51 protein-coding genes and 1 other RNA gene (2 of these 52 only partly in view) are annotated in these 57411 nt (G+C 61.4%); 40 read left to right on the forward strand and 12 right to left on the reverse strand.

Annotated features, from left to right (window positions below):
- On the reverse strand, positions 1-4 hold the beginning of the coding sequence (locus J3P76_RS04875) for a GlxA family transcriptional regulator (protein WP_420765651.1). It extends 893 nt beyond the left edge of the window; the window shows 4 of its 897 coding nt (coding positions 1-4); the start codon lies at positions 2-4; its stop codon lies beyond the left edge, outside the window.
- 243 nt (positions 5-247) lie between these two features.
- Here J3P76_RS04875 and J3P76_RS04880 point away from each other — a divergent pair, with 243 nt between their 5' ends.
- Positions 248-1384 carry an acyl-CoA dehydrogenase family protein gene (locus J3P76_RS04880; protein WP_434648883.1) on the forward strand — a complete coding sequence of 379 codons (1137 nt, stop codon included), beginning with the start codon at positions 248-250 and terminating at the stop codon, positions 1382-1384.
- A gap of 132 nt (positions 1385-1516) precedes the next feature.
- Here J3P76_RS04880 and J3P76_RS04885 read toward each other — a convergent pair whose 3' ends face one another.
- Entirely contained in the window at positions 1517-2557 is a 1041-nt protein-coding gene (locus J3P76_RS04885) for an NADP(H)-dependent aldo-keto reductase (protein WP_420765434.1), read from the reverse strand.
- Positions 2558-2802: 245 nt separating this feature from the next.
- On the opposite strand from J3P76_RS04885, the gene rplM reads away from it, so the two are divergent.
- The 8 genes from rplM to J3P76_RS04925 all read left to right on the forward strand — a co-directional run bounded on the left by rplM (position 2803) and on the right by J3P76_RS04925 (position 8096).
- Positions 2803-3231, forward strand: a complete 429-nt coding sequence (gene rplM / locus J3P76_RS04890) for a 50S ribosomal protein L13 (RefSeq protein WP_003205365.1) — start codon at positions 2803-2805, stop codon at positions 3229-3231.
- Between the two features lie 14 nt (positions 3232-3245).
- Positions 3246-3638 (forward strand): 30S ribosomal protein S9, encoded by a 393-nt coding sequence (gene rpsI / locus J3P76_RS04895; RefSeq protein WP_003228056.1) that lies wholly within the window; start codon positions 3246-3248, stop codon positions 3636-3638.
- A gap of 256 nt (positions 3639-3894) precedes the next feature.
- Positions 3895-4488 carry a ubiquinol-cytochrome c reductase iron-sulfur subunit gene (gene petA, locus J3P76_RS04900; RefSeq protein WP_305496657.1) on the forward strand — a complete coding sequence of 198 codons (594 nt, stop codon included), beginning with the start codon at positions 3895-3897 and terminating at the stop codon, positions 4486-4488.
- Positions 4488-5699 (forward strand): cytochrome b, encoded by a 1212-nt coding sequence (locus J3P76_RS04905; protein ID WP_305496655.1) that lies wholly within the window; start codon positions 4488-4490, stop codon positions 5697-5699. Before petA ends, J3P76_RS04905 begins: the two co-directional genes overlap by 1 nt.
- Positions 5699-6481 (forward strand): cytochrome c1, encoded by a 783-nt coding sequence (locus J3P76_RS04910; RefSeq protein ID WP_420765433.1) that lies wholly within the window; start codon positions 5699-5701, stop codon positions 6479-6481. The genes J3P76_RS04905 and J3P76_RS04910 overlap by 1 nt, the downstream gene beginning before the upstream one ends.
- A gap of 152 nt (positions 6482-6633) precedes the next feature.
- The gene (locus tag J3P76_RS04915) at positions 6634-7251 is read left to right on the forward strand and encodes a glutathione S-transferase N-terminal domain-containing protein (RefSeq protein ID WP_420765432.1); all 618 of its coding nucleotides are present in this window, start codon (positions 6634-6636) and stop codon (positions 7249-7251) included.
- A gap of 16 nt (positions 7252-7267) precedes the next feature.
- A complete protein-coding gene (locus J3P76_RS04920; protein WP_039591562.1) occupies positions 7268-7681 on the forward strand; it encodes a ClpXP protease specificity-enhancing factor in 414 nt (137 codons plus the stop codon).
- Between the two features lie 208 nt (positions 7682-7889).
- A complete protein-coding gene (locus tag J3P76_RS04925) occupies positions 7890-8096 on the forward strand; it encodes a nucleoid-structuring protein H-NS (protein WP_434611702.1) in 207 nt (68 codons plus the stop codon).
- 79 nt (positions 8097-8175) lie between these two features.
- Here the strand turns inward: J3P76_RS04925 and J3P76_RS04930 are convergent, their stop codons facing one another.
- The 4 genes from J3P76_RS04930 to J3P76_RS04945 all read right to left on the reverse strand — a co-directional run bounded on the left by J3P76_RS04930 (position 8176) and on the right by J3P76_RS04945 (position 11616).
- Positions 8176-8754 carry a BON domain-containing protein gene (locus tag J3P76_RS04930; protein WP_030139689.1) on the reverse strand — a complete coding sequence of 193 codons (579 nt, stop codon included), beginning with the start codon at positions 8752-8754 and terminating at the stop codon, positions 8176-8178.
- On the reverse strand, positions 8751-9344 hold the full coding sequence (locus J3P76_RS04935) for a phosphoheptose isomerase (RefSeq protein ID WP_007928463.1): 594 nt from the start codon (positions 9342-9344) through the stop codon (positions 8751-8753). The genes J3P76_RS04930 and J3P76_RS04935 overlap by 4 nt, the downstream gene beginning before the upstream one ends.
- A gap of 101 nt (positions 9345-9445) precedes the next feature.
- The gene (locus J3P76_RS04940; RefSeq protein ID WP_420765431.1) at positions 9446-9808 is read right to left on the reverse strand and encodes a YraN family protein; all 363 of its coding nucleotides are present in this window, start codon (positions 9806-9808) and stop codon (positions 9446-9448) included.
- Positions 9808-11616 carry a penicillin-binding protein activator gene (locus tag J3P76_RS04945; protein ID WP_434701602.1) on the reverse strand — a complete coding sequence of 603 codons (1809 nt, stop codon included), beginning with the start codon at positions 11614-11616 and terminating at the stop codon, positions 9808-9810. Before J3P76_RS04945 ends, J3P76_RS04940 begins: the two co-directional genes overlap by 1 nt.
- A gap of 345 nt (positions 11617-11961) precedes the next feature.
- Between J3P76_RS04945 and rsmI the strand changes: the two genes are divergently transcribed.
- From rsmI to J3P76_RS05080, 27 genes are all read left to right on the forward strand, one after another.
- Complete coding sequence (rsmI, locus tag J3P76_RS04950; protein WP_420765429.1) at positions 11962-12834, forward strand: 16S rRNA (cytidine(1402)-2'-O)-methyltransferase; 873 nt, start codon at positions 11962-11964, stop codon at positions 12832-12834.
- 74 nt (positions 12835-12908) lie between these two features.
- An RNA gene (gene rnpB, locus J3P76_RS04955) (RNase P RNA component class A) lies at positions 12909-13262 on the forward strand.
- 309 nt (positions 13263-13571) lie between these two features.
- Complete coding sequence (gene mraZ, locus J3P76_RS04960) at positions 13572-14027, forward strand: division/cell wall cluster transcriptional repressor MraZ (RefSeq protein WP_003205355.1); 456 nt, start codon at positions 13572-13574, stop codon at positions 14025-14027.
- A complete protein-coding gene (rsmH, locus tag J3P76_RS04965; RefSeq protein ID WP_420765428.1) occupies positions 14024-14971 on the forward strand; it encodes a 16S rRNA (cytosine(1402)-N(4))-methyltransferase RsmH in 948 nt (315 codons plus the stop codon). Before mraZ ends, rsmH begins: the two co-directional genes overlap by 4 nt.
- The gene (ftsL, locus tag J3P76_RS04970; RefSeq protein WP_003178214.1) at positions 14968-15261 is read left to right on the forward strand and encodes a cell division protein FtsL; all 294 of its coding nucleotides are present in this window, start codon (positions 14968-14970) and stop codon (positions 15259-15261) included. The genes rsmH and ftsL overlap by 4 nt, the downstream gene beginning before the upstream one ends.
- On the forward strand, positions 15261-17000 hold the full coding sequence (locus J3P76_RS04975; protein ID WP_420765650.1) for a peptidoglycan D,D-transpeptidase FtsI family protein: 1740 nt from the start codon (positions 15261-15263) through the stop codon (positions 16998-17000). The genes ftsL and J3P76_RS04975 overlap by 1 nt, the downstream gene beginning before the upstream one ends.
- The gene (locus J3P76_RS04980) at positions 17000-18463 is read left to right on the forward strand and encodes a UDP-N-acetylmuramoyl-L-alanyl-D-glutamate--2,6-diaminopimelate ligase (protein WP_434607651.1); all 1464 of its coding nucleotides are present in this window, start codon (positions 17000-17002) and stop codon (positions 18461-18463) included. Before J3P76_RS04975 ends, J3P76_RS04980 begins: the two co-directional genes overlap by 1 nt.
- Positions 18456-19823, forward strand: a complete 1368-nt coding sequence (locus tag J3P76_RS04985) for a UDP-N-acetylmuramoyl-tripeptide--D-alanyl-D-alanine ligase (protein WP_434701603.1) — start codon at positions 18456-18458, stop codon at positions 19821-19823. Before J3P76_RS04980 ends, J3P76_RS04985 begins: the two co-directional genes overlap by 8 nt.
- Positions 19823-20905, forward strand: a complete 1083-nt coding sequence (mraY, locus tag J3P76_RS04990; RefSeq protein ID WP_053124966.1) for a phospho-N-acetylmuramoyl-pentapeptide-transferase — start codon at positions 19823-19825, stop codon at positions 20903-20905. The genes J3P76_RS04985 and mraY overlap by 1 nt, the downstream gene beginning before the upstream one ends.
- Positions 20906-20910: 5 nt before the next feature.
- Positions 20911-22257, forward strand: a complete 1347-nt coding sequence (gene murD / locus J3P76_RS04995) for a UDP-N-acetylmuramoyl-L-alanine--D-glutamate ligase (RefSeq protein WP_434701604.1) — start codon at positions 20911-20913, stop codon at positions 22255-22257.
- A complete protein-coding gene (ftsW, locus tag J3P76_RS05000) occupies positions 22254-23471 on the forward strand; it encodes a putative lipid II flippase FtsW (RefSeq protein WP_434701605.1) in 1218 nt (405 codons plus the stop codon). Before murD ends, ftsW begins: the two co-directional genes overlap by 4 nt.
- Positions 23461-24531, forward strand: a complete 1071-nt coding sequence (gene murG / locus J3P76_RS05005) for an undecaprenyldiphospho-muramoylpentapeptide beta-N-acetylglucosaminyltransferase (RefSeq protein WP_434701607.1) — start codon at positions 23461-23463, stop codon at positions 24529-24531. Before ftsW ends, murG begins: the two co-directional genes overlap by 11 nt.
- Positions 24524-25984: a UDP-N-acetylmuramate--L-alanine ligase gene (murC, locus tag J3P76_RS05010; protein WP_434701608.1), complete on the forward strand. Its 1461-nt coding sequence runs from the start codon at positions 24524-24526 to the stop codon at positions 25982-25984. The genes murG and murC overlap by 8 nt, the downstream gene beginning before the upstream one ends.
- Positions 25981-26946, forward strand: a complete 966-nt coding sequence (locus J3P76_RS05015; protein ID WP_434701609.1) for a D-alanine--D-alanine ligase — start codon at positions 25981-25983, stop codon at positions 26944-26946. Before murC ends, J3P76_RS05015 begins: the two co-directional genes overlap by 4 nt.
- A 3-nt stretch (positions 26947-26949) precedes the next feature.
- Positions 26950-27816: a cell division protein FtsQ/DivIB gene (locus J3P76_RS05020; protein ID WP_042729561.1), complete on the forward strand. Its 867-nt coding sequence runs from the start codon at positions 26950-26952 to the stop codon at positions 27814-27816.
- A gap of 15 nt (positions 27817-27831) precedes the next feature.
- Positions 27832-29091: a cell division protein FtsA gene (gene ftsA, locus J3P76_RS05025; RefSeq protein WP_003205342.1), complete on the forward strand. Its 1260-nt coding sequence runs from the start codon at positions 27832-27834 to the stop codon at positions 29089-29091.
- 97 nt (positions 29092-29188) lie between these two features.
- The gene (ftsZ, locus tag J3P76_RS05030; protein ID WP_420765420.1) at positions 29189-30382 is read left to right on the forward strand and encodes a cell division protein FtsZ; all 1194 of its coding nucleotides are present in this window, start codon (positions 29189-29191) and stop codon (positions 30380-30382) included.
- A 112-nt stretch (positions 30383-30494) separates the two neighbouring features.
- A complete protein-coding gene (gene lpxC, locus J3P76_RS05035; RefSeq protein ID WP_095106092.1) occupies positions 30495-31406 on the forward strand; it encodes a UDP-3-O-acyl-N-acetylglucosamine deacetylase in 912 nt (303 codons plus the stop codon).
- A 352-nt stretch (positions 31407-31758) separates the two neighbouring features.
- A complete protein-coding gene (locus J3P76_RS05040; protein ID WP_434701610.1) occupies positions 31759-34149 on the forward strand; it encodes a type VI secretion system Vgr family protein in 2391 nt (796 codons plus the stop codon).
- 16 nt (positions 34150-34165) lie between these two features.
- Entirely contained in the window at positions 34166-34915 is a 750-nt protein-coding gene (locus J3P76_RS05045; RefSeq protein ID WP_434676539.1) for a DUF4123 domain-containing protein, read from the forward strand.
- Positions 34916-35050: 135 nt separating this feature from the next.
- The gene (locus J3P76_RS05050; RefSeq protein ID WP_434676540.1) at positions 35051-35557 is read left to right on the forward strand and encodes a DUF3304 domain-containing protein; all 507 of its coding nucleotides are present in this window, start codon (positions 35051-35053) and stop codon (positions 35555-35557) included.
- 86 nt (positions 35558-35643) lie between these two features.
- Positions 35644-36108, forward strand: coding sequence for a DUF3304 domain-containing protein (locus J3P76_RS05055; RefSeq protein ID WP_434676541.1), 465 nt, complete (start codon positions 35644-35646; stop codon positions 36106-36108).
- Positions 36109-36194: 86 nt separating this feature from the next.
- Positions 36195-36653 (forward strand): DUF3304 domain-containing protein, encoded by a 459-nt coding sequence (locus tag J3P76_RS05060; protein ID WP_434676542.1) that lies wholly within the window; start codon positions 36195-36197, stop codon positions 36651-36653.
- A complete protein-coding gene (locus tag J3P76_RS05065; RefSeq protein ID WP_434701611.1) occupies positions 36641-39019 on the forward strand; it encodes a T6SS phospholipase effector Tle1-like catalytic domain-containing protein in 2379 nt (792 codons plus the stop codon). The genes J3P76_RS05060 and J3P76_RS05065 overlap by 13 nt, the downstream gene beginning before the upstream one ends.
- Entirely contained in the window at positions 39016-39279 is a 264-nt protein-coding gene (locus J3P76_RS05070; RefSeq protein ID WP_434701612.1) for a PAAR domain-containing protein, read from the forward strand. The genes J3P76_RS05065 and J3P76_RS05070 overlap by 4 nt, the downstream gene beginning before the upstream one ends.
- Before the next feature lie 140 nt (positions 39280-39419).
- Positions 39420-40409 (forward strand): hypothetical protein, encoded by a 990-nt coding sequence (locus J3P76_RS05075; protein ID WP_420767940.1) that lies wholly within the window; start codon positions 39420-39422, stop codon positions 40407-40409.
- Positions 40396-43758, forward strand: coding sequence for an ImcF-related family protein (locus tag J3P76_RS05080; RefSeq protein ID WP_434701613.1), 3363 nt, complete (start codon positions 40396-40398; stop codon positions 43756-43758). The genes J3P76_RS05075 and J3P76_RS05080 overlap by 14 nt, the downstream gene beginning before the upstream one ends.
- A 2-nt stretch (positions 43759-43760) precedes the next feature.
- Here J3P76_RS05080 and J3P76_RS05085 read toward each other — a convergent pair whose 3' ends face one another.
- The 5 genes from J3P76_RS05085 to J3P76_RS05105 form a co-directional block, all read right to left on the reverse strand.
- Positions 43761-45245 (reverse strand): GGDEF domain-containing protein, encoded by a 1485-nt coding sequence (locus tag J3P76_RS05085; protein ID WP_434611652.1) that lies wholly within the window; start codon positions 45243-45245, stop codon positions 43761-43763.
- A 146-nt stretch (positions 45246-45391) separates the two neighbouring features.
- A complete protein-coding gene (locus J3P76_RS05090) occupies positions 45392-46771 on the reverse strand; it encodes a heavy metal sensor histidine kinase (protein WP_420765411.1) in 1380 nt (459 codons plus the stop codon).
- Complete coding sequence (locus J3P76_RS05095) at positions 46746-47420, reverse strand: heavy metal response regulator transcription factor (RefSeq protein WP_420765410.1); 675 nt, start codon at positions 47418-47420, stop codon at positions 46746-46748. Before J3P76_RS05095 ends, J3P76_RS05090 begins: the two co-directional genes overlap by 26 nt.
- A 9-nt stretch (positions 47421-47429) precedes the next feature.
- Positions 47430-50543: a multidrug efflux RND transporter permease subunit gene (locus J3P76_RS05100; protein WP_434701614.1), complete on the reverse strand. Its 3114-nt coding sequence runs from the start codon at positions 50541-50543 to the stop codon at positions 47430-47432.
- A complete protein-coding gene (locus J3P76_RS05105; protein WP_434560503.1) occupies positions 50540-51697 on the reverse strand; it encodes an efflux RND transporter periplasmic adaptor subunit in 1158 nt (385 codons plus the stop codon). The genes J3P76_RS05100 and J3P76_RS05105 overlap by 4 nt, the downstream gene beginning before the upstream one ends.
- Positions 51698-51927: 230 nt before the next feature.
- Between J3P76_RS05105 and J3P76_RS05110 the strand changes: the two genes are divergently transcribed.
- The gene (locus J3P76_RS05110; RefSeq protein WP_420765407.1) at positions 51928-52182 is read left to right on the forward strand and encodes a hypothetical protein; all 255 of its coding nucleotides are present in this window, start codon (positions 51928-51930) and stop codon (positions 52180-52182) included.
- 27 nt (positions 52183-52209) lie between these two features.
- On the opposite strand, the gene J3P76_RS05115 is transcribed toward J3P76_RS05110, so the two are convergent.
- Positions 52210-53178, reverse strand: a complete 969-nt coding sequence (locus J3P76_RS05115; protein ID WP_420765406.1) for a LysR family transcriptional regulator — start codon at positions 53176-53178, stop codon at positions 52210-52212.
- A 319-nt stretch (positions 53179-53497) separates the two neighbouring features.
- Here J3P76_RS05115 and J3P76_RS05120 point away from each other — a divergent pair, with 319 nt between their 5' ends.
- The 3 genes in view from J3P76_RS05120 to J3P76_RS05130 are tightly spaced (each overlapping or abutting the next) and all read left to right on the forward strand, a layout consistent with a single transcriptional unit that may run on beyond the window.
- Complete coding sequence (locus J3P76_RS05120) at positions 53498-55069, forward strand: efflux transporter outer membrane subunit (RefSeq protein ID WP_434701615.1); 1572 nt, start codon at positions 53498-53500, stop codon at positions 55067-55069.
- Positions 55063-57261, forward strand: coding sequence for an FUSC family protein (locus J3P76_RS05125; protein WP_434701617.1), 2199 nt, complete (start codon positions 55063-55065; stop codon positions 57259-57261). The genes J3P76_RS05120 and J3P76_RS05125 overlap by 7 nt, the downstream gene beginning before the upstream one ends.
- Positions 57251-57411: the 5' portion of a DUF1656 domain-containing protein gene (locus J3P76_RS05130; RefSeq protein WP_003205331.1), read on the forward strand. Its footprint extends 40 nt past the window's final position; the window shows 161 of its 201 coding nt (coding positions 1-161); it begins with the start codon at positions 57251-57253; its stop codon lies beyond the right edge, outside the window. The genes J3P76_RS05125 and J3P76_RS05130 overlap by 11 nt, the downstream gene beginning before the upstream one ends.

The following is a 57411-nucleotide window of genomic DNA, read 5'->3' on the forward strand; positions in this document are numbered from 1 at the left end:
CCAGGTGGAAAAAATCCTTGGCTTGCATGAGGGTGGAAGCGAAAACCCGGTCGATGGCCAGGATGCTGACGCGCCGCAAGGGCGTGGAGACGTGCATGGACATAATTCATCTTTATTTTTATAGGGGATAGTGGTCATCAAACGGCTGGATCGTCTTATTTTTTGGCGCAAGTGTCCAGTGTCCCGTTGTGCGCGGCAGGCTTAGGCTCTGTCGGATAAGCCATCCAACAATAACCAAAGGTGCGCCATGATCCCCAGAACCCTGTTCAGTCCCGAGCACGAATTGTTTCGCGACAGCGTACGAACTTTCCTAGAAAAAGAAGCCGTGCCGTACCACAGCCAGTGGGAAAAACAGGGGCACATCGATCGTGAACTCTGGAACAAGGCAGGGGAGGCGGGGATGTTGTGCTCGCACCTTCCGGAGGCCTACGGTGGGCTGGAAGCGGATTTTCTCTACAGCGCGGTGGTGATCGAGGAAATCGGTCGCCTGGGGCTGACCGGGATCGGTTTCTCGTTGCACTCCGATATCGTTGCGCCGTACATCCTTCATTACGGCAGCGAGGCGTTGAAACATAAATATCTGCCGAAACTGGTATCCGGCGAAATGGTGACCGCCATTGCCATGACCGAGCCGGGCGCGGGCTCCGACTTGCAAGGGGTGAAGACCACCGCGGTGTTGGACGGCGATGAATACGTCATCAACGGCTCCAAGACATTCATCACCAACGGCTTCCTTGCGGACCTGGTCATCGTCGTCGCCAAGACCGACCCGAAGGCTGGCGCCAAGGGCACCAGCCTGTTCCTGGTGGAAGCGGGGACGCCCGGCTTCGAGAAAGGCAAGCGCCTGGAAAAAGTGGGAATGAAAGCCCAGGACACGTCCGAATTATTCTTCCAGGACGTGCGGGTGCCGAAGGAGAACCTGTTGGGGCAGGCGGGTATGGGGTTCGCCTACCTGATGCAGGAACTGCCGCAGGAGCGCCTGACCGTCGCCATTGGTGGCCTCGCCTCGGCCGAAGCGGCGCTGCAATGGACACTGGACTACACCCGCGACCGCAAGGCATTCGGCAAGTCCATTGCCGAGTTTCAGAACACCCGCTTCAAACTCGCCGAAATGGCCACCGAAATCCAGATTGGCCGGGTCTTTGTCGACCGTTGCCTGGAGCTTCACCTGCAAGGCAAGCTCGACGTGCCGACGGCGGCGATGGCCAAGTACTGGGGCACCGATCTGCAATGCAAAGTGCTGGACGAATGCGTACAGCTGCATGGCGGTTACGGTTTCATGTGGGAATACCCGGTTGCCCGGGCATGGGCGGATGCGCGAGTGCAGCGGATCTATGCCGGGACCAATGAAATCATGAAGGAGATCATTGCGCGGTCGCTTTGATAAGGGGGTGGCCTTGAGTCCGCTATCGCGAGCAGGCTCGCTCCCACAGGTGTTTGTGTCGCTCGCGATCTAGCGGTCGAACATAAAGCCAGTGTGGGAGCGAGCCTGCTCGCGATTGGGCCTATGAGTCAATCAAGGCGCCGGGTTCGGCTGATCCTTGTGAATCGCCTCGATCCCCGCCAGCACTTCATCCGACAGCTTCAAGTCGAAGCTGGCGATGTTGCTGTCCAGTTGCTCCAGCGTGGTGGCGCCGATGATGTTGCTGGTGACGAATGGCTGTTGGGTGACGAACGCCAGCGCCATCTGCGCCGGGTCCAGGCCGTGCTCACGGGCCAGGGCCACATAGCGGCTGCACGCGGCTTCCGACTGCGGATTGAAGTAGCGCATGAAGCGGCTGTACAGCGTCAGGCGGCCTTTGGCGGGGCGCGCGCCGTTTTCATATTTCCCCGACAGGAAGCCGAACGCCAGCGGTGAATAAGCGAGCAGGCCGCACTGTTCGCGGATGGCAACCTCGGCCAGGCCGATTTCAAAGCTGCGGTTGAGCAGGTTGTACGGGTTCTGGATCGACACGGCGCGCGGCCAGCCACGGGCCTCGGCCAAAGCGAGGAATTTCATGGTGCCCCACGGCGTCTCGTTGGACAGGCCGATGTGGCGGATCTTGCCGGCCCGGACCTGCTCGTCGAGGGCTTCGAGGGTTTCCTCCAGGGGCGTGAAGTCTTCGTCGGCCTTGTGGGTGTAGCCCAGTTGGCCAAAGAAATTGGTGCTGCGTTCCGGCCAGTGGAGTTGGTAAAGGTCGATCCAGTCGGTCTGCAGGCGCTTGAGGCTGGCGTCCAGTGCTTCGACGATGTGGCGGCGGTTGTGCTTGAGGTTCTTGTCGCGAATGTAGTCGATGGTGTTGCCTGGGCCGGCGATCTTGCTCGCCAGGATCCAGTCGGCGCGGTCGCCACGGCTCTTGAAGTAGTTGCCGATGTAGCGCTCGGTAGTCGCGTAGGTGTCGGCCTTGGGCGGCACGGGGTACATTTCGGCAGTGTCGATGAAGTTGATGCCGGCACCCTTGGCGCGTTCGATTTGGGCGAATGCCTCGGCCTCGCTGTTCTGCTCACCCCAGGTCATGGTGCCGAGGCACAGGGCGCTGACATTCAGATCGGTACGGCCTAGCTTGCGATAGTCCATCGGGGACTCCTTGGGCAAAACAATCATAAAAGCAGGTTGAAATATTTTTCGCAATCTGCATAATTGCGCACCTCTTTCTGCAGTGGAAGTGATGCGCCGCCGCCGAAGAATCTTGCCGTTGAACGGACGCGCCGACCCGAGCCCCCGAAAGCGTCTGTATCCGGCTGCCTTTGACTTGTCAAAGTACGCACTATTCAGTAAGATCCGCCGTCTAATTTACAGGGCGGCCCCTGAGGCTATAAAGAATGAAAACTTTTACTGCTAAACCGGAAACAGTAAAGCGCGACTGGTTTGTCGTCGACGCTGCTGGTCAGACCCTGGGTCGTCTGGCCACCGAAATCGCGAGCCGTCTGCGTGGCAAGCACAAGCCTGAGTACACCCCTCACGTTGACACCGGCGACTACATCGTCGTAATCAACGCCGAGCAAGTACGTGTTACTGGCGCTAAAACCACTGACAAAATGTACTACTCCCACTCCGGTTTTCCTGGCGGCATCAAGTCGATCAACTTTGAAAAGCTGATCGCCAAAGCCCCTGAGCGCGTGATCGAGACCGCGGTTAAAGGCATGCTGCCTAAGAACCCGCTGGGTCGCGACATGTATCGTAAGCTGAAGGTTTATGCGGGCGCTGCTCACCCTCATACTGCTCAGCAGCCCCAAGAACTGAAGTTTTAACGGAATAGTTCATTATGTCGGCGACTCAAAATTACGGCACTGGCCGTCGCAAGACTGCAACCGCACGCGTTTTCCTGCGTCCGGGCACTGGTAACATCTCCATCAACAACCGCTCCCTGGATAACTTCTTCGGCCGCGAAACTGCCCGCATGGTAGTTCGTCAGCCGCTGGAACTGACCGAGACCGTCGAAAAATTCGACATCTACGTCACCGTTATCGGTGGTGGTGTAAGTGGCCAGGCTGGCGCAATCCGCCACGGCATCACTCGCGCCCTGATGGATTACGACGAAACTCTGCGCAGCGCCCTGCGTAAAGCTGGCTTCGTAACTCGCGATGCTCGCGAAGTTGAACGTAAGAAAGTCGGTCTGCGTAAAGCGCGTAAGCGTCCGCAGTACTCGAAGCGTTAATTTCGCTTCCGCGTTCAAAAGGCGCCCAGTTCCTCACGGAGCTGGGCGTTTTTTTATGTGCGAAATAAATGCTCTGTGACAACTTGCCACATTCGTAGAGCCCCTATACTACAAGGCTTGGCGGTTTAGCCGCTTGGTAATTACCTTGTCAGAATTGGGGGTTTTCATTACCATTCGGCAAAATTTTTATAAGTTCAGATTTTTACTTAGTAGACGCCTGATTTAACAGGCCACAAAGCTGATGGGAGAGGACTGAATGAGCAATGACGGCGTGAATGCAGGCCGGCGTCGCTTCCTGGTAGCAGCCACATCCGTGGTGGGTGCTGCAGGAGCGGTGGGGGCTGCGGTCCCGTTCGTGGGGTCATGGTTTCCCAGCGCCAAGGCGAAAGCCGCAGGTGCACCGGTGAAAGTGAATGTCAGCAAGATCGAGCCAGGCCAGCAGATGATTGCTGAATGGCGCGGTCAGCCGGTGTTTATCGTCCGCCGTACAGAGGAAATCCTGGGGAATCTGAAAAAGATCGAGGGCCAGCTCTCCGATCCCTCCTCCAAGAACTCGGTCCAACCGGAATACGTCAACCCTGAAACGCGCTCGATCAAGCCGGAAGTCCTGCTGCTGATCGGGATCTGCACGCACCTGGGTTGCTCGCCAACGTTCCGTCCCGAAGTGGCCCCTGCCGACCTGGGTAAAGACTGGGTCGGTGGTTATTTCTGCCCATGCCACGGCTCCCACTATGACCTGGCCGGTCGCGTCTACAAATCGCAGCCCGCACCCCTGAACCTGCCAGTTCCCCCGCATTCCTATGAGTCGGACGACATCATTGTCGTTGGCGTCGATACGGAGAAAGCGTGATGAGCAAATTAATGGACTGGTTTGATGCGCGCTTTCCCGCGACCAAAATGTGGGAAGACCATCTCAGCAAGTATTACGCTCCGAAGAACTTCAACTTCTTCTACTTCTTTGGCTCCTTGGCGTTGCTCGTCCTGGTCAACCAGATCGTCACCGGCGTCTGGCTGACGATGAGCTACACCCCCTCGGCAGAAGAGGCGTTCGCCTCCGTTGAATACATCATGCGCGACGTCGAGTACGGCTCGATCCTGCGCCTGCTGCACTCCACCGGCGCTTCGGCGTTCTTTATCGTCGTTTACCTGCATATGTTCCGTGGCCTGCTTTACGGTTCATACCAGAAGCCGCGCGAACTGGTGTGGGTCTTCGGCATGCTGATCTACCTGGCGCTGATGGCTGAAGCCTTCATGGGCTACCTGCTGCCGTGGGGCCAGATGTCCTACTGGGGTGCCCAGGTGATCATCTCGCTGTTCGGTGCGATCCCGGTCATCGGCGATGACCTGACCCAGTGGATCCGCGGTGACTACCTGATCTCGGGCATCACCTTGAACCGCTTCTTCGCTTTGCATGTGGTTGCCCTGCCGATCGTGATCCTCGGCCTGGTAGTGCTGCACATCCTGGCGCTGCACGAAGTGGGCTCGAACAACCCGGACGGCGTGGACATCAAGAAGCACAAGGACGAAAACGGCGTACCGCTGGATGGCATCGCCTTCCACCCGTACTACACCGTGAAAGACATCGTCGGCGTGGTGGTCTTCCTGTTCATCTTCTGCTCCATCGTGTTCTTCTTCCCGGAAATGGGCGGTTACTTCCTCGAGAAGCCGAACTTCGAACAGGCCAACGCCTTCAAGACCCCCGAGCACATTGCTCCGGTCTGGTACTTCACGCCGTTCTACGCAATTTTGCGGGCTGTTCCTGACAAGCTGCTGGGCGTCATCGCCATGGGCGCCGCCATTGCCGTGCTGTTCGTCCTGCCGTGGCTGGACCGCAGCCCCGTCAAGTCGATGCGTTACAAAGGCTGGCTGAGCAAGATCTGGCTCTGGGTGTTCTGCATTTCGTTCGTGATCCTGGGCGTGCTGGGCGTACTGGCGCCGACACCGGGCCGGACGCTGCTGTCGCAGGTCTGCACATTCCTGTACTTCGCCTACTTCATTCTGATGCCTTTCTACACCAGGCTCGAGAAGACCAAACCGGTTCCGGAAAGGGTGACTGGCTGATGAAAAAACTATTTGCTGTACTGATTCTTGCTGCCATGCCAGCACTGTCCTTTGCGGCTGAACACGGTGGTCCGGAATTGGAAAAAGTCGACATCGACGTTTCCGACAAGGCGGCCATGCAGGACGGCGCTCGTACGTTCGCCAACTATTGCATGGGCTGCCACAGCGCCAAATTCCAGCGTTACGAGCGCGTGGCCGATGACTTGGGCATCCCCCACGAGCTGATGCTCGAAAAGCTTGTGTTCACTGGCGCCAAGCTGGGCGATCACATGAATATCGGCATGCAGCCTGCGGACGCCAAGTCATGGTTTGGCGCCGCGCCGCCGGACTTGACCCTGGTGGCCCGCGTGCGGGGTACCGATTGGCTCTACGGCTACCTGCGCTCGTTCTACGAAGATCCTGCGCGCCCATTGGGTTGGAACAACAAGGTCTTCCCGAACGTCGGGATGCCGAACGTACTGGTCGGCTTGCAAGGTCGCCAAGTGGTAGGCTGCAAGCAGGTCCAGATCGTCGAGGACGGCAAGAAGCAATATGATCCGCTGACCGGCACGGCTTTGACTCATGAGGCCTGCGACCAGCTGACCATCGTGCCAAACTCTGGCACTCTGACGCCTGAGCAGTTTGATGAGAAGGTCAAGAACCTGGTGACCTTCCTGGCCTACTCGGCCAACCCGGTGAAGCTGGAGCATCAGCGCATCGGTACGTATGTATTGCTGTACCTGGCGTTCTTCTTCGTATTCGCTTATCTGCTCAAGCGTGAATACTGGAAAGACGTGCATTGATAAAGCTGTAAGCCGTTGCTGTTAATCGTGCGCGCCCAAGGGCGTCTCTGAAGGTGTAACGAGCCTGGTCGGCCAGGTGGTTACGGGAGACGTCCTCTGGGCGCGCTCGTTTTTCCGTTTTTCGAAAATTTCAACAAGCGAGGAGGATCGCCATGGGCGTGACCAATCGGTTGGCCTGTTACTCCGACCCCGCCGACCACTATTCCCACCGGGTACGCATCGTACTGGCCGAGAAGGGTGTCAGCGCCGAGATCATTTACGTTGAAGCGGGCCGTCAGCCGCCGAAGCTGATCGAGGTAAACCCTTACGGCAGCCTGCCAACGCTGGTCGATCGTGACCTGGCCTTGTGGGAGTCGACCGTGGTGATGGAGTACCTGGATGAGCGTTATCCGCATCCGCCTTTGCTGCCGGTATACCCCGTCGCGCGTGCCAACAGTCGCTTGCTCATCCATCGCATCCAGCGTGACTGGTGCGGGTTGGTGGATCTGATCCTGGATCAGCGAACCAAGGAACCGGCACGGGTCGTGGCGCGTAAAGAATTGCGCGAAAGCCTGACGGGCGTGTCGCCGCTGTTTGTCGACAAGCCGTTTTTCCTCAGTGAGGAACAAAGTCTGGTGGATTGCTGCCTATTGCCCATACTCTGGCGTTTGCCGATCCTGGGTATCGAACTGCCGCGGCCCGCCAAGCCGCTGCTTGATTATATGGAGCGCCAATTTGCGCGTGAGGCTTTCCAGGCGAGTCTGTCTGCTGCCGAACGTGACATGCGCTAAGGCTTAGGGAGCCGCTATGAACTCCAGTCGACCTTATTTGGTCCGCGCGCTCTATGAGTGGATTGTGGACAACGATTGCACCCCGCACATGCTGGTCAATGCCGAGTATCCCTCGGTCCAGGTGCCGCAGGGTTTTGCCAACGACGGGCAGATTGTATTGAACGTATCGCCGGCCGCTGTGCGTCATCTGCACATGGATAATGATGCGGTCAGCTTCGAAGGGCGTTTTGGCGGGGTACCGCATACGCTTTATGTGCCGATTGCTTCGATCCTGGGGATTTATGCTCGGGAGAACGGGCAGGGCATGGTGTTCGAGTTGGAAGTGCCGTTGGATGGCGAAGAAGAGTTCGAGGCGGATGATGATATGCCGCCACCCGATGACGAACCGCCGCGGCCTAGTGGGCGTCCGAGCTTGAAGGTGGTGAAATAGCTGGCGGGTTTAGCAGTTTGCCGGCTAGTTGAGAAGAGTGCCCGTGTCGCGAGATGCGGGCGTTTTTTTGGTTGAGTGTGGTGTGTGTATCCGTTTCTTTGGTAACGGCTGCTTATGGTTCCGCCCTTACGGCGGGTCACTTTTTTCAGACGCCAAAAAAGTAACCAAAAAGGCTTTGCCCCACCACTCGGCACCTCGCCCAGGCGAGGTGTTCCCTCACTCCGGCCTTGCTCCGTGGGCCCGCCGCGAAGGGCCGTCCCTGGCCCAGCGCGGCTATCCCGGCATCCATGCCGGGATGCCCACTGCGCAAGGCCTGCGTTCGGCCATCGTGGTTAACGGGGCGTCGAAGATCAAAGTCCAAAGCAAAAGCAACGGCAAGAGCAAGAGCGAGAGCGAGAGCGAGCGGGCGCGCTGACCCCACCCCCCCCAACGACGCATAAAAAAACGGCGCTTTCCTTTCCAGGAAAAGCGCCGTTCTTGTGCGAGCATTTATATCAGTCGATGTACTCAAACAACTTCACAATCTTTTGTACCCCAGAGACACCCTGAACCAAATTGGTCGCCTGCGCAGCCTCCTGCTTGGTCAGCAGCCCCAGCAGATAGACAATCCCGTTCTCGGTCACGACCTTGATGCGCGACCCTGGAATGCTGGCGTCGGTCAGCATCTGCGTCTTGATCTTGGTCGTCAGCCAGGCATCGTTCTGGCGCGCCAGCAGGGAAGAGGGCTGCAAGACCTGCAATTCGTTATGCACGGTCTTGACCCGCTGCACGGCGCTGGCCTCCTGCTCGGCCTTGGCCTTGAGGTCGGCCCGTGGCGTCTGGCCGGCCAGCAGCACGACGCCGTTGAAGCTGGTGACGACGATGTGCGAATTGTTGTCCAGGTCCGGGTCGGCCTTGGCGATGTTCACGCCGACTTTGGTTTCGATCAGGGAGTCATCGATCTTGCTGCCGAAGGTGCGGGTGCCGCGGTCATCTTCGATCGGCTTTTCCCGGCTGGCGTTAACCACCGATGTGCAGCCGCTGATGCCGAGGCACAGGGTCAGGGCCAGAAGGCCTAGGCGATTAGGGGTCATTCTTCACTCCCGAACAGTTGGCTGTCGATCAAGTCGCAAAGGCAATGGATCGCCAGCAGGTGGACTTCCTGAATACGTGCGGTGACATTGGCCGGTACGCGAATCTCGACGTCTTCGGGCAAGAGCAAGGATGCCATGCCGCCGCCGTCGCGACCGGTCAATGCTACGACAATCATTTCGCGATCATGTGCGGCCTGGATCGCTTGAATAATATTGGCCGAGTTACCGCTGGTGGAAATCGCCAGAAGCACATCGCCGGGTTGGCCGAGGGCGCGGATCTGCTTGGAGAACACTTCGTTGTAGCTGTAATCGTTGGCGATCGAGGTGATCGTCGAGCTGTCGGTCGTCAATGCGATGGCCGGCAGGCTCGGGCGTTCGCGTTCGAAGCGGTTGAGCAGCTCCGATGAGAAGTGCTGGGCATCGCCGGCCGAACCGCCGTTGCCACACGAGAGCATCTTGCCTTCGTTGAGCAAGGCGTTGACCATCACTTGGCTGGCTTGCTCGATGTGTGGTGCAAGTACGTCCATCGCCTGTTGCTTGGTGTCGATACTGGCCTGAAAAAGCTGGCGGATTCGCGATTGCATGTCCATCTGTGTGACCTTAAGTAGCGCGACTTATCGGCACAAGCATGTGCGGCGCGCAAAGCAAAGAGCAAAAAAGTTGAATGAAGGTGTCCGGCCAGGCTGGGCGTTCAACTGTCGAAGGCGTTCTGCAGCCAGTTCAACTGGTCGGCGTTGCTGTCGATGGCGACCACGTCGAAGCGGCAGGGGTAATCGGCCCAGCGAGACTCGCGTTGCAGAAAGTACTGCGCGGCGAAAATCAGTTTCTGGCGCTTGCGCTCGTCGATGCTCTCGATCGCGCCGCCCCATTGGGTATTTTTTCTGTAGCGGACTTCGACGAATACTACTGTATCGCCGTCAAGCATGACCAGATCCAGCTCGCCCCGTTTACACAACCAGTTCTGTGCCAGCAGGCGCAGACCTTGTTGTTGCAGATGCGCGAGGGCTTGGCCCTCGGCATCCTTTCCGCTTTGCAAGTGTGATCGGTCAAGCATCAGCGCTGGGTGTCCGGCAGGCGCTGCACCTGGCCATTGATGAACTGGGCCCACGGCAATTGACGTTGCACGCGTTGGGTTGGCGAGATCGCCAGGCTGCCTGACAGGCCTTCGATGCGGCTGTCCGGAAGTGCCTTGAGCTGGCCCAGGCGTGGAGCGAGGCGATAGGCGTCGGCACCCATCGCATACAGTCGGCCCAGGCTGCCACCGGCCTGCGGCCATTGTGCAGTGACCTGCTGACGCAGTGGGTCGTTAGCGTCGAGCAGCCATGGCGTTTCACAGAAACGCACGCCATTCATGTCGTTGTACTGGTTCTGGTCGCCGCTGACGCTGAATACCGAAGACGTCGCATAGACCGGCACGTCGCCGGCGTACTGGAAGTTCAGGGTCGGCTTGATCTGCTGGGCCTGCTGCGGAGTCGATGCCAGGAAAATGAACTCGATGTCCTGGCGACGCGAAGGCTGGGCCGCTACTGCGGTGCCCACCGTGCTTTGCAGGCTCTTGGCGCGACCTTCGCTCTGGCGCAACTGGAACATGTCGGCGATCTGCTGGGCCAGTTGCACAGGCTGGTCGACACGCTCGATCGCAACGATGGTGCCGCCATTGGCCTGCCAGTCCTGGCTGAAGGCTTTCAATACCCGATCGCCCCATTCGCCTTTCGGCACCATGGCGGCGGCGCGATGCAGGCCGTCGGCGCGAGCACGACGGGATACTTCGCGGGCTTCATCTTCCGGGGCCAAGCCGAACTGGAAGAGTTGGGGTGGGCCCTGTTCGCCCTCGCTGTAGTTCAATGCCAGGGTGGTAATCGGCAATTGCGGGCGAAGGCTGATCTGCTTGACCAGTGGTTTTTCCAGCGGGCCGACCACCAGTTGTACGCCGTCGGCCTGGGCCTTGCGGTAGAACTCGTCCATGGAAGTCAGGCTGGCGCTGTCATAGACCTGAATGCTTGGCGGCTTCTGTCCGGCCTGTTGGGCCTGGTAGTGCGCAGCCATGAACCCTTCGCGCAGGGCTTTGGCAACCGAGGCCAGCGGGCCGTTCTGCGGCAGCAGCAAGGCGATCTTGCTCAGCGGCTGGCTTGCCAGCTCCTTGAGCTTGACGAGTGGCGTCGGCAGTTGAAGCGCGGCTGGGTGTTTCGGGTTTTGTTCGCGCCAGCTGTCGATGGCGGCCTGTTGTTGCTCCAGGGTGCCGGCGGTTTTCACCGCCTTGGCCAGGCTCAACCAGCCACCGAGGTCGTCGGTGGTCGGTTGCAGTTGATCGGTAGGCAGCGAAGCGATCAGCGACCAGATCGCCTCGTGGTTTTTCGCCGCGGCTTCGCCTTCCAGCAACGGCGCGATAAAGATCCGCTCCTTGGCGGCCGCCAGGGTCTGGCCATCGGCTTCAAGGGCGCGAGCACGCACGGTGCCGGTGCGCACTTGCTGTTCCACCGGCATTTCGCCCAGGTGCTGCAGGCTTGGATGGCCCAGGGACGTCAGCGCTGCCTTGGGCTGGTTGCGGGTCATCGCCAGTTCGGCTGACAGCGTGCTGGCGAAAATCTGCTGGCCGGGCTTGAGTTGCTCCAGCGGCACTTGTTGCAGGATCTGTGCGGACTGGCCGGCATTGCCCTGGCGGTAGGCCAGGTCCGCAGCGCTCAGGCGCAGCAGGGCGGCTTTTTCCGGGTTTTTGCTTTGAGTGGCCTGTTCGAGCAATTGCTCGATACTGGCATCCGGGGTCCGTGGGAGTTCGCCAAGGCTGGACGAAGGCGAACTGGCGCAAGCCGCCAGGAGGGCAGCGAGGCAGAGGGCGGAGAGCAGCCGCAGGCAAGCGATCATGTAAGTGTTCCTGATACGAGATCAAATTAGCGTCGAATTGTACCCAAGCAGCGGCTGGGGCGCGATGTTAGTGGTGTGAATCGATCAATTTAGGTATTTCAAAGAGTGCGGCGCAGCATAAATCCGAGGGTGTCGATTCCCCGTGGCGAGGGAGCTTGCTCCCGCTGGGCCGCGCAGCGGCCCCAAAACCATTCAACACGGTACATCAGAATGTGGCTGTCAGATTTTTACGGCTGCTGCGCAGCCGAGCGGGAGCAAGCTCCCTCGCCACAACTGCTAATGTGACCGGCCGAGAATGGCGGCACACGCTACAATGGCGGTTTTTACCCTCATGAGGTGTGCGTTTTGACTGCTCCAGGTGCTTCGAATTCCGCTGCTGGCTCGCTTTTCGTGGTGGCGACGCCTATTGGCAACCTGGACGATATCAGCGCCCGTGCGCTGAAGATCCTGAAGGACGTCGCCCTTATCGCCGCTGAAGATACCCGTCACTCCCAGCGCTTGCTGCAGCATTTCGGCATTTCCACGCCGCTGGCCGCGTGTCATGAACATAACGAGCGGGACGAGGGCAGTCGTTTTATCACCCGGCTGCTGGCGGGCGATAACGTGGCGCTGATTTCTGATGCCGGCACGCCGCTGATTTCCGATCCGGGTTATCACCTGGTGCGCCAGGCTCGTGCTGCTGGCATCAATGTGGTGCCAGTACCCGGGGCGTGTGCGTTGATCGCGGCGCTGTCGGCGGCCGGCTTGCCGTCGGATCGATTTATCTTCGAGGGCTTTCTGCCAGCCAAGGCGGTGGGGCGACGAGCGCGCCTGGAAGCTATAAAGGAAGAGCCGCGCACATTGATCTTTTATGAAGCGCCGCACCGTATCCTTGAATGCCTCCAGGATATGGAGCTGGTGTTTGGTCCCGAGCGCCAGGCGTTGCTGGCGCGGGAGCTGACGAAAACCTTCGAGACGCTCAAGGGGCTGCCCTTGGCGCAATTGCGAGGTTTCGTCGAAAGCGACAGCAACCAACAGCGCGGTGAATGCGTTGTACTGGTGGCCGGGTGGACGCCGCCGGAAAGCGAAGACGCCGTAAGTGGCGAAGCGATGCGCGTCCTGGATCTGTTGTTAGAGGAAATGCCATTGAAACGTGCGGCGGCCCTCGCCGCGCAGATCACCGGCGAGCGCAAGAATGTGCTGTATCAGGTCGCGCTGCAAAAGCAGAAGGACCAATGAAACCGCCATGCCCGGCTGGCTGCGGGCTTTTAGCGCTTGTTCTTGAGGCGCTGTACCGTTAACCTTCGCGGCGGAGAGTCGATCGGACAGTCGCTGCCCTCTATGAAAATTAGGGGGGGGAGGAAAGTCCGGGCTCCATAGGGCGAAGTGCCAGGTAATGCCTGGGAGGCGTGAGCCTACGGAAAGTGCCACAGAAAATAACCGCCTAAGCGTTTCGGCGCCGGTAAGGGTGAAAAGGTGCGGTAAGAGCGCACCGCACGGCTGGCAACAGTTCGTGGCTAGGTAAACCCCACTTGGAGCAAGACCAAATAGGGTCCCAAGGCGTGGCCCGCGCTGGGACCGGGTAGGTTGCTAAAGATGTCCAGTGATGGCCATCGTAGACGAATGACTGTTCAAGACAGAACCCGGCTTACAGATCGACTCTCCACCTTTTTCCCTCCCTGCCGGAATCGCTGGCAGACGCAGTTCCTAATACCAAAAAAATCTTACTCTTAACAAATTACTTTAACTTGTGCGCGCAGTCCCCTGTACCGCCTCAGGTTGGAGCGAAATTTCCTACGTCAGATTCTTGTTGCCCCTCCTGAAACGCTCCTAAATCTCCGATCTATAAGGCTTTTCCTTCATTCCGCGCCTTGACGGTGCGGTGGGCGCATTCCTATAGTGTGCGCAAGTGGCGGAAAGTGGCATGAAGTGGGTTTTTTTGAAGGTAAAACGCCAAAAAGTGGAGAAACGCTGACGTGTTTCGCGGAGCTAACGCAATCAGTCTCGATGCAAAAGGCCGGCTCGCCATGCCCAGCCGGTATCGTGACGAGCTCGTTTCGCGAAGTTCGGGGCAGTTGATCGTCACGATCGACGCCGTTGACCCATGTTTGTGCGTCTACCCGCTGGATGAGTGGGAAATCATCGAAACCAAACTGCGCGCACTGCCTTCGCTACGTGAAGAAAACCGTCGTTTGCAGCGCTTGTTGATCGGTAATGCCGTTGATCTTGAGCTCGACGGCAGTGGTCGTTTCCTGGTCCCGCCGCGCCTGCGCGAATACGCCAAGCTGGACAAGCGCGCGATGCTGGTGGGCCAGCTGAACAAGTTCCAACTGTGGGACGAAGATGCCTGGAATGCGGTTTCTGCCGCCGACCTTGCTGCTATTCAACAACCGGGCGCCATGCCTGATGAACTGCGTGATTTGATCCTGTGACTATTGATAGCGGCTTTAACCACATCACCGTACTGCTTGACGAAGCCGTCGAGGCTCTCGCCGTACGTCCTGATGGGTGCTATCTGGATGGCACGTTCGGGCGTGGCGGGCACAGCCGATTGATCCTCAGCCAGTTGGGGCCTGATGGCCGGTTGCTGGGGTTCGACAAGGATCCTCAAGCGATTGCCACCGGGCAAGCGCTGGCGGCCGAAGACGGCCGCTTTGTCGTTGTGCAGCGCAGCTTTGCCGAGTTGGGTTCGGAAGTTGCCCAGCGTGGTTTGGCTGGCAAGATCAGCGGCGTGCTGTTGGACCTCGGCGTGTCCTCGCCGCAACTGGACGACCCGGAACGTGGCTTCAGTTTCCTCAATGACGGCCCGCTGGACATGCGCATGGATCCGTCCCGCGGCATCAGTGCCGCTGAGTTCGTCAACACCGCGCCCGTCGAAGAAATCGCCCGTGTCTTCAAGGAATACGGCGAGGAACGCTTTTCCGGCCGCATGGCGCGAGCCGTGGTCGAGCGTCGCGAGACCAAGCCATTCGAGCGCACCGGTGACCTGGCCGAAGTGCTGAAGGTTGCCAACCCTGCGTGGGAGAAGGGCAAGAATCCAGCGACTCGCGCCTTCCAGGGCCTGCGTATCCATGTCAATAATGAGTTGGGTGATCTTGAGGCTGGCCTCGAGGCCGCCCTTGAGGCGCTGGAGATCGGTGGCCGGTTGGTGGTGATCAGCTTCCACTCCCTGGAAGACCGCATCGTCAAGCTGTTCATGCGCAAACTCACCAAAGGCGAAGCCGACAACCTGCCGCGCAACCTGCCGGTGCGTTTCGAGGCTTTCGTACCGAAAATCAAGATCCATGGCAAAGCGCAGTTCGCCTCCGAGGCCGAACTCAAGGCCAACCCGCGTGCCCGTAGTGCTGTCATGCGTGTCGCGGAGAAGCTGCGGTGAGCAAGCTCTTCGCCAAGCCCCTGCCGGGCGGCAGCTTTTTCATGCTGCTGCTGTTCATCGGCGTGCTCGTCTCGGCCATCGCCGTGTCTTACAGCGCGCACTGGAACCGCCAGTTGCTCAACACCCTTTATAACGAACTGAGCGTGCGCGACAAGGCGCAGGCTGAGTGGGGCCGGCTGATCCTGGAGCAGAGCACCTGGACCGCCCATAGCCGTATCGAGGTATTGGCCACCGAACAACTGAAGATGCGCATCCCCGGCGCCGCCGAAGTGCAGATGGTGGCGCCATGATGAAGCTCGAAGGGGCACTTTTCCCGTGGCGGTTCCGTCTGGTCCTGGGCTTGCTCGGGATCATGGTCGCAGCGATCGCGTGGCGCATCATCGACCTGCAAGTCGTCGACCGCGACTTCCTCAAGGAGCAGGGCGATGCCCGCAGCGTGCGTCATATTCCGATCCCGGCCCACCGTGGCCTGATCACTGACCGCAACGGTGAACCCCTGGCGGTGAGCACCCCGGTGACCACCCTGTGGGCGAACGCCAAGGAAATGCAGCAGGCCAAGGAAAAGTGGCCGGCGTTGGCCGCCGCCCTCGGCCAGGATCCCAAGGCTTTGGCCGAGCGCCTTGAAGCCCAGGCCAATAAAGAATTCATCTACCTGGTGCGCGGGTTGACGCCCGAGCAAGGCCAGAGTGTGCTCGATTTGAAAGTACCTGGTGTCTATGGCATCGAAGAGTTCCGGCGTTTCTACCCGGCCGGAGAAGTCACCGCCCACATGGTCGGGTTTACCGACATCGATGACCGGGGCCGAGAAGGTGTCGAACTGGCCTATGACGAATGGCTGGCCGGGGTTGCCGGCAAGCGCCAGGTCATCAAGGATCGGCGCGGCAGGCTGATCAAGGATGTCCAAGTCACTAAAAACGCCAAGGCCGGTAAGCCCTTGGCGTTGTCCATTGACCTGCGCCTGCAATACCTGGCCAACCGCGAGCTGCGCAATGCCATCGTCGAGAACGGCGCCAAGGCCGGCAGCCTGGTGATCATGGACGTCAAGACCGGCGAGATCCTCGCCATGGTCAACCAGCCGACCTACAACCCGAACAACCGCCGTAACCTGCAACCGGCGATGATGCGTAACCGCGCAATGATCGACGTCTTCGAGCCGGGTTCGACCATGAAGGCCGTGTCCATGGCCGCCGCCCTGGAAACCGGGCGCTGGAAACCGGGTGACACCGTCGAGGTGTATCCGGGGACGTTGCAGATCGGCAAATACACCATTCGCGACGTGTCCAAGACTGAAGGCCCGGTGCTCGACCTGACCGGCATCCTGATCAATTCCAGTAACGTGGGCATGAGCAAGATCGCCTTCGATATCGGTGGCGAAGCGATCTATCGCCTGGCCCAGAAAATCGGCCTCGGCCAGGACACCGGCCTGGGCTTCCCGGGCGAGCGCGTCGGCAACCTGCCCAACTACCGTGAATGGCGCAAGGCCGAAACCGCCACGTTGTCCTATGGCTATGGTGTTTCGGTGACGGCGATCCAGCTTGTCCACGCCTTCTCGGCGCTGGCCAACAATGGGCGGATCGCACCGCTGACCCTGGTCAAGACCGACAAGGCGCCGCAAACCACCCAAGTGATTCCGGAAGACGTCGCCAAGACGATGCAAGGCATGCTGCAACAGGTGATCGAGGCGCCGCGTGGTGTCTATCGTGCCCAAGTGCCCGCCTACCATGTTGCCGGCAAGTCGGGTACGGCGCGCAAGACGTCCGTGGGTACCAAGGGCTATGCCGAGAATTCCTACCGTTCGCTGTTCGCCGGCTTCGGTCCGATGAGCGACCCGCGCTACGCCATCGTGGTGGTTATCGACGAACCGAGCAAGGCAGGCTACTTCGGTGGCCTGGTCTCTGCGCCGGTGTTCAGCAAAGTGATGTCCGGCACCCTGCGCCTGATGAACATTACTCCGGATAATCTGCCGCCGACCCAGCAGGCGAGTACCGCCCCGGTCGTTCCCTTGAAAGCCGACGGAGGGCGTGGCTGATGTCCCTGAGCCTGAACAAGATTTTTGCCCATGCCGGTCATGACCTGCTGATTCGCGAGCTGGCGCTGGACAGTCGCGACGTGCGTGCCGGGGACCTGTTCCTGGCGGTGCCGGGCGCCCGTGTTGATGGCCGCGACCATATCGCTGATGCCTTGAAACGCGGTGCGGCTGCCGTGGCCTATGAAGTGAACGGCGCGACCGTGCTGCCGATCACCGATGTCCCGCTGATTCCGGTCAAGGGCCTGGTGGCGCAGTTGTCGGATATCGCCGGGCGTTTTTATGGCGAGCCGAGCCGTCACCTGAACCTGATCGGCGTGACCGGCACCAACGGCAAGACCAGCGTGACGCAACTGGTGGCACAGGCGCTCGACTTGCTCGGGCAGCATTGTGGCATCGTGGGGACGCTGGGCAACGGTTTCCACGGGGCGCTGAAAAGCGGGCTGCACACCACGCCAAACCCGATCGCCGTGCAGGCGACCCTGGCCGACCTGAAGAAGGCTGGCGCCAAGGCCGTCGCGATGGAGGTTTCCTCCCATGGCCTCGATCAAGGTCGCGTCACCGCGTTGGCCTTCGACGTTGCCGTGCTCACCAACCTGTCCCGCGATCACCTGGACTACCACGGCACGATGCAGGCCTACGGCGAGGCCAAGGCCAAGCTGTTTGCCTGGAACAACCTGAAATGCCGGGTTATCAATGTCGATGACGAATTCGGCCGCCAGCTGGCCGCCGAGAGTCGCGAGTCGCGGTTGATCACCTACAGCCTCGAAGATGCCGGTGCCTACCTTTATGTACGCCAGGCACAGTTCGACGACGAAGGCGTTCGTGCCACGTTGGTCACGCCCCAGGGCGAACACCATCTGCGCAGCACGTTGCTGGGCCGCTTCAACCTGAGCAATGTATTGGCCGCCATCGGGGCCTTGCTCGGGCTGGACTACGCGCTGGATGAAATTCTCAAGGTATTGCCAAAACTCGAGGGCCCGGCCGGGCGCATGCAGCGCTTGGGCGGAGGCACCCAGCCACTGGTGGTGGTCGATTACGCCCATACGCCAGACGCGCTGGAGAAAGTCCTCACGGCGCTGCGTCCTCACGCCAAGGGTCGGCTGCTGTGCCTGTTCGGCTGTGGCGGCGACCGTGACCGTGGCAAACGTCCGCTGATGGCGCAAGTCGTGGAGCGGCTGGCCGATGGAGTACTCGTCACTGACGATAACCCGCGCAGCGAAGACCCCTCGCGGATCTTCGACGATATTCGCGCCGGTTTCTCGGGGCAGGATAACGTCACTTTCGTGGCCGGACGCGGCCAGGCCATTGCGCAATTGATTGCCAGTGCTTCGGCGGATGACGTCATCGTCCTGGCCGGCAAGGGCCACGAGGACTATCAGGAAATCAACGGCGAACGCCATGCGTTCTCCGACTTGGTGGAAGCCGATCACGCCCTGACCGCATGGGAGGTGGCCCATGCTTAAGGCCTTGAAACTCAGCGAGCTGACCAACGCCCTGAATGCGCGCCTGATCGCGGCGGACGCCACGTTCAACGGCGTCAGCATCGACAGCCGGGCGATTGCGCCGGGCCAATTGTTCGTCGCCCTGGCCGGGCCGCGTTTCGACGGCCACGATTATCTGAACGAAGTGGCTGGCAAAGGCGCGGTCGCGGCGTTGGTCGAGCGCGAAGTCACCAACAGCACACTGCCGCAACTGCTGGTCAGCGACACCCGCCAGGCCCTGGGCCAGCTCGGCGCGTTGAATCGCGCGGCGTTCACCAACCCGGTCGCAGCCATCACCGGCTCCAGCGGCAAGACCACGGTCAAGGAAATGCTCGCCAGCATCCTGCGCACGCGCGGCCCGGTATTGGCGACCCGTGGCAACCTGAACAACGACCTCGGTGTACCGCTGACGCTGCTTGAGCTGGCGCCGGAGCACAGCGCCGCCGTCATTGAACTCGGTGCTTCGCGGCTCGGCGAGATTGCCTACACCGTCGGCATGACCAAGCCCCACGTGGCGGTGCTCAACAACGCCGGGACCGCCCACGTGGGTGAGTTCGGCGGCCCGGAAAAGATCGTCGAGGCCAAGGGCGAGATCATCGAGGGGTTGGCTGCCGATGGCGTCGCCGTGCTGAATCTCGACGACAAGGCCTTCGAAATCTGGAAAACCCGGGCGGGCGAGCGCAAGGTGCTGACCTTTGCCTTGAGCAACCTTGCCGCGAACTTCTACGCCAGCGACCTGGACCGCGATGCTCGCGGGTGCCCGGCCTTCAACCTCCACAGCCCCGACGGGGCCGAGCGCGTGCAGTTGAACCTGCTCGGCACCCATAACGTTGCCAACGCCCTGGCCGCCGCCGCCGCCGCCCATGCCCTGGGTGTTTCGTTGCCAGGCATCGCCGCGGGATTGAACGCGGTGCAACCGGTCAAGGGACGCACCGTCGCCCAACTGGCGAGCAACGGCATGCGCGTCATCGATGACACCTACAACGCTAACCCGACGTCGATGTGCGCGGCCGTGGACATCCTTGCCGGTTTCTCCGGCCGCACCGTGCTGGTGCTCGGCGATATCGGGGAATTGGGTGAGTGGGCGCAGCAAGGCCACCATGATGTCGGCGCGTATGCCCGCGGCAAGGTCGATGCGTTGTACGCCGTTGGCCCGATGATGGCCCATGCGGTATCGGCGTTTGGCGAGCATGCACAGCATTTCACCACCCAGGCCGAGTTGATCCAGGCCCTGGGTGCCGAGCAAGACCCGAACACCACCTTATTGATCAAGGGCTCACGCAGTGCGGCGATGGAAAACATCGTTGCGGCTTTGTGCGGCACCCGTATGGAGAAACATTAATGCTGCTGCTGCTAGCGGAGTACCTGCAACAGTTCCACAAAGGCTTCGCGGTCTTCCAGTACCTGACCCTGCGCGGGATCCTGGGTGTGCTGACCGCGCTGTCGTTGTCGCTGTTCCTGGGCCCGTGGATGATCCGCACCTTGCAGAACCTGCAGATCGGCCAGTCGGTCCGCAACGACGGTCCGCAATCGCACCTGTCCAAGTCCGGTACCCCGACCATGGGCGGCGCGTTGATTCTCTCGTCCATCGGCATCAGCACCTTGCTCTGGGCCGACCTGGCGAACCGCTATGTCTGGGTCGTGTTGCTGGTGACCCTGTTCTTCGGCGCCATCGGCTGGGTAGACGACTACCGCAAGGTCATCGAGAAGAATTCCCGTGGGCTGCCGAGCCGCTGGAAATATTTCTGGCAGTCGGTGTTCGGCCTCGGCGCGGCGATCTTCCTTTATATGACTGCCGCTTCGCCGGTGGAAACCACCCTGATCCTGCCAATGCTCAAGGACTACAGCATCCCGCTGGGCGCTGGCTTCATCGTGCTGACCTACCTGGTCATCGTTGGATCGAGCAACGCGGTCAACCTCACCGATGGCCTCGACGGCCTGGCGATCATGCCGACGGTCATGGTTGGCGGCGCGCTGGGGATCTTCTGCTACCTGTCGGGCAACGTGAAATTCGCCGAATACCTGCTGATCCCTTATGTACCGGGCGCGGGCGAGCTGATCGTGTTCTGCGGCGCGCTGATCGGTGCCGGCCTCGGTTTCCTTTGGTTCAACACCTACCCGGCGCAAGTCTTCATGGGTGACGTCGGCGCGTTGGCGCTGGGCGCGGCCCTGGGCACCATTGCCGTCATCGTTCGCCAGGAAATCGTCCTGTTCATCATGGGCGGTGTGTTCGTGATGGAGACCCTGTCAGTCGTCATTCAGGTTGCTTCCTTTAAATTGACCGGCCGCCGCGTATTCCGCATGGCGCCGATCCACCACCACTTTGAACTCAAGGGCTGGCCCGAGCCGCGCGTGATCGTCCGTTTCTGGATCATCACCGTGATTCTGGTGCTGATCGGCCTTGCCACCCTGAAGCTGAGGTAGAACGAGTGTCCCTGATCGCTTCTGACCACTTCCGCATCGTTGTCGGCCTCGGCAAGAGCGGCATGTCCCTGGTTCGCTTCCTGGCGAACCGGGGCGTGTCGTTTGCCGTGGCCGATACGCGGGAAAATCCCCCTGAGCTGGCCACGCTGCGCCGTGACTATCCGCAGGTGGACGTGCGTTGTGGCGAGCTGGACGTCGAGTTCCTGTGCCGCGCCGATGAGCTCTACGTGAGCCCCGGCCTGGCCCTGGCGACTCCGGCGCTGCAGGCTGCGGCTGCCCGAGGCGTGAAACTGTCCGGCGACATCGAGCTGTTCGCCCGCAACGCGAAGGCGCCGATTGTCGCCATCACCGGCTCCAACGCGAAAAGCACCGTGACCACTCTGGTCGGTGAAATGGCCGCGGCGGCCGGCAAGCGCGTCGCCGTGGGCGGCAACCTGGGGACCCCGGCCCTGGACCTGCTCGGCGATGACATCGAGCTGTATGTCATGGAACTGTCGAGCTTCCAGCTTGAGACCACCGACCATCTCGGCGCCGAAGTGGCGACGGTGCTCAACATCAGCGAAGACCACATGGACCGCTACAGCGGCCTGCCGGCGTATCACCTGGCCAAGCACCGGGTTTTCCGTGGCGCCCGCCAGGTCGTGTTCAACCGCCAGGACGCGTTGACCCGTCCGCTGATGGGTGAAGGGCTGCCGTGCTGGACCTTCGGCTTGGGTGTTCCGGATTTCAAAGGCTTCGGCTTGCGTGAAGAGAACGGCGAAAAATACCTCGCTTTCCAATTCCAGAACCTAATGCCAGTGCGTGAGTTGAAAATCCGCGGCGCCCACAACCAGGCCAATGCCCTTGCGGCGCTGGCCCTGGGCCACGCGGTCGGTCTGCCGTTCGACGCCATGCTCTCGGCCTTGCGCCAGTTCGCAGGGCTGGAACACCGCTGCCAATGGGTGCGCGATCTGGATGGCGTGGCCTGGTACAACGATTCCAAGGCCACCAATGTCGGTGCCGCGCTGGCGGCCATCGAAGGCCTGGGCGCGGACATCGACGGCAAGCTCGTGCTGATCGCCGGTGGTGACGGCAAGGGCGCCGACTTCAAGGACCTGCGCGGCCCCGTGGCCGCCAATTGCCGTGCCGTGGTGCTGATGGGCCGCGACCGCGAACTGATCGCCCAGGCGTTGGGCGATGCGGTGCCGCTGGTTCGTGTCGCTTCGCTGGATGAGGCAGTGCAGCAATGCCGCGCCCTCGCGCAAGCGGGCGATGCCGTCCTGTTGTCGCCGGCCTGCGCCAGTTTCGACATGTTCAAGAACTACGAAGAGCGCGGGCGCCAGTTCGCCCAGGCCGTGGAGGACTTGGCATGAGCTTGCTGAACATCATCAAGCCGTACCCGTCGCCGCTGATCACCGGCCGTGGCATCGACCTCGATTTCCCGATGCTCGCCGGTTGCCTGGCATTGCTCGGCCTGGGCCTGGTGATGATCACCTCTGCGTCGTCGGAAGTGGCTGCCGTTCAGTCGGGCAACACGCTTTACCACATGATCCGCCATCTGATTTACCTGGTGATCGGCCTGGGTGCCTGCATCGTGACCATGATGGTGCCGATCGCCACTTGGCAACGCCTGGGCTGGATGATGCTGTTGGGGGCCTTCGGCCTGCTGGTCATGGTATTGGTGCCGGGCATCGGCCGCGAGGTCAACGGCTCGATGCGCTGGATCGGCTTCAGTTTTTTCAACGTCCAGCCTTCGGAAATCGCCAAGGTCTTCGTGGTGATTTTCCTTGCCGGTTACCTGGTGCGTCGCCAGAAGGAAGTGCGCGAAAGCTGGATGGGCTTCTTCAAGCCATTCATCGTGTTGCTGCCCATGGCAGGCCTGTTGCTGATGGAGCCGGACTTCGGCGCCACGGTAGTGATGATGGGCGCGGCTGCGGCGATGCTGTTTCTCGGTGGGGTCGGGCTGTTCCGCTTCATCCTGATGGTGGCGCTGGCCGTGGCGGCGGTGACCGTGCTGGTGCAGGCACAACCGTATCGAATGGCGCGTCTGATCACGTTTACCGATCCGTGGGCCGACCAGTTCGGTTCCGGCTATCAATTGACCCAGGCCTTGATCGCCTTCGGCCGTGGCGAGTGGCTGGGCGTGGGCTTGGGCAACAGTGTGCAGAAGCAGTTCTATCTGCCGGAAGCGCATACCGACTTCGTGTTTTCGGTACTGGCCGAAGAACTCGGCGTCGTGGGCTCCTTGTGCACCGTTGCACTGTTCGTGTTCGTCTGCGTGCGCGGCATGTACATCGGCTTGTGGGCCGAGAAGGCCAAGCAGTTCTTCGCCGCGTATGTGGCGTATGGCCTGTCGTTCCTGTGGATCGGCCAGTTCCTGATCAACATCGGCGTGAACGTCGGCCTGTTGCCGACCAAGGGCCTGACGCTGCCGTTCCTCAGTTATGGCGGCAGCTCCCTGGTGATCTGCTGTGCCTGTCTTGGCCTGTTGCTGCGCATCGAATGGGAGAGCCGAACCCACTTGGGCAGCGAAGAGATGGATTTCCAGGAGAGCGACTTCGCCGAGGAGCCGACTCATGGGCGCTAACGTGCTGATCATGGCGGGCGGTACCGGCGGGCATGTGTTCCCGGCGCTGGCCTGTGCCCGGGAGTTCCAGGCGCGCGGCTACACCGTGCATTGGCTGGGTACGCCACGGGGCATCGAGAATGAGTTGGTGCCCGCCGCTGGCCTGGAGCTGCACCGGATCAATGCCAGCGGCCTGCGGGGCAAAGGCAAGCTGTCGCTGCTCAAGGCGCCGCTGATGCTGCTCAAGTCGGTCTGGCAGGCGCGGGCGATCATTCGTCGGCTGCGGCCGGTGTGCGTGGTCGGTTTTGGTGGCTATGTGACCGGCCCCGGCGGTGTTGCGGCAAAACTGGCCGGTGTGCCGGTGATCGTCCACGAGCAGAATGCCGTGGCCGGTACCGCCAATCGGTTATTGGTGCCGTTGGCCGCCCGGGTATGTGAAGCCTTCCCGGACACCTTTACCCTGTCGGGCAGCCGTCGCACCACGGGTAATCCCGTGCGTACGGAGCTGTTCCTCGCTGCACCGCGCCCGGCCCTGGCCGGACGCAAGGCGCGTTTGCTGGTCCTGGGCGGAAGCCTGGGGGCCGAACCGTTGAACAAGCTGCTGCCCGAAGCCCTGTCGCAGGTTGCCCCCGAACTGCGGCCGGAAGTGTTTCACCAGGCCGGCAAAAACCACGATGAAGTGACTGCCGAACGCTATCGCGCCGCTGGCGTCGAGGCGCAAGTGCAGCCCTTCATCAAAGACATGGCCCAGGCCTATGGCTGGGCCGACCTGGTGGTCTGTCGCGCAGGCGCGCTGACCATCAGTGAACTGGCTGCCGCCGGTCTGCCCTCGATGCTGGTGCCTTTGCCCCATGCCATCGACGATCACCAGACTCGCAACGCCGATTATTTGGCCCGTGAAGGCGCTGCCTTCCTGATGCCGCAAAGAACGACTGGCGCCGCGGATCTTGCCGCGCGCCTGACAGAGGTCTTGATGCAGCCGCAAATACTCGAAGACATGGCTCGCGCCGCGCGCCGCCTGGCCAAACCCGATGCCACGGCCCAAGTGGTCGACACCTGCCTGGAGGTGGCCCATGGTTGAGAATCGCAAAGCCATGCCACAACCGGAAATGCGCCGCATCCGTCGCATCCACTTCGTCGGTATCGGCGGCGTGGGCATGTGCGGGATCGCCGAGGTGTTGCTGAACCTGGGTTACCAGGTCTCGGGTTCCGACCTGAAGGCTTCCCCGGTCACCGAACGCCTGGAATCGTTCGGTGCGCAGATCTTTATCAGCCACCGTGCCGAGAACGCCGCCAATGCCGACGTGCTGGTGGTGTCCAGCGCCGTGAACACCTCCAACCCGGAGGTTGCCACCGCCCTGGAACGTCGTATTCCCGTGGTGCCACGGGCCGAGATGCTGGCCGAGCTGATGCGTTATCGCCACGGCATCGCCGTCGCCGGCACCCACGGCAAGACCACCACCACCAGCCTGATCGCCTCGGTGTTCGCCGCCGGTGGCCTGGACCCGACCTTTGTGATCGGTGGTCGCCTGAATGCCGCGGGCACTAATGCCCAGCTGGGAACCAGCCGCTACCTGATCGCCGAAGCCGACGAGAGCGATGCGAGTTTCCTGCACCTGCAACCGCTGGTGGCCGTGGTGACCAACATCGACGCCGACCACATGGCGACCTACGACGGCGACTTCAACAAACTGAAGAAAACCTTCGTCGAGTTCCTCCACAACCTGCCGTTCTATGGTTTGGCCGTGGTGTGCCTGGACGACCCGGTGGTTCGTGAAATCCTGCCACTGATCAAGCGCCCAACCGTGACCTACGGCTTTGGGGAAGAAGCCGATGTGCGCGCCATCAATGTGCGCCAGAAGGGCATGCAGACCTTCTTCACCGTGTTGCGTCCTGACCGCGAGCCGTTGGACGTCTCGGTGAACATGCCCGGCAACCACAACGTGCTCAATGCCTTGGCCACCATCTGCATAGCCACCGACGAAGGCGTCAGCGACGAAGCCATCGTCCAGGGCTTGTCGGGCTTCCAGGGCGTGGGCCGACGTTTTCAGGTCTACGGCGAGCTGCCGGTGGACGGCGGTAACGTGATGCTGGTGGACGATTACGGCCACCACCCGACCGAAGTCGCGGCGGTGATCAAGGCCGTGCGCGGTGGCTGGCCGGAGCGGCGTCTGGTGATGGTCTATCAACCGCACCGGTACAGCCGCACCCGCGACCTGTACGACGATTTTGTCCAGGTCCTGGCCGATGCCAACGTGCTGCTGTTGATGGAAGTCTATCCGGCGGGCGAAGAGCCGATCCCCGGCGCCGACAGCCGCCAGCTGTGCCACAGCATCCGCCAGCGTGGCCAGTTGGACCCGATCTACATCGACCGTGGCGTGGACCTCGCGCCGCTGGTCAAGCCATTGCTGCGCGCTGGGGACATCCTGCTGTGCCAGGGCGCGGGTGACATCGGTGGCCTGGCCCCGAAATTGTTGAATAGTCCGTTATTCGCCGGAGCCATCGTGGCCTCCAGCGAGGGGAAACTGAAATGACTGCTGCATACGCCAACCTGGCCTCGACCCTTGACCCGAAAGCCTTCGGCCGCGTCGCCGTGCTGTTCGGCGGCAAGAGTGCCGAGCGCGAGGTGTCCCTCAAGTCCGGTAACGCCGTGTTGCAAGCCTTGCAGAGCGCTGGCGTCGACGCCTTCGGCATCGACGTGGGCGACGATTTCCTGCAGCGCCTGCTGAGCGAAAAAATCGACCGTGCGTTCATCATTCTCCACGGTCGCGGCGGCGAAGACGGCAGCATGCAAGGGCTGCTCGAATGCGTGGGCATTCCCTACACCGGCAGCGGCATCCTTGCGTCGGCCCTGGCGATGGACAAGCTGCGCACCAAGCAGGTCTGGCACAGCCTCGGCATTCCGACGCCGCGTCACGCCGTGCTCGCCAGCGAGGCCGATTGTATTTCGGCGGCCACGGAACTGGGCTTTCCTTTGATCGTCAAACCGGCCCATGAAGGTTCCAGTATTGGCATGGCGAAAGTGAATTCGCTGCCTGAGTTGACCGCAGCCTGGAAGGACGCCAGTTCCTACGATTCGCAAGTGTTGGTCGAGCAATGGATCACCGGTCCGGAGTTCACCATCGCCACCCTGCGTGATCAGGTGTTGCCCCCGATTGCCCTGGGCACGCCCCACACGTTCTACGACTACGACGCCAAGTACATCGCCAATGACACCCAGTACCGCATTCCCTGCGGGCTGGATGCCGCCAAGGAAAAAGAACTGATGGACCTCACGGCCAAGGCCTGTGAGGCGCTGGGCATCGCCGGATGGGGCCGGGCGGACGTGATGCAGGACGCCGATGGGCAGTTCTGGTTCCTGGAAGTCAACACCGCCCCCGGCATGACCGATCACAGCCTGGTGCCGATGGCGGCGCGTGCCGCCGGCCTGGATTTCCAGCAACTGGTGCTGGCGATCCTGGCTGCCAGTGTCGGCCATCAAGAGCCAAGAGGTTAAGCCATGCAAGGCGCATCGCTTCGTCATCAGCCATCCGCACCCGGTCGCAAGCCGGTGCCGCGGGGTGCCAGCCGAATGGTGGCCAAAGAGCCGATGTCGGCGCGCTTGCCGAAAGCCAATTTTGGTTTTCTCAAGAGCCTGTTCTGGCCGGTGCTGCTGGTGGCGTTGGGGTTCGGTACGTATGAAGGCGCGCAACGGTTGCTGCCTTATGCCGACCGGCCGATTGCCCGGATCAATGTCCAGGGCGACCTGAGCTACATCAGCCAGCAGGCGGTGCAGCAGCGGATTGCCCCGTTCGTCGCGTCGAGCTTCTTCACCATCGACCTGGCGGGCATGCGCACGGAACTGGAGCAGATGCCCTGGATCGCCCACGCCGAAGTCCGGCGAGTGTGGCCGGACCAGGTGTCGATCCGCCTGGAAGAGCAATTGCCGGTGGCCCGTTGGGGCGACGAGTCGCTGTTGAACAACCAGGGCCAGGCGTTTACGCCACGGGAACTGGCCAATTATGAACATTTGCCCCAACTGTTCGGTCCACAGCGGGCCCAGCAACAAGTGATGCAGCAATACCAGGTGTTGAGCCAGATGTTGCGGCCATTGGGCTTCTCCATCGCGCGCCTGGAATTGCGTGAACGCGGCAGCTGGTTCCTGACCACTGGCGCGGGCAGCTCGGGGCCGGGCATCGAGCTGCTGCTCGGGCGCGGCAACCTGGTGGAAAAGATGCGCCGCTTCATCGCCATCTATGACAAGACGCTCAAAGAACAGATTACGAACATTGCGCGCATCGATCTGCGCTACGCCAACGGCCTCGCTGTTGGCTGGCGGGAACCTGTAGCGCCGACGACGGCCGAACCCGCCGTCGCGAAGAATTAAGAAGAGGCAGGACCCATGGCAAACGTGCAAAGCGGGAAAATGATCGTCGGTCTGGATATCGGCACTTCCAAGGTGGTTGCGCTGGTAGGCGAGGTCGCGGACGACGGCACGCTGGTCATCGTCGGAATCGGTACACACCCGTCCCGCGGCTTGAAAAAAGGCGTGGTGGTGAACATCGAGTCCACCGTGCAATCGATCCAGCGCGCCATCGAAGAAGCGCAGCTGATGGCCGGTTGCCGGATCCACTCGGCGTTCGTCGGCGTGGCGGGCAATCACATCCGCAGCCTGAACTCCCACGGCATCGTGGCGATTCGTGATCGCGAAGTCAGCTCCGCCGACCTCGAGCGCGTACTCGACGCGGCCCAGGCCGTAGCGATTCCGGCCGACCAGCGCGTGCTGCACACCCTGCCGCAGGACTACGTGATCGATAACCAGGAAGGCGTGCGCGAGCCCCTGGGCATGTCGGGCGTGCGCCTGGAAGCCAAGGTCCACGTGGTGACCTGTGCGGTGAACGCCGCGCAGAACATCGAGAAATGCGTGCGCCGCTGCGGCCTGGAAATCGACGACATCATCCTCGAGCAGCTGGCCTCGGCGTACTCGGTGCTGACCGACGACGAGAAAGAGCTGGGCGTATGCCTGGTGGACATCGGCGGCGGCACCACCGACATCGCGATCTTCACCGAAGGCGCGATTCGCCACACGGCCGTGATCCCGATCGCAGGCGATCAGGTGACCAACGACATCGCGATGGCGCTGCGCACCCCGACCCAGTACGCCGAGGAAATCAAAATCCGCTACGCCTGCGCCCTGGCGAAACTGGCCGGTGCCGGTGAAACCATCAAGGTGCCGAGCGTCGGCGACCGTCCGCCGCGCGAACTGTCGCGCCAGGCGCTGGCCGAAGTGGTCGAGCCGCGTTACGACGAGTTGTTCACGCTGATCCAGGCCGAACTGCGTCGCAGTGGCTACGAAGACCTGATCCCGGCCGGCATCGTGCTGACCGGCGGTACGTCGAAGATGGAAGGCGCGGTCGAGCTGGCCGAAGAGATTTTCCACATGCCGGTGCGCCTGGGCGTGCCGCATGGCGTCAAGGGGCTGGACGACGTGGTCCGCAACCCGATCTATTCCACCGGCGTGGGCCTGTTGATGTACGGCCTGCAGAAGCAATCCGACGGGATCTCGTTCTCAGGGATTGGCAGCCGCGATAGCTACAGCAGCGACGAGCCCAAGGCTCCGTTGTTCGAGCGGCTCCAGGCCTGGGTGAAAGGCAATTTCTAAAGATTCAAGCTTCAGGCGCCGGGTTTCAGGCTCGGCGTTGCAAGACGGCAATAAAACGCAGTAGGCGAAAAAACTAGAGAATGAAAGGAGAGGGAACATGTTCGAACTCGTAGACAACATCCCCGCTAGCCCGGTTATCAAAGTAATCGGTGTCGGCGGTGGCGGCGGCAACGCTGTCAACCACATGGTCAAGAGCAACATCGAAGGCGTCGAATTCATCTGCGCCAACACCGATGCTCAAGCGCTGAAAAACATCGGCGCGCGGACCATCCTTCAACTGGGCACCGGCGTGACCAAGGGCCTGGGTGCCGGCGCGAATCCCGAGGTTGGCCGTCAGGCTGCCCTGGAAGACCGCGAGCGCATCGCTGAAGTCCTGGCCGGCACCAACATGGTGTTCATCACCACGGGCATGGGCGGTGGTACCGGTACCGGTGCAGCGCCGATCATTGCCGAAGTGGCCAAGGAAATGGGCATCCTCACCGTTGCGGTGGTGACCCGTCCGTTCCCGTTCGAAGGCCGCAAGCGCATGCAGATCGCCGATGAAGGCATCCGCGCGCTGAGCGAAAGCGTCGACTCGTTGATCACCATCCCCAACGAGAAGCTGCTGACCATCCTGGGTAAAGACGCAAGCCTGCTGTCGGCTTTCGCCAAGGCTGACGATGTACTGGCCGGTGCCGTTCGCGGTATCTCCGACATCATCAAGCGTCCAGGCATGATCAACGTCGACTTTGCCGACGTGCGCACCGTGATGTCCGAAATGGGCATGGCAATGATGGGCACTGGCTGCGCCAGCGGTCCGAACCGTGCTCGCGAAGCCACCGAAGCGGCCATCCGCAACCCGCTGCTGGAAGATGTAAACCTGCAGGGCGCCCGCGGCATCCTGGTGAATATCACCGCCGGTCCGGACTTGTCTTTGGGCGAGTACTCCGACGTGGGTAGCATCATCGAGGCATTCGCTTCCGACCACGCGATGGTCAAGGTCGGCACCGTGATCGATCCGGACATGCGTGACGAGCTGCACGTGACCGTGGTTGCCACTGGCCTGGGCGCGAAAATCGAGAAGCCGATGAAGGTGATCGACAACACCGTGCAGACTGCCATGGCTTCGCAGCCACAGCAGCCAGCTGCCGCTCGTCAGGAAACGCCTGCGGTGAACTACCGTGACCTGGACCGTCCGACCGTCATGCGCAACCAGGCCCAGGCGGGTGCTGCGACTGCCGCGAAGATGAATCCGCAAGATGATCTGGATTACCTGGACATCCCGGCTTTCCTGCGTCGTCAGGCCGATTGATGGAATGTATCAGGGGTATACGGGTGATTGGTGTTCAGCAAAGGTCTGGTCTGCTATCATCGCCAGCCTTTGTTGATACCAGTTCGCAATTTGCGCTGAAGCGGCCCATGCCATGATTAAACAACGCACCCTGAAGAATATTATCCGTGCCACAGGTGTCGGCCTGCACTCCGGCGAGAAGGTCTACCTGACCCTCAAGCCCGCGCCTGTCGACACCGGCATCGTGTTTTGTCGTGCCGACCTCGACCCTGTGGTGCAGATTCCTGCTCGCGCGGAAAACGTCGGTGAAACCACTATGTCGACCACACTGGTCAACGGTGACGTCAAAGTGGACACGGTGGAGCATTTGCTCTCGGCCATGGCTGGCCTGGGCATCGATAACGCCTACGTCGAGCTCTCCGCGTCCGAAGTCCCGATCATGGATGGCAGTGCCGGACCCTTCGTATTCCTGATTCAATCGGCTGGCCTGGAAGAGCAGGACGCGGCCAAGAAATTCATCCGCATCCTGCGGGAAGTGACAGTGGAAGACGGCGACAAGCGCGCCACTTTCGTCCCTTTCGAAGGGTTCAAGGTGAGCTTCGAGATCGATTTCGATCACCCGGTTTTCCGTGACCGCACCCAGAGTGCAAGCGTGGATTTTTCCAGCACTTCGTTCGTAAAAGAAGTCAGCCGCGCCCGTACCTTCGGTTTCATGAGTGACATCGAGTACCTGCGCAAGCACAACCTCGCACTCGGCGGCAGCGTTGAAAATGCGATCGTGGTCGACTCCGATGGCGTGTTGAACGAAGACGGCCTTCGTTATGAAGACGAATTCGTCAAGCACAAGATCCTCGATGCAATCGGCGACCTCTACCTGCTGGGCAATAGCCTGATTGGTGAGTTCAAGGGCTTCAAGTCCGGCCACGCACTGAACAACCAGCTGCTGCGCAAGTTGATTGAGCAGAAAGATGCTTGGGAAGTCGTGACGTTCGAAGACGCCAGCACCGCACCCATCTCTTACATGCGTCCTGTCGCGGCCGTGTAAGCAAAAAACCTCTCTAGTTTTTTAAGGGCTGCCTTCGGGTGGCCCTTTTTTATGGCGGCAATGAACCCCGTGTGGGTCATTTCCTAAGGGATTGCGATATTCCCCTATAGGACGCTTCCCAAACGTCGCCGAACCCGTTGTTACTCGATGGAACAACCCTCTGAAGTAAGTCACGCTGAATGCCCTTGAAAACCAATCCCGCGTAAGACGCGGGCACCAAGGGAAGTCATGCCAGCAGACCGATCTGAACAGCACCAACTCGATTTCAATCAAAGCGACGCCGACACGGTTTTTGCCCCGTCACGTTCCCTCTTGGAACAAGCGGCTGCAAACGCCTGGGGGGATCGGCAACATGCTTGATCAACGGCCCACCTTCTTCGACCACAGCCGCCACACCCTGAGCGTCTGCGACCTCACAGCCCATCTCGACGTCCTGGCCTTCACCGGCGAGGAGCACCTGAGCCGGCCCTACCACTACCGCATCGAATTCACCTGCACCGAGCGCGACCTGGTGGTCACCGACCTGCTCAACCGGGATGCCTACTTCAGTCTTTACCCGCTGCCGCCACCGCCGACGCCCAAGGGCTTCGCGCCGCCGGAGATCAAGCCGCTGCGCACGTTCAATGGCGCGATCACGGCGTTCAAGCGCCTGTCCGGCTCCAACGACGAAGCCCGCTACGAAATCACGTTGCAACCGCGTTTCGCGCTGCTGGCGCGGGGCAAGCAGTTTCGGATCTACCAGCACCAGTCGGTGCCGCAGATCGTCGAACACATCCTGCGCACGCGCCATGATTTCCGGGGCCAGCATTTCTATTTCAATGTGGTGCGCGACTACCCCCGGCGTGAACAGGTCATGCAATACGACGAAAGCGACCTGGCCTTCATCGAGCGCCTGCTGGCTGATGTCGGCATCTGGTACCGGGTGGTCAGCGATGACCGCCTGAGCATCGACGTGGTGGAGTTTCACGACGATCAGCGGCACTACCAGCGCGGCGTCAAGTTGCCGTGTCGCCCGCCGTCCGGCTTGTGCGCCAACGAGCAGGACGCGGTCTGGCACCTGCAAACCGCCCACCAGGTGGTGGAAAAAAACATCAACTTTCGCGCCTACCACCATCGCGAGGCCTACGCGTTCCTCGACGGCGAGGTCGACCATACCCGCCGCGCCAAGGGCACCTACGGCGAGGCCTATCACTACGGCGAACCTTACACGGTGCTGGGCGAGCGCTACGCCCTGGACGAGGACCTGCAAAGCGAAAGTGGTTTTTTCTACGCGCGCCTGCGCCATGAACTCTACCTCAATGACCAGACCCGCCTCAGCGGCACCACCAGCAGCGCCACCCTGGCCCCGGCCCAGATGCTCGAAATCACCGGCGGCGCGCCCCAGGCCTTCGAGTTCGGCGCGGTGATCGTCAGCCTGCGCACCGAAGCGGCCCGGGACCGCAGCTTCATCGCCACCTTCCAAGCGATTCCTTACTCGGAAACCGTGTGCTTTCGCCCACCGCTGCCGCCCAAGCCGCGCATCAGCGGCACCATTCCCGCCCGCGTCAGTCACCCGGAAGTCAACCCGCCGTACGCTGACCTCGACTTCGAGGGCCGCTACAAGGTGCGCTTCCTGTTCGACCGCGACACCTGGCAAGCCGGCCGCGAAAGCGCCTGGCTGCGCCTGGCCCGACCCTACGGCGGCGACACCCACGGCCTGCATTTCCCGCTGCAGGCCGGCACCGAAGTGGCGGTGGCTTTCGAGCACGGCGACCCCGACCGCCCCTACATCGCCCACGCCCTGCACGACGACCGGCACCCGGACCCCGTCACCGCCCGCAACGAGCGCCGCAACGTGCTGCGCACTCCGACCAACAACAAACTACGCATGGACGACACCCGCGGGCAGGAGCACATCAAGCTCAGCACCGAGCACAGCGGCAAGAGCCAGTTGAACCTGGGGCATCTGGTGGATGCCGAGCAGACGAAGCGGGGGGAAGGGTTTGAGTTGCGCACCGATGGACATGGCGCCCTTCGTGCGGGCAAGGGGGTGTTTATCAGTGCTGATGAGCAAACCCAGGCCAAGGGCGACGTCCTCACCATGGACCCGGCCACCGCCCAGGTCGAAGGTGCCAGACAGCAGATGGCCGAATGGCAGGACATCGCCCAGGCCCACCACAGCCGCAAACCCGACCTGCGCGGCTTGGAACAACTCCAGGCCGACGCAAAAGACCTTTCGGCCGCCGCCATCCTGCTCAGCGCCCCCCAGGGCATCGGCGCCGTCACCCCGGCCAGCCTGCTGCTCAAGAGCGGCGACGCGCTGTACCTGCAAAGCCACAACGAAATCAACCTCGCCGCCGCCAAGCGGCTGTCGGCCCACGCCAACCAGGGCATCTCGCTGCTGGCCCAACAGGAAGGCCTGCGCCTGGTCTCCGGCAAAGGACCCCTGGACATCGAATCCCACGGCGATGGGATGGGCATGAAAGCCCAGCAGGACATCACCGTGCAGTCGGTGCAGGGGCATGTGCAGGTGACGGCGAAGAATGGCCTCACCCTGGCGTGTGGGGGTGGGTTCATTCGGATTACCCCGACCGGCGCAATCGATATCCATAGCCCCGGCAAGCTGAACCTCAAGGGGCAGCACGTCTGGGAACTGCCTGCCGGGCAATCTTTTGCACTGGCGGATTTGCCGCAATCGGTGTGCAAGGAATGCCTGGAGATGGCCCGCGAAAACGCCGTGGGAATTCTTCCGCGTGAAAGCTGAAATAAGGAATACATACATGGCAGCGCCAAGCGAATGGCAACAGCAGATAGAACACGTCTGCGTGACTGCGGACATACAGCGAGTGGACCTTTTGCTGGACCAGTCCGACTGGGACAGCTGCGCTATCCCGGCCCTGAAACAAATAATGCCAGAGATAGCATGGCATTCGTTGTTTACCGGTACACCGGAGGAAAACCTGCTGGAGCAAGCGCCGCTGTTGATGCGGCTGGATCTGGCGCATTGGCAACATCGAGCCTGGCTGGAAGAACTCATGACTCACTGTGCAGCCGATGCCCGGCTGTTGGTCGCGATCTCCCCGTTGCCCTTCGACGCGCTCAGCTTGGCCCTGCAAACCTTGTCCCAAATGAACTGGGGTGGGCAGCCAGGCTTGTTGCGGTACTACGACCCGCGAATCTTCCCTCTGTTGATTTCCTCCATCTTGAGCGACCAACAGCGCCTCCAATTCCTGCTCCCTGTCAGTTACTGGAGCTGGCTGGATCGGGACGGCCAGCCGCAATGGCGACGGGGCGCCAGCCAGACACGGGGGCGCATCGACATACCGCCCACCGTCGAACTGAGTGATGAGCAATGCGACCTGATCGGATGCATCTCCGATGCGCAGCAGCTTTTTGATAGCGGCCAATTTGATCAGCTTGAGGAAAGTCAGGAGCAGCGTTTCGCGTTGTTATATCGGCTGGTCGTAAAGGCAGCCAAAGAGAATTACTTCAACGATCTCAGCGAGTATGTGCGCAACCGCGCTTTTTAGTTCCAAGGAGGACCGGCAATGGTCGCGGTGGCTATTGCTGCATAACGGATCGCATGCAAAAAAAAGATTCCGGACGAAGCGGTTTTTTGCGTGATTTAGGAAGTTGATAAAAAGGACTTTTCCATGAGGCAGTTGATGTTCCGCAAATCGATAGTGCGAGGTTCTTGTGCCTTGCTGGGGTTGATGTTGCATGGGTGTTCTTCTGCGGATAATGAGATGGCGGGAGGGAATATAGAAGCCGTTAACCATACGTTGAATGCGATCAATTGGTTGTCGGTTAACGGATATAGGGCGGACGGGGGAGGAGGCAGTTCGTGTTGCATCATTATGCCGACCAAATGGCGTCCAGGGTTGAAGGCTTATATTGAATGGGAGGTGGATCCTGATCCTTTTGCGGATGCACCGCCTTTAGGAACCGATGAATTTCGAGTTTTTATGGTAAGGCACAAGATTAATTATCAACGGCATAGCGCAACGTTAGAAATCCCGGAATGGCCAGGAACGGAGTCTTGCGATCTGAAAGTCCATTTCCTGACTTGTAATCAAATCAAGGTTACTACCGTGTGTGCGGTATACGGTCAACCCAATTATCCTATTAAAGAACCGCTTGAAATGAAGGAGCCTGCCGTATGCCCGAAATAAAAACTAATTCGAGGGCTTACAAAGTGCTGCCGTTGTCGGTGCTCATAAGGTGGGCGTCGCAGGGGCTCTATGCCTCGCTGGGATTGATGCTGCTGGGGTGTTCTTCTGCGGATAACGAGATGGCGGGAGGGAACTTGGCTGCCGTCAACCACACCTTGGGCGCAATTAATTGGTTTTCAGTTAATGGTTATAGGGCTCACGGCGGTGGGGGCAGCTCGTGCTGCATCGTTATGCCGACCAAATGGCGTCCAGGGTTGAAGGCTTATATCGAGTGGGAAGTAGATCCTAATCGTTTTGCAAGAATTAAGCGAAAGACCGCTGGTTTCGGTTTCGATGAAGAAGCTTGGGCTGCCCACGAGGCAAAATTTCAGCGCCATAGCGCCATGGTGGAGATGCCGGAATGGCCAGGAACGGAGTCTTGCGATCTGAAAGTCCATTTCCTGACTTGCAATCAAATCAAGGTTACTACCGCGTGTGCGGTGTACGGCCAGCCAAACTATCCCATCAAAGAAAAAAAACAGATGAAGGAGCCAGCCGTATGCCCGAAATAAAAACTAATTCGAAGGCATACAGAGTGCGGCCGTTGTTGGTGCTCAGAAGGTGGGCGTCGCAGGGGCTCTATGCCTCGCTGGGATTGATGCTGCATGGGTGTTCTTCACCGGACAACGAGATGGCGGGTGGGAATATAGAAGCCGTTAACCATACGTTGAATGCGATCAATTGGTTGTCGGTTAACGGATATAGGGCGGACGGGGGAGGAGGCAGTTCATGTTGCATCATTATGCCGACCAAATGGCGTCCAGGGTTGAAGGCTTATATTGAATGGGAGGTGGATCCTAATCGACACGCAAAATTACCTTCGGTCACCTCAATTGAGTTTCGCGAAGCATATGCCAAGCATTCGGCTAACTACCGGCGGCATAGCGCTACGGTAGAAATTCCGGAATGGCTGGGGACGGAGTCCTGTGATCTGAAAGTGCATTTCCTGACTTGTAATCGACTCAAGGTTACTACCGCGTGTGCGGTATACGGTCAACCCAATTACCCTATTAAAGAACTGTTGGAAATAAAGGAGCCCTCCACATGCCCGAAGTAAAAGTCAATAACTCGAAGGCTAAGGCTTGGGCGCCGCCGATTTTTCCCGTCGGGGGACGTCTGCCCGTAGAGATGCGAAAGGTGACCGAGAACTACAATAAACAAACTGCAGAGAAAAATGCTTTTCGTCGAACGACCAATGCCCGAGGGCAAAAGCGGCACTCCGCGTGCTGCTACAGTTTGCACATCAGTTTGTTTTTTGATGGGACCAACAATAACGAGGACAACGATACGAAGAAAGGGCATCCCAGTAATATTGCGAAGCTGTTCCATGCGTCGCTCAGAGGTACGCCGGCAAAAGAACGTGGCTATTTTTCCTACTACATGCCCGGAGTCGGAACCCCTTTTCCAGAAATCGGCGAGCTGGATTACAGCGAGGAGGGGTTGAAGTTCGCCACAGGTGGCGAAAACCGTATCAATTGGGCCCTTGTTTCTTTGGCTGATGCCTTGCATACAGCCCTGATCAAAAAGCCATTGTCCCAAGATCGTCGAGCAAAAGCCGTCGAGTCCATGGACACGTACATAGCTCCTATGATGAGCATCTTCGGCGCTGGTCGGCGGCGCCAAGTCATGCAGGGCCTGCTGGAACCCCTGAAAACCCATGTCCGTCAAGCCAGGCCTGAAGTCCTGGGCGTCAAGCTCTTCGTCTATGGATTTTCCCGCGGCGCGGCGCAAGCGCGCACTTTCGTGAGCTGGCTGAGCCAGCTGTTCGACACGCCGGATGAGGCCGAGAAACCGGAACAGACTTTACTGGGCCTGCCGGTGAGCATCGAGTTCCTCGGCCTGCTGGATACCGTGGCGTCGGTGGGTATCGCCCATGTCACGCCTTTTTTTGCCGGGCACATGGACTGGGCCGATGACACCCAGCTCTTGCCGGACGCGAAGACATTTCCCGATTTCGTCAAATGCTGCCGGCACTTTGTGGCGGCCTTCGAACAACGTGCCTGTTTCCCACTGGACTCGGTTCGTAACGAGGACGGCAACTACCCATCCAATACCTATGAAGTGGTGTACCCCGGCGTGCACTCCGATGTGGGCGGTGGGTACCCGAAAAACGACCAGGGCAAGGCGCGTGGCGGTACGGATGAGTTGGTGTCGCAGATCGTCCTGCACGATTTGTATGCCGCGGCCTTCGCCGCCGGGGCGCCATTGCAGGTACCGGGAACAGTGCTGCCGGACAGCCTGAGGAGTCAGAAACATTGGCGAGCGCTGGGGCTGGATGTGGCAGAGGAATTCGATATAAGCCCTCAAGTCATCGAACGCTTCAACGCCTGGCACCACCAGACCCTGCAAACGACCTCGCCCGAGGACCAGGGCAGCATTTCCACTGACGGCTACCACCCCTTGCTGCTCACGACCACCGTCGAAGACACCCTGGCCGAGCAACTGGGCTGGATCACCGGCTGGCGCATCGGCCGCTATGCCAATGACCGCGAGCAGGTTGAAGATCACTATCGATACGACGACAGCTACAAGCATCAACCTTTCTTCACCGAGGCCCAGGAAGCCACGGCCTACGATACGGACCAACAGCGTAGCGAGTATGAAGACCAGAAACGGACCGTGCTGAAGAACCGCCAGAAAGAACCCGTGGCGGCGATGAATCATCCCGGCCCGCCGATCTACGAACCGCAGATCGACCAGACCCAACTGAGCCAGGCCGCCACTGAGTTCAAGCACGACTATCTGGATATCGAACGCAAACAAACCAGCAAGTACGGTACGGTCCTGGACGTGGTCATGCGCGACACGATCTATCTGCTCAACGAGAACGATGAGGTGCGCGACCACGCCAACATCAAGGCGGCGGGCGAGCTGCGTTACGAGCAACTGTTCGATGACAGGTTCGGCAGGCCCAGCCGGGACCCTGGCCTGGCGCTGCTGGTGGCGTTGTTCGATGACCACATCCACGATTCACGGGCCTGGTTTATGCACGACAAGTTGGCATCCCGTGAGCTATGGGCCGGCTACTTCTTTTATCGCATGACCTATTTCGGCAATGAGAACAGTCGTGACCTGTCTCCGGTGGTGGTGGCCGGGCGGATGCTGGGGGTGGCGGTGCTGGCGGGCGCCACGGTGTATGGCATCAAGCGCAGCGGCACGCTGGGCGGGGTGGGTGGCGTGGCGGCCGGTATGGGCGCGGCGACCATTGGTTATCAGGTGATCGACCAGGTCAGCGGGGCGGTAGTGCCGTTTCTGCCGGGGGCGGAAAAGATTTTGCAGCCGACGCGCCATATCGGCGAAGTGGTTATCGAGCAGAAGAAACAGATCGCCCAGGACGACTATCTGCAGCGCCTCGATCGGACCGACGAGATGCTGCGGCTCGCCGGCGTGCTGGTGGAGTTTGATGGGGAGGTGGCGCCATGATCCCCGTGATCCGCCTAGGCGACTCTCTACACTCCTTCGGCGGCAAAGTGCTCGAAGGTCGTTTCCTGGCGATTGGCCGGCCGCTGTCCTGCATGGGGGACAAGGTCCGCTGCGAAAAGCACGGCGAGAATCGCATCGCCCAAGGCGCGGGAGGGTTCAGCTTCAACGGGCAGTTGTTGGCCTTGGACGGGTACCGCTGCGATTGCGGTTGTACGTTGGTCAGCTCCTTGGCGCTGTCGTTTATATCGGTGAAGCCATGAATCGCCCGCCGCGTTACCCGCCGTTCGCCCAGCCAAGGGAACCGCGCTGGGGCCGCTGGTGGCTGGCGTTGCCGCTACTGTGGATTGTCCAGCTGGCAATCCTGGTGCCGTTCTGGCCCGAAGATCAGCCACGCCTGGCATTGTGGTTGTGGAGCGCTGTGTTGCCCTTGAGCTGGGCGCTGGCGTTGTCGTTGCGGGTGTTGCCATGGCAGATCGGCTTGTTCAGGCGCGACGTATTTCGCCGCACCCAGGACGACGATACACAGCGCTGGTGGCGCTGGCGAAGCCTGGGGTTGCCGGTGGAAGAGGTGCTGGTGTTGGGGCCGGCCGGTGATGATCAAATCCACTATCGGGGCCTGATGAACGACACGCCGCTGCCGACGCCCATGGCGCGATCCAAGGCTGCGGTGCCGTCATTGAATTGCCCGGTGATACTCAGCCAGTCCGCCGAGCGTGCTCCGGCGCTGGCGCAACACCTGGCTCGGTTGGTTTTTGAGCAAACCGGAATATTGGAGCGGTGGCCGAGGTTGCGGGCGATTGTCTGGGCGGGCGACGAAATCGAACTGGCTGCCTTCGAGAAGGTGCTGGGCAGCCACGGCACCGAGCTGCCAAAGGTGTGCTTGCCGTTGCAAGACCTGGCGGACCTGGACGAACTGATCGACATATTCAATCAAGAATGCCGTCACGCCGAGGACTGGCTGCTGTGCGCCGGGGTGGTTTCGGTGCAGGGCGCCGAAGCGGCAACGCCACCTGGCGAAGGTGGTTTTTTGTGGGTGGTGAGTCGTCAAGGGCGGCAGCTGTTGCATCGTGGTGAATACCTGTCGGGCGAGACTGACGACCCCCCCGCTGAGCTCAGCGCACAGATGCAGCGTTATGCCGGGCTGCAAGCCCCGCCGACCTGTCTGGCCATGGACCAGGCCAGTCAGCAAGCCTTCATGGCCGGCGGCTGGTCGGCGATCGAGCATCAATTGGAAGCGCACTGGGGTGAATTGGCGCATCTGGCGCCGTTTATCGGCATGTCGTTGGCGTTGTTGCATGCAAAGGAGGCCGGACAGCCCTGTGGCTGGCTGAGCCAGGATGCGGACAAACGATTGGCAATTGGAGTGGCAAAACCTCATGGCAAGGGATAACGGCGAGCCCAAGGGCTCATTGATAGGGTTGGGGTCAGGCTACCTGCTGGTCATGACATTCATGGTGCTGCTCGGTTGCCTGCTGTATCGCTTGGCGGGCCATCACCTGGAATTGCCGCCAGTCGCGTTCCAGCAATTGATGTTGTGGGGGCTGGGGACATGGGTTGCGCTCTTTTGGTTCTGCCCGATGATTTTATTGGCCTGGGATCGTTTGACGGTACGCCAGGCGCAGCGGACCACGCCGGGAGGCATTGGCAGCGTCGCTGCGTCCCGATTGAATCCACAGCCGGATTTGAAAGACGACGAAGAGAAGCTGGCCAGGCTACGCGAAAACCTCCGCTTCCAATACGGCCCCCTCTGGCGCCACAAGGTCCGCCTGCTGCTCATCGTCGGTGAGCCCACCCAGATCGCCGCCATCGCCCCGGAGCTGGCGAAAAAGAAATGGCTCGAAGGCGAACGCACCGTGCTGCTATGGGGCGGCAGCGTCCAGGAAGAATTGCCAACCCCACTGTTGAACCCATGGCTCACCTTGCGCCGTTGGCGGGCGCTGGACGGGGTGGTCTGGGCGCTGGACAAACCGCAAAGCACCGATGCGGTGGCGCTGGCCAAGGGCATGCGGCAGTTGCAGGGGCTGGCTCGGCGGCTAGGCCGACGGTTGCCGTTGCACTTGTGGCAGGTGTGCGAGAGCGGCTGGTCCCAGGACGGGCGCGAGAGCCAGCCGGTGGGTTGTCTGTTGCCGGCCAAGGTGACGCCGTCTCTGTTGGAGGCGTGCCTGGAGGATCTGGTCGAGCCGTTGCGTTGCCAGGGCTTTGCCCAGATGAAGATCAAGAAGCGGATGCACCACGATTTCCTGCTGCGCCTGTCCCGGGATTTGCAGGCCGAGGGCATTGCCCGTTGGCGGCAGGCGCTGGCGCCGTCGTTGAGTGGGTTCAACCCGGGGGTGATGCTGCGAGGGTTGTGGTTCAGCCTGCCACTGCGCGTGACGCAAAGCGCTGACGGCGAGCATTTCTGGTGGCCGGACCCGGCGTGGCACGGCGTGCAGCGCGACAAGGCCGTCGGCGCGCGGTTGGGGTGGGGCGCGCCGCGAGTCGTCTATGGGCTGTTCATGGGCCTGGCGCTGGTGTGGGGCGCGGGGATGGCGCTGTCCTTTGTGAGCAATCGGGCGCAGATCGTCGAGGCGCAGGCCTTGTCGACGGCGTTGCAACAGTCATCCACCCAAGAGGAGCAACTGTTGGCGCTCGAAGCGCTCGTCCATGTGCTGGCTCGCCTGGATCACCGTGTCGTGTCCGGTGCGCCGTGGTACCAGCGCTTTGGCTTGAACCGCAATGAAACCTTGCTCGAACTGTTGTGGCCCCGGTATGTCGAGGCCAATAACCGCCTGGTGCGAGACCCGGCGGCGGCGAGGTTGCGCGGGCAACTGGAGGCGCTGGTCAAGCTGGCGCCGGGCAGCCCCGAGCGCGTTGAGCGCACGCGTATGGCCTACGATCAGCTCAAGACTTACCTGATGATGGCGCGCCCGGACAAAGCCGTGGCGCCCCTGTTGGTCAAGACCCTGGGCCACGCCGAACCCACGCGTGACGGAATTTCGCCAGGGCTCTGGCGGACCCTCGCACCGAACCTGTGGCAGTTCTACGCCGAGCAACTGGCCGCGCACCCGGACTGGCGCATCGAGGCCGACCCGCGGTTGGTGGCGCAGGTGCGCCAGGTGCTGCTCGACCAATTGGGCCAACGCAACGCCGAGGCCAGCCTGTATCAACGGGTGCTGGACGACGCCACCCCGCACTATCCAGCCCTGGGCCTGCAACAGATGGTGGGCGACACCGAAGCCGCCGGGTTGTTTTCCAGCAAGGCCAGCGTGCCGGGGGTGTTCACGCGCCAGGCCTGGGAGGGCCAGGTGCGCCAGGCCATCGATGACATCACCCAGGCGCGCCGCGAAGAAATCGATTGGGTGCTCAGTGATCGCCCCGGTGACATCGATGTGCGCTTGACGCCCGGCGAGCTCAAGGCGCGCCTGACCGAACGTTATTTCAAGGACTACGCGGGCGCCTGGCTGGTGTTTCTCAACAGCCTGCGGGGCAATCAACCCAAAAGCCTGGATCAGGTCATCGACCAGTTGACGCTGATGAGCGACGTGCGCCAATCGCCGTTGCTCGCGTTGATCAATACCCTGGCCTATCAAGGGCAAGCGGGCACCCGCGTCCCGGCCCTGGGCGACTCGCTGATGAGGTCCGCGCACAAGCTCATCGGCCCGGACAAGGCCCCGCCCATAGACCCGCTGGCCGACCTGCCGAGCGGCCCGCTGGATCCGACGTTCGGCCCGTTGTTGGCCTTGCTGGGCAAGGGTGGCGCTGACCATTTGAGCCTCCAGGCCTACCTCACCCAAGTGACCCGCGTGCGCCTGAAACTGCAACAGATCAACACGGCCAGCGACCCCATGGAAATGACCCAGGCCCTGGCGCAGACGGTGTTCCAGGGCCGGGGCATCGACCTCACCGATACCCAGTCCTATGGCCGTCTTATGGCCGCCAGCCTCGGTGCGCAATGGGCCGGCGTGGGCGAAACGCTGTTCGTGCAACCGCTGGAACAGGCTTGGCAGCGAGTGCTGCAACCGTCGGCGGCGGGCCTCAACAGCCAATGGCGGCGTTCGATCGTCGAGCATTGGAACGCGGCCTTTACCGGGCGTTATCCCTTCGCCGCGACGGCCAGCGATGCTTCGTTGCCGATGCTGGGGCAAATGATCCGCGCCGACACGGGGCGCATCGAGCGTTTTCTCCACAGCCAGTTGAGCGGCGTGTTGCGCAAGGAAGGCAACCGCTGGGTGGCCGATCCCCGCCACGGTCGCGGTTTGCGCGTCAATCCCCAATTCCTGGAGGCGGTCAATCAACTGAGCGATCTGGCCGACGTGCTCTACACCGACGGCGGCCTGGGCTTGAGTTTTGAACTGAGCGGCAAAGGCGTGCGCGATGTGGTGCAAACCACCTTCATCCTCAACGGAGAGAAACACCACTACTTCAACCAGAAGGAGCGCTGGCAGCGCTTCGGCTGGCCAGGACGCAGCGACTACCCCGGCGTCAGCCTGACGTGGACCAGCGTCCACACCGGCGAACGGTTGTTCGCCGACTACGCCGGCGCCTGGGGGCTGATCCGCTTGCTGGAACAGGCCACGTTCACCGCGCTGGACGATGGCGACAGCCGCTACCGCATGGTGCTCAAGGCGCCCGATGGCCTGGGCCTGACGTGGCACCTGCGCACCGAACTGGATGCCGGGCCGATGACGCTTCTGAAGTTGCGAGGGTTTACGTTGCCGGGGCGGATATTTTTGGATGGGCGCGGGGCGGCGGAAGGATAGATCTACATCGCGCAGACGACCCGATTGCGTCCGCTGGCCTTGGCCTGGTAAAGCGCCTTGTCGGCGGCGAACAGCAATTCTTCCAACTCGCTGTAAGGCCCCTGGACCCAGGTGGCGATGCCGATACTGACGGTCATGGGCATCTCGCCAGGCATCTGTTCCACGGCCTCGCGAATGTTCTGCGCCGTCGTGAATGCCCCGGCCGTCGTGGTTTCCGGCAGTACCACCGAGAATTCCTCGCCACCGTAACGCGCCGCCAGGTCGGCGGGGCGACGGACATGCTCGCCAATCAACTGAGCCAGGCTTCGCAACGCCTCGTCACCGCGTTGATGGCCGAGGCGATCGTTGAATGTCTTGAAGTGGTCCGCGTCGATCATCAGGACTGACAACGGCTGGCCGGAGCGTTGGGCGCGCAGCCATTCCAGTTGCAGCATGTGGTCCAGGGTTCGACGGTTGGCCAGGCCGGTCAGAGGATCGACAGACGCCAACTGGGCCAACTCCCATTCGGCGTTGCGGCGGCGTTTCAATTCCCGGCGCAGCAGCCAGGTGAGCCAGAGCAGGCTGATGCACAGCGCGCCAGTGGCGCCACTGACCAGAAGCGCCGTGCGTTGCCACGAGGCGAAGACTTCTTGGGAAGAGAGCGCGACCACCACGATCAGCGGCAAGTCACCCACCTGGGAAAAGGTATACAGACGCTGGGTCTGGTCAACGCTGGATAGGCCTGTGAAGCTGCCGTCGCCTTCGCGCAGGATGCGTACGAAGTTTGGCCGTTTGCTGAAATCCTTGCCGATCACGTCTTCGGCCAACTGCGGTTCTTGCGCCAGCAGGATACCGTCGCGGCTGACCAGGTTGACCGTCCCGCCGTGACCGATGTTCAGGCTCTTGAACAGTTGGTTGAAGTAATTCAAGCGCATCGCGGCTTCGGCCACGCCCATGAACTCGCCACGTTCGTCGTTCAAGCGATAACTGAAGCTGATCCGCCAGTCGTGGGGTTCGCTACGGGCGCGGAAGGGCCGGCTGATCATCATGCCCGGGCGTGGATCCTGGAGATGAGACTGGAAATACTCCCGGTCGGCGTAATTACCTTTGCGTGGCTGGATCGAGGCGGAATCGGCGATCACATCACCACGCTTGTCGAGCAGCAATATGTCGCCTTTATAAGGCGCGGCGGTGGCGCGGTCGAAGAGGGCGAGATGACGAATCGTGGGTGATACATCATTCAGGTCGTCGCGCTTTGCGGCAGCGACAAGACCTTGCAATGACAAGTCATAGAGTTCGACATTGCGCAGCACGTCGGCGTCGATCAGTTGCACGATGTTGCTCGCCGCACGGATCGCGGCCTGCTGGGCGCTGGCGTGTTCACGGATCAGCAGGAACGTCACGATACTCAGGATGGCAATCACAGCCAGCGAGCTGGCCAAGACGAGTACCCGTTCCGAACGTATAGGAAGTGGGATATTGGCGGGTGTTGCAGTGCTCGCGCTCATGATTCCGATCTGCATTGTCATATGGCTGGGATCCTTCCCATAGGCTGCTCATCCACAGCCGCGGATGACTGGCATCAAACAATGCTGGCCTTTTGCAAGATTGTGCTTGTGACACCGGAATTGAGCAATCCACATCGTGGCTTATTTCAAGCCGGCAAACGGATCCCGAAGGTGTTTGCGCCCCGCTCGCTGTGTACGAAAACGTCGCCGCCATGCATCAGCGCAATGGCCTTGACGATGGCCAGGCCCAATCCATGGTTGGCGCCGCTGTTGCTGCGGGAGGCGTCGACGCGATAGAAGCGCTCGAACAAGCGCGGCAAGTGCTCTCCATCGATGGGCGCGCCGGGGTTGGTGACGGCGAGGGTGATCTGATCGCCGATGGCTTCGATGCGCACGGCGATCACCTGGCCGGGCGCGGTGTGCTGGACGGCGTTGCTGAGCAGGTTGATCAAGGCCCTTCGCAGGTGGGCGATTTCGATGGTGGCCTGGGCGTCGCCACTGACGTGAACCTCGACCTGGGCGTCTTCCAGGATGAAGTCCAGGTAGTCGAGGGTGGTTGCCACTTCGTCGGCCAGGGAGGTCGTGATCAGCTTGGTGGCCTTGCTGCCCTGGTCAGCACTGGCCAGGAACAGCATGTCGTTGATGATGGAGCGCAAGCGTTCCAGCTCTTCGAGGTTCGATTGCAGCACTTCGAAGTAATGCTCCGCCGAGCGCCCCCGGGTCAGCGCCACTTGCGTCTGGCCGATCAGGTTGGTCAACGGCGAACGCAGTTCATGGGCAACGTCGGCGTTGAATGATTCCAGCCGGGAGTAAGCCTGCTCGACCCGGTCGAGAGTGGCGTTGAACGAGCTGACGAACTGGCCGAGCTCCGGTGGCAATGGAGACAATCGCAGCCGCCCGCAAAGGCGCGGTGGCGCCAGGCGTTGGGCTTCGTCCGATAACTTGATGAGCGGCTTGAGCCCGATGCGCGCCACCCAATAACCCAGCAACGAGGCCAGCAGCACACCGATACAGGCCAGGCTCACCAGGGCCACCAGCAGGTGGTGTTGGGTCTGGTAGAACGTCTCGGTATCGATGCCGATCATGAATCGCAGGGGAGGGCGCTGGTCCTTGGCGGGGAACTGGCTCACGAGGACTTTCATTGGATAGTGCCGGTCGGGCAACATCAGGTCATGCTTGCCCAAGGGGCCCTGGGCGACGGCGCGAATCCGAGGATCGGGGCTGCCATATTCAAAGCGCGGGTCGCCGCTGACGATCCAGAAATGGATGCGCTTGTCTTCCTCCCCCAGTAACCGCAGCTTGTTGTTGATCTTCACCCAATGCTCGGGCGTGCCATAACGACCCACGGTGGATTCAAGCACGCTGTAGCGGGCGTCGAGCTCCGCTTCCGGCAGCAGGCCCAGGCCTTTGTCGACCTGCTGGTACAGTGCACCGCCAATCAACAGGAACACCAGCGCCGCCACCAGCGTGAAGAGCCCGCTCAGGCGCAGCGCGATGCTGTTACTCACCTCGATTCTCCAGCACATACCCCATCCCACGGATGGTGTGCAGAAGCTTGTGCTCGAAAGGACCGTCCAGCTTGGCCCGCAGGCGCTTGATCGCAACTTCCACGACGTTGGCGTCGCTGTCGAAGTTGATGTCCCAGACCATCTCGGCAATGGCGGTCTTCGAAAGGATTTCGCCCTGGCGACGGGCGAGGACGCTGAGCAGCGAAAACTCCTTGGCGGTGAGGTCCAGGCGCTGCCCGGCCCGGGTAGCCTTGCGGCTGATCAGGTCGATCCACAAATCGGCGATGCTCACCTGCACCGGCTCGTGGGCGCTGCTGCGGCGGGTCAGCGCTTGCAGGCGCGCCACCAGTTCGAGGAAGGAAAACGGTTTGCCCAAGTAATCGTCGGCCCCGTCGCGCAGGCCCTTGATACGGTCCTCGACCCGTTCGCGGGCGGTGAGCATGATGACCGGTGTCTGCTTGCGGGCGCGCAACGCACGCAGCACGCCGAAACCGTCCAGGCCTGGCAGCATGACGTCGAGCACGATCACTGCGTAATCGCTTTCCAGGGCCAGGTGCAGCCCTTCGACGCCATCGCGCGCCACGTCCACGATGTAGCCTTGTTCGGTCAGGCCGCGGTGCAGGTAGTCGGCGGTTTTTTCTTCGTCTTCGATGATCAGAACGCGCATGGCCCGGCCTCAGTCTGTATTCGCCAGCGCCGCCGTCGGCGCAGGGCCGTTTCGAGGGGCGGGTCGATGTAACAGTCGTTCAAGCCACAAGTATATGACCGGTGTGGTGAACAACGTCAGCGCCTGGCTCACCAGCAAGCCACCGACCACGGCAATGCCCAACGGCTGGCGCAGCTCTGCGCCGGCGCCATAGCCGAGCATCAGCGGCAGCGCACCGAGCAGCGCGGCGAGGGTGGTCATGATGATGGGGCGGAACCGTGTCATACAGGCCTGGAAGATCGCATCCTGGGGCGTCATCCCGCCGTTTCGCTGGGCGTCGATGGCGAAGTCGATCATCAGGATCCCGTTCTTCTTGACGATCCCGATCAGCAGCACCAGCCCAATCAACGCCATGATCGAGAAATCCTGACCCAGCAGCCAAAGCATGATCAGCGCGCCAAGGCCGGCCGAGGGCAGCGTGGAGATAATGGTCAACGGATGCACGAAACTCTCGTAGAGCACGCCGAGGATGATATAGACGGCCACCAGGGCGGCGAGGATCAGCCATGGCTGGCTTTTCAGCGAACTCTGGAAGGCTTGGGCCGCACCCTGGAAATTGCCGGTGATGGCCGCAGGCATGCCGATTTCGTTCTTGGCCTGGTCGAGCAGCCGCACCGCATCACCCAATGCCACGCCTGGTGCCAGGTTGAACGACAGGTTGGCGGCCGGGAACATGCCATCGTGGGCAATCGACAACGGGCCGTTGGTGGGAGCGTCGAAGCGGGCGAGGGCGGAGAGCGGCACCATCTCCCCGGTCAGGGGCGAGCGCAGGTAGAAATACGCCAGGCTTTCGGCCTTGCCACGCTGTTGTGTGTCGAGTTCGAGAATCACGTTGTACTGGTTGGTCTCGGTCTGGAACTCGTTGATCTGCCGCTGGCCGAACGCGTCATACAGCGCCTGGTCGACATCCGTGGCGGTGAGGCCGAAGCGCGCCGCTGCACTGCGGTCGATGTTGATGTGGGTGATGCTGCCGCCCAGTTGCAGGTCATTGGAAATGTCGCGGAACGCCGGAATGCTGCGTAGCTTGTCGGTGAGTTTCTGCGTCCAGGCGTTGAGGGTCGGCCCGTCGTTGCTCTTGAGCACGTACTGATACTGGGCGCGACTGGGGCCGGAACTGAGGTTGATGTCCTGCCCGGCCCGCAGGTACAGCACCACGCCGGGAATCTTCAGCAACTTGGGTCGGATCCGATCGATGAAGCCGCTGGCTGATACATCGCGCTGGCCCCGAGGCTTCAGGGCGATCCAGAAACGGCCGTTGGCGATGGTCTGGTTGTTGCCCGAGACACCGACGGAGTGAGAGAAGGTCTGCACCGCCGGGTCGGCGGCAACGATCTCGGCCAGGGCCTTGTGCTTGGCCACCATGTCCGGGAATGAGATGTCGGCGGCGGCTTCGCTGGTGCCGAGCACCAGGCCCGTGTCCTGTACCGGAAAGAAGCCCTTGGGGATGAACACGTAGCCCACCACCGCCAGCGCCAGGGTCAGGCCGAACACACCGATCATCAGCTTCTGGTGAGCCAGGGCCCGGCGTAGGCCTCGTTCATACCAGCCCAGCAGGCGTTCGCCGAAGCCCGGTTGGGCGTGAGCGGGGTGCTTTGGCGCGCGCATGAACAAGGCGGCCAGGGTCGGCGCCAGGGTCAAGGACACCACCACCGAAATCAGGATGGTCGAGGTAGCCGTCAAGGCAAACTCTTTGAACAGGCGCCCGACCACGCCGCCCATGAACAAGAGCGGAATGAATGCCGCCACCAGCGAGAAGCTGATGGACACCACGGTGAAGCCGATTTCCCCGGCGCCCTTGATGGCCGCCTCGCGCATGCCCTCGCCGGCTTCCAGGTGCCGGTGGATGTTCTCCACCACCACGATGGCATCGTCCACCACGAATCCCACCGAGATGACAATCGCCACCAGGGTCAGGTTGTTCAGGCTGAAGCCCATCACGTACATCAGGGCGAAACTGGCGATCAACGACACCCCGAGCACCGCCGAGACGATCAGGGTCGCCGAGAGCTGGCGCAGGAACAGCGCCATCACCGCCACCACCAGCAGCACCGCGATCAGCAGGGTGATTTCCACTTCATGCAACGAGGCGCGGATGGTCTGGGTGCGATCGATCATGACCTTGACCTGCACTGCGGCGGGGAGCATGGCCTCCAGGGTGGGTAGCGCCGCCTGGATGCGGTCGACGGTCTCGACGATGTTCGCCCCCGGTTGGCGGAAGATGACCAGGTTGACCCCGGGCTGATCCTCGGACCAGGCCTGGACGTAGGCATTTTCCGAACCGTTGACGACTTTGGCGATGTCGTTGAGATGAACCGGCGCCCCGTCCCGGTAGGCCACGATCAGCTCACCGTATTCCTCGGGCTTGAACAACTGATCGTTCGTGGACAGCGTAGAGATGCTCGACTCGCCGTACAGCGCACCCTTGGCCAGGTTGAGGCTGGCCTGCTGGAGGGATAGGCGAACGTCGGCCAAGGTCAGGCCAATGGCCGCGAGTCGGTCGGCCGAGGCCTGGACCCGGATCGCCGGGCGCTGCTGGCCGGTGATGTAGATTTGCCCGACGCCATCGATCTGGCTGATCTGGCGGGCGAGCAGGGTCTCGACGTAGTCACTCAGTTCGGTGCCGGGCATCAGGTTGGAGCTGATGCTGTAAATCAGCACCGGGCTGTCCGCCGGGTTGACCTTGCGCCAGGTCGGCAGGTTCGGCATGTCGTTGGGCAGCTTGCCAGCGGCGGTGTTGATGGCGGCCTGGACTTCCTGGGCGGCGGTGTCGATGCTCTTGTCGAGACTGAATTGCAGGGTCAGGTTGGTCGAGCCCAACGCGCTGCTGGAGGTCATTTGGGTAATGCCGGGGATGGCGCTGAATTGCACCTCCAGCGGGGTCGCCACCGACGAAGCCATGGTCTCGGGGCTGGCACCGGGCAGTTGCGCATTGACCTGGATGGTCGGGAATTCCGCTTCGGGCAAGGGCGCGACAGGCAAGCGAGGAAAGGCGATGAGCCCCAGCAGCACCAGGGCGAACGTCAACAGCACCGTGGCGATGGGATGGTCGATGCACCACGCCGATACCGAACCACGCCCCTTCATGGTTGCGCCTGCCCGGTCTTCGCCACGGCGGGCGGGTCGCCGATCACCTGGACGCTGGCGCCTGGCTTGAGCCGTGACTGGCCGTCGCTCACCAGTTGGTCACCCGCGTTCACGCCGTTGATGATGTGCATGTCGCTGTCCTGGTAAACCATTTCAACCGGCACGCTCTCCACCTTGTCGCCGTTGACCCGGTAGACGAAAGGTTGCTCCAGCCCACGCTGGACGACGGTCGGCGGCACCACCAGCGCACCCTTGTCGACGGCGGTCTGGATTTTCAGCGTGACCAACTGCCCCGGCCACAACCGTTGTGCGGCGTTATTGAATTCGGCCTTGGCCCGCAGGGTTCCGGTGCTGGTATTGACCTGGTTGTCGATGAGGCTGAGTCGGCCTTCGCCGAGCAATTGCCCGGTGGCCCCGTCGGCGCCGATGTAGGCCTTGACCAGTGCCTGGTCCGGGGCAGCGATCAGTCGCTGCAGCGTCGGGAGCATCTGTTGCGGGAGGGAAAACTCCACGGCGATCGGGTCGATCTGGGTCACGGTGAACAACCCTTCGGTGTCGCTGGTGCGCAGGAAATTGCCTTCATCCACATTGCGAATGCCGACACGGCCAGTCACCGGCGAGCGGATTTGGGTGTAGGACAGTTGCACCTGCGCCGAGTCGATGGCCGCCTGGTTACCCTGGGCGGTGGCCTTGAGTTGGTTGACCAGCGCCTGTTGCTGGTCGTAGGTCTGCCTGGATACGCCATCATCGACACTCAGCACTTTGTAGCGCTTGAGGTTGACCTGGGCCACCGCCAGTTGTGCCTGGCTTTCACCGAGTTGGGCGCGGGCCTGGTCGAGGCTGGCGCGGATGGAACGGTCGTCGATGGTTGCCAGCAGATCGCCTTTCTTGACCAATTGTCCTTCCTTGACCAGCAGCTTGGTAAGGATGCCGTCGACCTGCGGACGGATCACCACGCTGTGCAGCGACAACACCGTGCCGATCCCACTGGCAAAGCGCGGCACGTCCTTTTCCACCACGCTCACGACCTTTACCGGTACGGCGCTGGCAGCACTAGGTTTGGTGGCGGCGGGTTTCATCGAGAACCACAGGACCAGTGCGCCCAAGGCGACCAACAGCGCGACGAGCAGGACGGTTTTTTTCTGAATGTGCATGGATGCGAAGAGCCGGTTCGGGACGGTGGGATTTCTATCTGTCTTATATAGCGTTGCGAGGCGGTCAGGAAGGTGACGGCTAGCTGTCAGGGCTGTCAGTTTCGTCCCGGTTTTCCGTCGGACGGAGCGCCGCTATGGAATCTGCTTCGTGGCACCGCGATTCCGGGCGGGTATACTGCTGCGTTTCGCGGCTCACCTAGCGAGCCCGGCATACCCGCCCGGAGCCTTACATGACTTCCCCGACACCATCGTCCGCGGACGAACGCTTGCAAGGCGAACCGTCTGCCCAGACGGACAGCGATGTTTCCAGCGCTGAAGAAAAACCGGCGATCCCGGCGTTCAAGTTTCCCTTCAAGCCCGGCGAACTGGCGGCCGCCAAGGGGGCCGGGCAACAGCCTTGGTACAAGAATGGCGCAAAGAACGGCCATACCAAGACCCCCGGCGCCGCGCCTCCCGGTACGCGTCGCTCGATGGGCAAACGCTGATATTGTCCCCCGGCGCCGGTCGCGGATTCAGTTAGCGACCCGTGGCCCCGTCAGGCTTCCACTCAATTCATAAGCCGTCAATTCGGCCTGGTGCGCCGCCAGAATCTCCGGCAACGATCCCCTCAGGTACTCGACCCACGTCTTGATCTTCGCATCCAGGTACTGGCGCGATGGGTAGATGGCGTAGAGGTTCAGTTCCTGGGAACGGTAGTTGGGCATGACCCGCACCAGCGTGCCGTTGCGCAGACCCTCGATGGCGGCGTACACCGGCAGCACACCCACGCCCATGCCGCTGGTGATGGCGGTTTTCATGGCATCGGCGGAATTCACCAGGAACGGTGAATTGTTGACGGTGACCATTTCCTGGCCTTCCGGGCCGTCGAACACCCATTTCTCCAGCGGAATGACCGGACTGACCAGGCGCAGGCAGGCATGGTTGAGCAGGTCGGCGGGTTTCTGCGGGCAGCCGCTGGCCTTCACGTAGGCGGGCGATGCGCAGACGATGCTGTAGGTGATTCCCAGGCGCTGGGAGACGAAGCCTGAATCGGGCAGTTCGCTGGCGAGCACGATCGAGACGTCGTAACCCTCGTCGAGGATGTCCGGCACGCGGTTGGCCAGGGTCAGGTCGAAGGTGACATCCGGATGGGTCTTGCGATACCGGGCGATGGCGTCGATCACGAAATGCTGGCCGATGCCGGTCATGGTGTGCACTTTCAATTGCCCGGCCGGACGCGCATGGGCGTCGCTGGCCTCCGCTTCCGCTTCTTCGACGTACGCCAGGATCTGCTCGCAACGCAGCAAGTAGCGCTTGCCGGCCTCGGTCAGGGCGATGCGTCGGGTGGTGCGATTGAGCAGGCGGGTTTGCAGATGGGCTTCCAGGTTGGAAACCGCACGCGAGACATTGGCCGTGGTGGTGTCGAGCTGCGCGGCGGCGGCGGTGAAGCTGCCGGCTTCGGCAACACAGCTGAACGCACGCATGTTTTGCAAGGTGTCCATGGAGGGCTCTCTTGGGAGGTGTCAAATTGTGACATGAAGTTACAGCGTGACGGGACCCGACTTATTGATTATCGCGTTTACGGTAACAAAGATTCACAGAAAGGTCGGCTTATCGCTATCGGGGGCGGTCCCTAGAATTGCTGCCAATGCAGAGCGATCTGGTGTCAAGGACCTGTGGGAGCGAGCTTGCTCGCGATGGCGTCTGTGCATTCACTTCAGTGTTGTATGCGAGGACCCCATCGCGAGCAAGCTCGCTCCCACAGGCCTTGCAGTCATCCGCAGACCGTCGTCAGCCCCTTCTTTTAGGAATATTGCGCCCGTGCCGCGTTGCATCAGCAGAGAGCTGAAGACTCTCAGTGTTTGGGTTTTGACGTTAACCATCAGTGGTTGCATCGGCACGGGAGCAATTGCGCCGCAAGGCAAGGTGTTGTCGCCCGACCAATTGGCGACCGACGAGGCGATTCGCGAGGCTGCCCACGACGCTCATTGGCCCAACCGCCAGTGGTGGAAAGCCTATGGCGACCCGCAACTCGATCGTTGGATCGATTTGGCCGTGCCAGACAACCCGAGCCTGGCCATGGCCGCCGCGCGGGTCCGCCAGGCCAGGGCCATGGCCGGAATCGCCGAGGCCGCCGAGTCACTGCAGATCAATGGCGAGTCCACACTCAAGCGCCACAACTGGCCCACCGACCAGTTCTACGGCCCTGGCGGGCTGGCCGATACCACTACTTGGGACAATAACGCCGCCCTGGGGTTGAGCTACGCCCTGGACTTGTGGGGTCGCGAGCGCAATGCCAGCGAGCGGGCCGTCGACCTGGCCCATGTCAGCGTCGCCGAGGCGCGCCAGGCGCAGTTGGAATTGCAGAACAACATCGTGCGCGCCTATATCCAGTTATCGCTGCACTATGCCCAGCGCGACATCGTCGCTGCGACCCTAGGTCAGCAAGAGCAGATCCTCGAACTCGCACAGAAACGCCTGGATGGTGGCATCGGCACGCACTTCGAAGTCAGCCAAGCCCAAGGGCCATTGCCCGAAACCCATCGTCAACTCGACGCCCTCGACGAAGCCATCGCCTTGAGCCGCAATCAACTGGCCGCGCTGGCGGGAAAGGGACCGGGAGACGGTGCTCGCTTGCACCGTCCGACCCTGGCCTTGGGTGCTGCCTTGAAGCTGCCGTCCACGTTGCCCGCCGAACTGCTCGGCCAACGCCCGGATGTGGTTGCCGGACGCTGGCAAGTGGCAGCCCAGGCACGGGGTATCGATGTGGCCCGGGCCGGCTTTTACCCCAACGTCGATCTGGTAGGCAGCCTGGGCTACATGGCCACCGGCGGCGGGGCGCTGGAGTTCCTGACCGGCAAGAAACTCACCTACAACGTCGGCCCGGCGATCTCGTTGCCAATCTTCGACGGCGGTCGCCTGCGTTCGCAATTGGGCGAGGCGACCGCCGGCTACGATATTGCCGTGGCGCACTACAACCAGACGTTGGTTAACGCACTCAAGAGCATTTCCGACCAGTTGATCCGCCGCGAGTCGATGGACAAACAACAGGCTTTCGCCGCCGAGTCCGTTGCCGCGGCACAGCGCACCTATGACATTGCGCTGGTCGCGTTCCAGCGTGGGCTCACCGATTACCTCAACGTGCTCAATGCCCAAAGCCTGTTGTTCAAGCGACAACAGGTGCAACAACGGGTGGAGGCGGCGCGCCTGAGTGCCCATGCCGATCTGGTCACCGCGTTGGGCGGCGGGCTGGAGGCTGGCAGTGACATGCCTGTTGCAAGCAATGGCCCATGGCGAGGGAGCTTGCTCCCGCTGGGCTGCGAAGCGGCCCCGGTTTCCGCCCATGGGTGTTGCACACCCAAGCGCGAGCAAGCTCCCTCGCCACGATGTTGAGTGCTCCCTCCGTGACGTATTTACTCATGCTGTATCGCCTCGAATGGCGCCGTGGTTTCTTCGACTGGGCCCGCAGCGACGGCGTGACCTGGGTCTACATCTTCAAGGTCTTGCTGGCCGCGGTCCTCACGTTGTGGCTGGCGATGCGCCTGGAGCTGCCGCAGCCGCGCACGGCGATGATCACGGTGTTCATCGTCATGCAACCGCAGAGCGGGCAGGTGTTCGCCAAAAGTTTCTATCGCTTGCTCGGCACGTTGGCCGGCTCGGCGGTGATGGTTGCGTTAATCGCCTTGTTCGCCCAGCACACCGAGCTGTTCCTCGGGTGCCTGGCGATCTGGGTGGGCATCTGTTCGGCGGGGGCGGCGCGTTATCGCAACTTTCGCGCCTATGGTTTCGTGCTGGCCGGCTACACCGCGGCGATGATCGGCCTGCCGGCCCTGGCCCATCCCGAGGGTGCCTTCATGGCGGCGGTCTGGCGGGTGTTGGAAATTTCCCTGGGGATCCTCTGTTCCACCGCGGTCAGCGCCGCGATCCTGCCGCAAACCGCCAGTGCCGCCATGCGCAACGCGCTTTACCAGCGCTTTGGTGTGTTCGCCCTGTTCGTCACCGACGGCTTGCGCGGGCGCAGCCAACCCGAGGCATTCGAGGCGCGTAACGTCGGTTTCATCGCCGAAGCGGTGGGCCTGGAGGGCCTGCGCAGCGTGACGGTGTTCGAAGACCCGCACATGCGCCGGCGCAACGGCCGGCTCAGTCGCTTGAACAGCGAATTCATGGGCATCACTACCCGATTCAACGCCTTGCACCAATTGCTCGAAAGATTGCGCACTGGCACGGCGGACTCGGTGGCGAGCGCCATCGAGCCTGGATTGCAAACCCTCGCCGAACTGCTCGACGGTTTCAGCGCACGGCCCTTGATTGATGCTGATGCGGCGCGCTTGGCGGCCGCGTTGGCAGACTACAAGGCCGACTTGCCGGCCCAGGTCCGTCGACTGCGCGCGCAGTTTTTGGAGACGGATCCCAGTGACGCGCAGCAGTTGGATTTTCATACCGCCTACGAGCTGTTATATCGGTTTGTCGAAGACCTGCACGGCTACGCCCAGACCCACGCATCCCTGGCCGACCACCGCCACGAACGCGAACGCTGGGACGAGCCCTTCGTGTCGCAGACCAACGGGTTGGCGGCAGCCGCTTCCGGTTTTCGCGCTGCGTTCATCCTCTTGGTGCTGGGCAGCTATTGGGTCGCCACCGCCTGGCCGAGCGGCGCGACCATGACGATGATTGCCGCTGCCACCGTCGGGCTGTCCGCCGCCACGCCGAACCCCAAGCGCATGGCGTTCCAGATGGCCTGCGGCACGTTGTTAGGGGCGCTGATCGGCTTCGTCGAAATGTTTTTCGTCTTTCCATTGATCGACGGTTTTCCCTTGCTCTGCGTGATGCTGACGCCGGTGATCGTCGTGGGCTCGTTCCTCAGTTCCCGCCCGCAATACGCCGGAGTCGGGCTGGGGTTGCTGATCTTTTTCTGCACCGGCTCGGTGCCGGACAACCTGACGGTCTACAACCCGTACACCTTCATCAACGATTACATTGCGATGATCCTCGGCATGCTCGTATGTGCCGCCGCCGGCGCGATTATCCTGCCGCCCAACAGCCGCTGGCTGTGGCGTCGGCTTGAACAGGACCTGCGCGAACAGGTGGTGTTCGCCATCAGCGGCAAGCTCAAGGGCTTGGCCTCGGGTTTCGAGAGCCGCAGCCGGGACTTGCTGCACCAAGCCTACGGACTGGCGGCGGGGCAACCCCGAGTGCAAAGGGATTTGCTGCGCTGGATGTTCGTAGTGCTGGAAATCGGCCACGCAATCATCGAGTTGCGCAAGGAGCAGGCGACGCTACCGGTGCATCCGGCCTACGCCGAGAGCCAGCCATGGCGCCAGGCGATTCGGGGGATGGGGCGTGCGCTGGTGCGGCTGTTCCGCCAGCCCGGCCAGAACAATCTGGAGCGCGCGCTGGTGGCGGTGGACCACGCCATCAGCCGCGTGCAGGCCACCGACGAACCTTTCGCCCCGCATTTCGACACCTCGGCCCTGCGCCGGGTGAAAAGCTACCTGCACTTCATACGTACCTCTTTGCTCGACCCGCAATCGCCATTGGCCGGCCATGCAATGCCGCTTTCCCAGGAACCTGAACATGCCCCGTGAAATCGCCTTCCACGGCGTCTACATGCCCACCATGACCTTGATGTTCTTTATCGCCGCCGGCCTGGCCTGGGCGTTGGATCGGTTCCTGTCGGGGTTGGACCTGTACCGTTTTTTCTGGCACCCGGCGCTGCTGCGCCTGAGTCTGTTTAC

The sequence above is a fragment of the Pseudomonas sp. D1-36 genome, from assembly GCF_051132205.1.
Classification (GTDB): Bacteria; Pseudomonadota; Gammaproteobacteria; order Pseudomonadales; family Pseudomonadaceae; genus Aquipseudomonas.

Bases quoted from the DNA above. Each gene is read 5' to 3' on its own strand.
- J3P76_RS04880 (WP_434648883.1), top strand. From the start codon at position 248: ATGATCCCCAGAACCCTGTTCAGTCCCGAGCACGAATTGTTTCGCGAC.
- J3P76_RS04885 (WP_420765434.1), bottom strand. From the start codon at position 2,557: ATGGACTATCGCAAGCTAGGCCGTACCGATCTGAATGTCAGCGCCCTG.
- rplM (WP_003205365.1), top strand. From the start codon at position 2,803: ATGAAAACTTTTACTGCTAAACCGGAAACAGTAAAGCGCGACTGGTTT.
- rpsI (WP_003228056.1), top strand. From the start codon at position 3,246: ATGTCGGCGACTCAAAATTACGGCACTGGCCGTCGCAAGACTGCAACC.
- petA (WP_305496657.1), top strand. From the start codon at position 3,895: ATGAGCAATGACGGCGTGAATGCAGGCCGGCGTCGCTTCCTGGTAGCA.
- J3P76_RS04905 (WP_305496655.1), top strand. From the start codon at position 4,488: ATGAGCAAATTAATGGACTGGTTTGATGCGCGCTTTCCCGCGACCAAA.
- J3P76_RS04910 (WP_420765433.1), top strand. From the start codon at position 5,699: ATGAAAAAACTATTTGCTGTACTGATTCTTGCTGCCATGCCAGCACTG.
- J3P76_RS04915 (WP_420765432.1), top strand. From the start codon at position 6,634: ATGGGCGTGACCAATCGGTTGGCCTGTTACTCCGACCCCGCCGACCAC.
- J3P76_RS04920 (WP_039591562.1), top strand. From the start codon at position 7,268: ATGAACTCCAGTCGACCTTATTTGGTCCGCGCGCTCTATGAGTGGATT.
- J3P76_RS04930 (WP_030139689.1), bottom strand. From the start codon at position 8,754: ATGACCCCTAATCGCCTAGGCCTTCTGGCCCTGACCCTGTGCCTCGGC.
- J3P76_RS04935 (WP_007928463.1), bottom strand. From the start codon at position 9,344: ATGGACATGCAATCGCGAATCCGCCAGCTTTTTCAGGCCAGTATCGAC.
- J3P76_RS04940 (WP_420765431.1), bottom strand. From the start codon at position 9,808: ATGCTTGACCGATCACACTTGCAAAGCGGAAAGGATGCCGAGGGCCAA.
- J3P76_RS04945 (WP_434701602.1), bottom strand. From the start codon at position 11,616: ATGATCGCTTGCCTGCGGCTGCTCTCCGCCCTCTGCCTCGCTGCCCTC.
- J3P76_RS04975 (WP_420765650.1), top strand. From the start codon at position 15,261: ATGAAGCTCGAAGGGGCACTTTTCCCGTGGCGGTTCCGTCTGGTCCTG.
- J3P76_RS04980 (WP_434607651.1), top strand. From the start codon at position 17,000: ATGTCCCTGAGCCTGAACAAGATTTTTGCCCATGCCGGTCATGACCTG.
- J3P76_RS04985 (WP_434701603.1), top strand. From the start codon at position 18,456: ATGCTTAAGGCCTTGAAACTCAGCGAGCTGACCAACGCCCTGAATGCG.
- mraY (WP_053124966.1), top strand. From the start codon at position 19,823: ATGCTGCTGCTGCTAGCGGAGTACCTGCAACAGTTCCACAAAGGCTTC.
- ftsW (WP_434701605.1), top strand. From the start codon at position 22,254: ATGAGCTTGCTGAACATCATCAAGCCGTACCCGTCGCCGCTGATCACC.
- murG (WP_434701607.1), top strand. From the start codon at position 23,461: ATGGGCGCTAACGTGCTGATCATGGCGGGCGGTACCGGCGGGCATGTG.
- murC (WP_434701608.1), top strand. From the start codon at position 24,524: ATGGTTGAGAATCGCAAAGCCATGCCACAACCGGAAATGCGCCGCATC.
- J3P76_RS05015 (WP_434701609.1), top strand. From the start codon at position 25,981: ATGACTGCTGCATACGCCAACCTGGCCTCGACCCTTGACCCGAAAGCC.
- J3P76_RS05020 (WP_042729561.1), top strand. From the start codon at position 26,950: ATGCAAGGCGCATCGCTTCGTCATCAGCCATCCGCACCCGGTCGCAAG.
- ftsA (WP_003205342.1), top strand. From the start codon at position 27,832: ATGGCAAACGTGCAAAGCGGGAAAATGATCGTCGGTCTGGATATCGGC.
- ftsZ (WP_420765420.1), top strand. From the start codon at position 29,189: ATGTTCGAACTCGTAGACAACATCCCCGCTAGCCCGGTTATCAAAGTA.
- lpxC (WP_095106092.1), top strand. From the start codon at position 30,495: ATGATTAAACAACGCACCCTGAAGAATATTATCCGTGCCACAGGTGTC.
- J3P76_RS05040 (WP_434701610.1), top strand. From the start codon at position 31,759: ATGCTTGATCAACGGCCCACCTTCTTCGACCACAGCCGCCACACCCTG.
- J3P76_RS05045 (WP_434676539.1), top strand. From the start codon at position 34,166: ATGGCAGCGCCAAGCGAATGGCAACAGCAGATAGAACACGTCTGCGTG.
- J3P76_RS05050 (WP_434676540.1), top strand. From the start codon at position 35,051: ATGTTCCGCAAATCGATAGTGCGAGGTTCTTGTGCCTTGCTGGGGTTG.
- J3P76_RS05055 (WP_434676541.1), top strand. From the start codon at position 35,644: ATGCTGCTGGGGTGTTCTTCTGCGGATAACGAGATGGCGGGAGGGAAC.
- J3P76_RS05060 (WP_434676542.1), top strand. From the start codon at position 36,195: ATGCTGCATGGGTGTTCTTCACCGGACAACGAGATGGCGGGTGGGAAT.
- J3P76_RS05065 (WP_434701611.1), top strand. From the start codon at position 36,641: ATGCCCGAAGTAAAAGTCAATAACTCGAAGGCTAAGGCTTGGGCGCCG.
- J3P76_RS05070 (WP_434701612.1), top strand. From the start codon at position 39,016: ATGATCCCCGTGATCCGCCTAGGCGACTCTCTACACTCCTTCGGCGGC.
- J3P76_RS05080 (WP_434701613.1), top strand. From the start codon at position 40,396: ATGGCAAGGGATAACGGCGAGCCCAAGGGCTCATTGATAGGGTTGGGG.
- J3P76_RS05085 (WP_434611652.1), bottom strand. From the start codon at position 45,245: ATGAGCGCGAGCACTGCAACACCCGCCAATATCCCACTTCCTATACGT.
- J3P76_RS05090 (WP_420765411.1), bottom strand. From the start codon at position 46,771: ATGTGCTGGAGAATCGAGGTGAGTAACAGCATCGCGCTGCGCCTGAGC.
- J3P76_RS05095 (WP_420765410.1), bottom strand. From the start codon at position 47,420: ATGCGCGTTCTGATCATCGAAGACGAAGAAAAAACCGCCGACTACCTG.
- J3P76_RS05100 (WP_434701614.1), bottom strand. From the start codon at position 50,543: ATGAAGGGGCGTGGTTCGGTATCGGCGTGGTGCATCGACCATCCCATC.
- J3P76_RS05105 (WP_434560503.1), bottom strand. From the start codon at position 51,697: ATGCACATTCAGAAAAAAACCGTCCTGCTCGTCGCGCTGTTGGTCGCC.
- J3P76_RS05110 (WP_420765407.1), top strand. From the start codon at position 51,928: ATGACTTCCCCGACACCATCGTCCGCGGACGAACGCTTGCAAGGCGAA.
- J3P76_RS05115 (WP_420765406.1), bottom strand. From the start codon at position 53,178: ATGGACACCTTGCAAAACATGCGTGCGTTCAGCTGTGTTGCCGAAGCC.
- J3P76_RS05125 (WP_434701617.1), top strand. From the start codon at position 55,063: ATGTTGAGTGCTCCCTCCGTGACGTATTTACTCATGCTGTATCGCCTC.